At 72.5% G+C, this 57,671-nt stretch carries 37 protein-coding genes (1 of these 37 running past the window's edge); 18 read left to right on the forward strand and 19 right to left on the reverse strand.

Annotation, left to right across the window (positions count from 1 at the left end):
* Both ACH5AF_RS21385 and ACH5AF_RS21390 read right to left on the reverse strand, forming a co-directional pair.
* Positions 1-10,005 (reverse strand): amino acid adenylation domain-containing protein (locus tag ACH5AF_RS21385; protein ID WP_398903200.1); only part of this gene is annotated, 10,005 nt, incomplete at its 3' end.
* Positions 9,965-11,482 carry an MFS transporter gene (locus ACH5AF_RS21390; RefSeq protein ID WP_398903286.1) on the reverse strand — a complete coding sequence of 506 codons (1,518 nt, stop codon included), beginning with the start codon at positions 11,480-11,482 and terminating at the stop codon, positions 9,965-9,967. The genes ACH5AF_RS21390 and ACH5AF_RS21385, both read right to left, overlap by 41 nt.
* A 227-nt stretch (positions 11,483-11,709) precedes the next feature.
* On the opposite strand from ACH5AF_RS21390, the gene ACH5AF_RS21395 reads away from it, so the two are divergent.
* Together ACH5AF_RS21395 and ACH5AF_RS21400 are read left to right on the forward strand one after the other, a co-directional pair.
* Entirely contained in the window at positions 11,710-12,162 is a 453-nt protein-coding gene (locus ACH5AF_RS21395) for a MarR family winged helix-turn-helix transcriptional regulator (protein WP_398903201.1), read from the forward strand.
* A gap of 167 nt (positions 12,163-12,329) precedes the next feature.
* Positions 12,330-15,383, forward strand: coding sequence for an AfsR/SARP family transcriptional regulator (locus ACH5AF_RS21400; protein WP_398903202.1), 3,054 nt, complete (start codon positions 12,330-12,332; stop codon positions 15,381-15,383).
* A 377-nt stretch (positions 15,384-15,760) separates the two neighbouring features.
* Here the strand turns inward: ACH5AF_RS21400 and ACH5AF_RS21405 are convergent, their stop codons facing one another.
* A complete protein-coding gene (locus ACH5AF_RS21405) occupies positions 15,761-15,961 on the reverse strand; it encodes a hypothetical protein (protein WP_398903203.1) in 201 nt (66 codons plus the stop codon).
* Positions 15,962-16,155: 194 nt separating this feature from the next.
* Here ACH5AF_RS21405 and ACH5AF_RS21410 point away from each other — a divergent pair, with 194 nt between their 5' ends.
* From ACH5AF_RS21410 to ACH5AF_RS21435, 6 genes are all read left to right on the forward strand, one after another.
* Positions 16,156-18,033: a BTAD domain-containing putative transcriptional regulator gene (locus ACH5AF_RS21410; protein ID WP_398903204.1), complete on the forward strand. Its 1,878-nt coding sequence runs from the start codon at positions 16,156-16,158 to the stop codon at positions 18,031-18,033.
* A gap of 77 nt (positions 18,034-18,110) precedes the next feature.
* Positions 18,111-21,512 carry an amino acid adenylation domain-containing protein gene (locus ACH5AF_RS21415; RefSeq protein WP_398903205.1) on the forward strand — a complete coding sequence of 1,134 codons (3,402 nt, stop codon included), beginning with the start codon at positions 18,111-18,113 and terminating at the stop codon, positions 21,510-21,512.
* A complete protein-coding gene (gene glyA / locus ACH5AF_RS21420) occupies positions 21,509-22,909 on the forward strand; it encodes a serine hydroxymethyltransferase (protein WP_398903206.1) in 1,401 nt (466 codons plus the stop codon). Before ACH5AF_RS21415 ends, glyA begins: the two co-directional genes overlap by 4 nt.
* A complete protein-coding gene (locus ACH5AF_RS21425; protein WP_398903207.1) occupies positions 22,906-23,595 on the forward strand; it encodes a DUF2461 domain-containing protein in 690 nt (229 codons plus the stop codon). Before glyA ends, ACH5AF_RS21425 begins: the two co-directional genes overlap by 4 nt.
* Positions 23,592-24,686: a threonine aldolase family protein gene (locus ACH5AF_RS21430; protein ID WP_398903208.1), complete on the forward strand. Its 1,095-nt coding sequence runs from the start codon at positions 23,592-23,594 to the stop codon at positions 24,684-24,686. The genes ACH5AF_RS21425 and ACH5AF_RS21430 overlap by 4 nt, the downstream gene beginning before the upstream one ends.
* A complete protein-coding gene (locus ACH5AF_RS21435) occupies positions 24,683-25,264 on the forward strand; it encodes a GNAT family N-acetyltransferase (RefSeq protein WP_398903209.1) in 582 nt (193 codons plus the stop codon). Before ACH5AF_RS21430 ends, ACH5AF_RS21435 begins: the two co-directional genes overlap by 4 nt.
* 262 nt (positions 25,265-25,526) lie before the next feature.
* On the opposite strand, the gene ACH5AF_RS21440 is transcribed toward ACH5AF_RS21435, so the two are convergent.
* The 5 genes from ACH5AF_RS21440 to ACH5AF_RS21460 are packed head-to-tail and all read right to left on the reverse strand — an operon-like array spanning position 25,527 to position 29,041.
* Positions 25,527-26,597 (reverse strand): Gfo/Idh/MocA family protein, encoded by a 1,071-nt coding sequence (locus tag ACH5AF_RS21440; RefSeq protein WP_398903210.1) that lies wholly within the window; start codon positions 26,595-26,597, stop codon positions 25,527-25,529.
* A complete protein-coding gene (locus tag ACH5AF_RS21445) occupies positions 26,597-27,619 on the reverse strand; it encodes a Gfo/Idh/MocA family protein (RefSeq protein ID WP_398903211.1) in 1,023 nt (340 codons plus the stop codon). Before ACH5AF_RS21445 ends, ACH5AF_RS21440 begins: the two co-directional genes overlap by 1 nt.
* On the reverse strand, positions 27,616-28,353 hold the full coding sequence (locus ACH5AF_RS21450; RefSeq protein ID WP_398903212.1) for an HAD family hydrolase: 738 nt from the start codon (positions 28,351-28,353) through the stop codon (positions 27,616-27,618). Before ACH5AF_RS21450 ends, ACH5AF_RS21445 begins: the two co-directional genes overlap by 4 nt.
* Complete coding sequence (locus ACH5AF_RS21455; RefSeq protein ID WP_398903213.1) at positions 28,350-28,814, reverse strand: PTS glucose transporter subunit IIA; 465 nt, start codon at positions 28,812-28,814, stop codon at positions 28,350-28,352. The genes ACH5AF_RS21450 and ACH5AF_RS21455 overlap by 4 nt, the downstream gene beginning before the upstream one ends.
* On the reverse strand, positions 28,811-29,041 hold the full coding sequence (locus ACH5AF_RS21460) for a PTS transporter subunit EIIB (protein WP_398903214.1): 231 nt from the start codon (positions 29,039-29,041) through the stop codon (positions 28,811-28,813). Before ACH5AF_RS21460 ends, ACH5AF_RS21455 begins: the two co-directional genes overlap by 4 nt.
* Positions 29,042-29,150: 109 nt before the next feature.
* On the opposite strand from ACH5AF_RS21460, the gene ACH5AF_RS21465 reads away from it, so the two are divergent.
* Entirely contained in the window at positions 29,151-30,260 is a 1,110-nt protein-coding gene (locus ACH5AF_RS21465; protein ID WP_398903215.1) for a PP2C family protein-serine/threonine phosphatase, read from the forward strand.
* On the opposite strand, the gene ACH5AF_RS21470 is transcribed toward ACH5AF_RS21465, so the two are convergent.
* Positions 30,214-30,810, reverse strand: coding sequence for a TetR/AcrR family transcriptional regulator (locus ACH5AF_RS21470; protein ID WP_398903216.1), 597 nt, complete (start codon positions 30,808-30,810; stop codon positions 30,214-30,216). The two genes, ACH5AF_RS21465 and ACH5AF_RS21470, sit on opposite strands and share 47 nt — an antisense overlap.
* Before the next feature lie 61 nt (positions 30,811-30,871).
* Between ACH5AF_RS21470 and ACH5AF_RS21475 the strand changes: the two genes are divergently transcribed.
* From ACH5AF_RS21475 to ACH5AF_RS21485, 3 genes are all read left to right on the forward strand, one after another.
* Positions 30,872-31,372 (forward strand): DUF3995 domain-containing protein, encoded by a 501-nt coding sequence (locus ACH5AF_RS21475; protein ID WP_398903217.1) that lies wholly within the window; start codon positions 30,872-30,874, stop codon positions 31,370-31,372.
* Between the two features lie 2 nt (positions 31,373-31,374).
* Positions 31,375-31,785, forward strand: a complete 411-nt coding sequence (locus ACH5AF_RS21480; protein WP_398903218.1) for a DUF6463 family protein — start codon at positions 31,375-31,377, stop codon at positions 31,783-31,785.
* A 346-nt stretch (positions 31,786-32,131) separates the two neighbouring features.
* Positions 32,132-32,413 (forward strand): WD40 repeat domain-containing protein, encoded by a 282-nt coding sequence (locus ACH5AF_RS21485; RefSeq protein ID WP_398903219.1) that lies wholly within the window; start codon positions 32,132-32,134, stop codon positions 32,411-32,413.
* Here ACH5AF_RS21485 and ACH5AF_RS21490 read toward each other — a convergent pair.
* Positions 32,360-33,088 carry a GntR family transcriptional regulator gene (locus ACH5AF_RS21490; protein ID WP_398903220.1) on the reverse strand — a complete coding sequence of 243 codons (729 nt, stop codon included), beginning with the start codon at positions 33,086-33,088 and terminating at the stop codon, positions 32,360-32,362. The genes ACH5AF_RS21485 and ACH5AF_RS21490 overlap by 54 nt on opposite strands.
* Before the next feature lie 322 nt (positions 33,089-33,410).
* Between ACH5AF_RS21490 and ACH5AF_RS21495 the strand changes: the two genes are divergently transcribed.
* From ACH5AF_RS21495 to ACH5AF_RS21520, 6 genes are all read left to right on the forward strand, one after another.
* The gene (locus ACH5AF_RS21495; protein WP_398903221.1) at positions 33,411-34,646 is read left to right on the forward strand and encodes a PTS transporter subunit EIIC; all 1,236 of its coding nucleotides are present in this window, start codon (positions 33,411-33,413) and stop codon (positions 34,644-34,646) included.
* Between the two features lie 44 nt (positions 34,647-34,690).
* Entirely contained in the window at positions 34,691-34,957 is a 267-nt protein-coding gene (locus tag ACH5AF_RS21500) for an HPr family phosphocarrier protein (protein ID WP_398903222.1), read from the forward strand.
* Between the two features lie 138 nt (positions 34,958-35,095).
* Entirely contained in the window at positions 35,096-35,875 is a 780-nt protein-coding gene (locus ACH5AF_RS21505; protein ID WP_398903223.1) for a glucosamine-6-phosphate deaminase, read from the forward strand.
* On the forward strand, positions 35,875-36,804 hold the full coding sequence (locus ACH5AF_RS21510; protein ID WP_398903224.1) for an ROK family protein: 930 nt from the start codon (positions 35,875-35,877) through the stop codon (positions 36,802-36,804). The genes ACH5AF_RS21505 and ACH5AF_RS21510 overlap by 1 nt, the downstream gene beginning before the upstream one ends.
* A 117-nt stretch (positions 36,805-36,921) precedes the next feature.
* Positions 36,922-37,920 carry a hypothetical protein gene (locus ACH5AF_RS21515; protein ID WP_398903225.1) on the forward strand — a complete coding sequence of 333 codons (999 nt, stop codon included), beginning with the start codon at positions 36,922-36,924 and terminating at the stop codon, positions 37,918-37,920.
* Positions 37,921-38,257: 337 nt separating this feature from the next.
* Positions 38,258-38,611 (forward strand): ATP-binding protein, encoded by a 354-nt coding sequence (locus ACH5AF_RS21520; RefSeq protein WP_398903226.1) that lies wholly within the window; start codon positions 38,258-38,260, stop codon positions 38,609-38,611.
* Between the two features lie 110 nt (positions 38,612-38,721).
* On the opposite strand, the gene ACH5AF_RS21525 is transcribed toward ACH5AF_RS21520, so the two are convergent.
* From ACH5AF_RS21525 to ACH5AF_RS21565, 9 genes are all read right to left on the reverse strand, one after another.
* On the reverse strand, positions 38,722-39,867 hold the full coding sequence (locus ACH5AF_RS21525) for an acyl-CoA dehydrogenase family protein (protein WP_398903227.1): 1,146 nt from the start codon (positions 39,865-39,867) through the stop codon (positions 38,722-38,724).
* On the reverse strand, positions 39,864-41,054 hold the full coding sequence (locus tag ACH5AF_RS21530) for an acyl-CoA dehydrogenase family protein (RefSeq protein WP_398903229.1): 1,191 nt from the start codon (positions 41,052-41,054) through the stop codon (positions 39,864-39,866). The genes ACH5AF_RS21525 and ACH5AF_RS21530 overlap by 4 nt, the downstream gene beginning before the upstream one ends.
* Before the next feature lie 16 nt (positions 41,055-41,070).
* The gene (locus ACH5AF_RS21535) at positions 41,071-42,498 is read right to left on the reverse strand and encodes a condensation domain-containing protein (protein WP_398903231.1); all 1,428 of its coding nucleotides are present in this window, start codon (positions 42,496-42,498) and stop codon (positions 41,071-41,073) included.
* Complete coding sequence (locus ACH5AF_RS21540; RefSeq protein WP_398903233.1) at positions 42,498-45,857, reverse strand: amino acid adenylation domain-containing protein; 3,360 nt, start codon at positions 45,855-45,857, stop codon at positions 42,498-42,500. Before ACH5AF_RS21540 ends, ACH5AF_RS21535 begins: the two co-directional genes overlap by 1 nt.
* Positions 45,850-50,112, reverse strand: a complete 4,263-nt coding sequence (locus ACH5AF_RS21545; protein WP_398903235.1) for an amino acid adenylation domain-containing protein — start codon at positions 50,110-50,112, stop codon at positions 45,850-45,852. The genes ACH5AF_RS21540 and ACH5AF_RS21545 overlap by 8 nt, the downstream gene beginning before the upstream one ends.
* Before the next feature lie 800 nt (positions 50,113-50,912).
* Positions 50,913-52,211, reverse strand: a complete 1,299-nt coding sequence (locus ACH5AF_RS21550; protein WP_398903237.1) for an MFS transporter — start codon at positions 52,209-52,211, stop codon at positions 50,913-50,915.
* Positions 52,212-52,301: 90 nt separating this feature from the next.
* Positions 52,302-53,363 carry a winged helix DNA-binding domain-containing protein gene (locus tag ACH5AF_RS21555; RefSeq protein ID WP_398903238.1) on the reverse strand — a complete coding sequence of 354 codons (1,062 nt, stop codon included), beginning with the start codon at positions 53,361-53,363 and terminating at the stop codon, positions 52,302-52,304.
* A gap of 39 nt (positions 53,364-53,402) precedes the next feature.
* The gene (locus tag ACH5AF_RS21560) at positions 53,403-54,059 is read right to left on the reverse strand and encodes a 4'-phosphopantetheinyl transferase family protein (RefSeq protein WP_398903240.1); all 657 of its coding nucleotides are present in this window, start codon (positions 54,057-54,059) and stop codon (positions 53,403-53,405) included.
* Positions 54,059-57,671, reverse strand: partial view of an amino acid adenylation domain-containing protein gene (locus ACH5AF_RS21565; protein ID WP_398903241.1) — the 3' portion only. The gene runs 488 nt beyond the window's last position; only the last 3,613 of its 4,101 coding nucleotides appear in the window; the start codon falls outside the window, past its right edge; it ends in the stop codon at positions 54,059-54,061. The genes ACH5AF_RS21560 and ACH5AF_RS21565 overlap by 1 nt, the downstream gene beginning before the upstream one ends.

Raw genomic sequence — 57,671 nt, forward strand, 5'->3', positions numbered from 1 at the left:
CGTTGGCGTCCGGCGGGAAGGTCCGTCCGCCTTGGTCGTGGGCGCCTGCGAGAGGGGTGCGTCCGCCCCCCGCCTGTCCGCCTCGGACCGCGCCGCGACCGCCCGGATCGTGGGGGCCCGGAAGAACTCGGCCATGCCCAGCTCGATCCCGAGTCGTACCGACATCCGGTTCAGCAGCCGGATCGCGCTCAGGGAATGCCCGCCCAGTTCGAAGAAGGACCGTGTCACGGACGCGTGCGGCAGGACGAGTTCCCCGCACCACAGCTCGTGCAGCTCCTTCTCCAGCCAAGTGGCGGGCTCGGTGCCCGCCCGAGGCGCTGCGTCACCAGGTGCGGGCAGCCGCTCCCGGTCCAGCTTGCCTGAGGCGTTGACCGGCAGCCTGCGCATACGGACCCAATGGCGCGGCACCAGGTGATCGGGGACTTCCGCGGCCAGAGCACTGCGCAGCCGGCCGAGGTCGGCGTCCGGTTCCACGAGGACGACGTAGGCGACGAGTTCGGCTTCTCCGGACCGGTCCCGCCGGGCGACGACGGCGGCCTCGACGACCTCCGCGCGCGCGTTCAGGACGATCTGGACCTCGGCCGGTTCGACCCGGTGGCCCCGGATCTTGACCTGGTCGTCGACGCGGCCGTGGTAGGCCAGTGCACCGTCGGCGCGCCAGCGGCCGAGGTCGCCCGTCCGGTACAGGCGCGCGCCCGTCTCGTCGGCGACGAAGGCCGCGGCCGTCTCCTCGGGACGTGCGTGGTATCCGTACGAGACCGGTGTGCCGCCCACATGGATCTCCCCCACGGCGCCGAGTGGCACGGGTCGCCCCGCAGGATCGAGGAGGCGGATACGGGCTCCCGGGACCGGGGTCCCGACGGGAGGCCGCTTCTCTCCGGTGGGGTCGACCCGGTGCGAGGTGACGATGATCGACGTCTCGGTGGGTCCGTACTGGTTGTACAGCGCGCACCCCGGGTGCATGGCGAGGAAGCGGCGGAAGGACGCGGTGAGCTCCAGCGCCTCACCGGCCGAGAACAGCTCGCGCAGGGACGGCAGTTCGGGGCCGGTCTCCATCAGGTACCTGAGCGGGGTGCACGGCATGAAGATCCGCTCGACCGCGTGGCGGCGCACAGCGTCGCAGACCGCGTCCGGATCGAGCCGTACGTCGTCGTCGATGAGGACGAGCTCCGCCCCGGCCGCCAGGGTGGTGAAGATCTCCTGCACGCTGACGTCGAAGGCGGGCGAGGTCCACTGCAGGGTGCGCAGGGCGGGGTGCTGTGCCAGGTGACCGCGGACGAGGCCGGCCGGGCCGCGGTGCGGTACGACGACGCCCTTCGGGCGGCCGGTGGAGCCCGAGGTGTAGATGCAGTACGCGGGGTCCTCCGGGCGTGGCCCCTCATGCGGGCCGGATCCTGTGCCGCCGGGGACGTCGTCGTCCCCGACTGCCGTGTCGGGTCCGCCCACGAGGTGCACGGGCCATGCCGCGAGGACCGGGTGCCGGTCGAGCAGGGCTGTCGTGGTGAGCACCAGTGCCGGTGTGCCGTCGCCGAGCAGCAGCTGCAGCCGGGCCGTGGGCGCGAGGGCGTCGAGCGGCAGGTACGCGGCGCCGCTCTTGAGCACTCCGAGCAGCGCCGTGATCAGCTCCGGGCCGCGCGGCAGCAGCACCGCCACGCGCTCGCCGCGTCCCGCTCCCCTCGCCCTCAGCCGCCGGGCCAGGCAGTCGGCGCGCCGGTCGAGTTCCGCGTAGTCCACCCGCTCGTCGCCATGGACGAGCGCGACCGCCTCCGGAGTCCTCCGTGCCTGCGCCTCGAACAGCCCGTGCAGGGTGTCGGCGTGCGCCGGAAGGGGCTCCTCCAGGCGGCCGAGGCGGGCCAGGGCGGTGCGGTCCGCGTCGGTGGGTGCGGTCAGTTCGGACAGGGCGGCGCCGCCCTGCTCCAGCGCCCTGCGCAGCACGCTCTCCGTGGCGGCGAGAAGCCTGCGCACCGTGGACCCGTCGAAGAGGGCGGTGTCGTACTCGACCGCGCACCGCACGCCCTCGCGGTGGTGCGTCAGGTAGATCGTGAGGTCGAACGGCGCACGGGCACTGGGCATGTCGAGCAGCGTGGCGGTCACCCGCGGCGGGTCGAACGTCACCTCGCCCTCGTTCTCGTACTCGACCAGCACCTGGAAGACGGGGTTGCGGCCCGGGTCGCGATGCGGGTTGAGGGCGCCGACGAGTTCGTCGAAGGGGACGTCGCGGTGCTCGAACGCCGCGGTGCTGCTCTCCCGTACCCGCCGCAGCAGTTCGCCGAAGTCCGGGTCACCGGACAGGTCCAGGCGCAGCGGAACCGTGTCGAGGAACAGCCCGATGTGGTGTTCGGCTCCGGTGGGCCTGGCGGCGACGGCCGTGCCGACCACGACGTCCTGCTGTCCGCCGAACCTGCCGAGCACGGCGCCGATCGCGCTGGTGAGCACCATGAAGAGGGTGGCGCGGTGGTCGGCCGCCAACCGCCGGAGGCCGCTGACGAGTTCGGCGTCCAGTTCATGGCCGAGGTGGGCTCCCTCGCCCGATCTGACGGGGGGCCTGGGCCGGTCGGTGGGCAGGGCCGGTTCCGGCAGACCCCTCAGCTCGCGCCGCCAGTACGCCAGGGCCTCGGCGGCCCGTGCGGGGTCGGGGGCACCGGTGGGCAGGGCGGTCAGCGGCGGCAGCTCCGGCGCGACGTCGCCGTGGTGCGGCCAGGCGCGGTAGAAGGCGGCGAGGTCGCGGGTGAGGACGGCGGTGGAGGACGAGTCGAAGACGATGTGGTGGGCGAGCAGGAACAGCACATGCCGGTCGTGCGCGAGCCGCAGCAGGCGGGCCGAGATCAGCGGTCCCTCGCCGAGGTCGAAGGTGCGGCGGCCCTCGGTCTCCAGGACGGCCCGCAGCGCGGACGCCTCGGTTTCCCCGGTGTGGTCGGCCACCGGGCAGTCGAGCCGCACGTGGGGGCGGACCTCCTGGCAGGGGGCACCGTCCGCATCCCTGAAGACGGTGCGCAGCGCAGGGTGGCGGTCGGCCACCTGCTGCAGCGCCCACCGCAGCGCCTCGGTGTTCAGCGGTCCGTCGAGCCGGACGGCCTTGGGCTCGTGGTACATGCTCGTGCCCGGGTGCAGCTTTTCGAGGAACCAGATGCGCCGCTGGGCGGGCGTCAGCGGGACCGGCGGCGCGTTGCCGCCGGTGTCCGTCCCGGCCCTCCCGCGCAGCCGTCGCCGGAGCCGGTCGAGGACGGGCAGCGCGGACAGCACCCGCTGTGCCGGGACGCCGAAGTCGACGAAACAGGCGATCTCGTCGGCGCCGGCGTCCACCAGGCGGCGTACCGTCCCGGTCGCCGTGTCCTCGTCGCCGATCAGGGCCCGGGAGTCGCAGTACCGCGTGTAGGCCCGCCCGAGCAGGAACTCCACGTCCTCCTCGGGTGTGTTCTCCAGGTCCACTTCGAAGCCGAGGCTGTTCGTGACCTGGTCGAAGAGGGACAGCGAGGAGCGCAGGTAGGCCACGAAAGGACGGTAGGCCTCGGCACGCGCCTGCTCCGCGTCGTCGCCGAGATACGTGTGCACGAGGACCACCACACGGCCCGCCGCCGGGTCGAGTCCGTGCTCGGCGCGGGTGCGACGGTACAGGGCGATGTTGTCCGCGAGCTGCTCGACGGTCTGCGCCATCAGGTTGGTGACCACACCCAGGTCGCGGGCGGCTGCCTGCCGGTAGCTGTCCGGGTTGCCCACCACGGCGACGTACAGCGGCGGTTGCTCCTGGACGGGGCGTGGGTACAGCCGGACCTCGGTCGCCGTGCCGTCCCCCGCGGTCACCGGGAGCGGCTGCCCCGACCACAGGCGGCGGACCTCCTCCAGCCGCTCGTACATGACCTCGCGGTGCCGGCCGTAGTTCTCCGGGGCCAGGGCGAAGTCCTTGGCGTGCCATCCGCTCGCGACGCACAGGCCGGCGCGACCGCCCGAGAGGTTGTCGACCACAGACCACTCCTCCGCGACGCGGACCGGGTGGTGCAGCGGCAGGACGACGGAGCCCGCGTGCAGCCGGATCCGCTCGGTCCGGGCGGCGAGCGCGGCGGCGAGGACGGAGGGGTTGGGAAACAGTGCGCCGAAGGAGTTGAAGTGCCGTTCGGGGAACCACAGGGCGTGGAAGCCGTGCCGGTCCGCGAACTCGGCCGCCTCCAAGATCAGCGCGTACTTGTCGTCGTCGGCCTCCTCCGGGTAGTCGCCGAAGAAGTACAAGCTGACGTCGCAGTGCGCCTGGCCGGGGTGGGTGGCGGGGGCCACCCGTGTCGGCTCGGGGTCTGCCCGGTGCATGCGCTCCGGTTCCGCTCCGGCGACCGACGGGACGTCGCCGCGCGCCCCGAACGGCGGTGAGAGAGGGCCCGGTTGGGTGGCGGTTGTCGGCTGTACGGCGGGTGTCGTTTCCGCGGCAGGGGCCGGTTGTACGGCGGGTGTCGGCTGTGCGGTCGGGGTGGGTCGTACGGTGGGTTCCGGTCGCACGGCGGAAGTCGGCTGTACGGCGGGGGCGGGTCGCACGGCGGGGGCCGGATGCACGGCGGGGGCCGGTTCTGCGGCCCGGGCAGGTCGTACGGCTGGGGTCGGTTGACTCCCGGCAAGGGCGTCCAGTTGGCGGGTGAGCAGACCGGTCACCTGCTCGACGAGGTTCTCGGCGAGCCGTATCTGCTGCGTGAACAACTGGTGCAGGCTCTCGTCGCCGGCATGGCCCGGCGCCGGGGCGGGCGGCTGTAGCGCGGGCCCTGCGGCCGGCGGCCGCACAGCGGGCTCGGCTGCGGCGGGCGGCTGCACCACGGGCGCTGCGACGGGCGGCCGCACGGCCGACTCGGCTGTGGTTCCGCTCCGCAGGCCGGCCACGTGGGCCGCCAGCCTGCGCGGGGTGTCCGCGTCGGAGAACAGGTCCCGCACCCGGACACGCACCCCGTGACGGCGCTCCAGCTCCGCCACCATCCCCATCAGGGCGAGCGAGTCGGCGCCGAGCACGAAGAACGAGGTGTCGGGCGCGGTGTCGGCGACCTCGGCCCCCAGCTTCTCGGCGGTCAACCACCGTATCTCGTCCACCAGTTCGTCCGGAGCCACAGCGACGTCCACGGATGGGGCGGCGGCCTGCCCGGCTCCGGCCTCATGTCCGGCCCCGGCTCCGGCCTCATGTCCGGCCTCATGTCCGGTCCCGGCCCCGGCTCCGGCCGCAGGCCCGGCCGACGGCGTCGCGGGCGCGGCGGTGACCCTTCGCCGCCGCAGCGGATGGCCGGGCAGCGGGATCCTGCCGCCGCCCCTGCTGACGGCCCGCCAGTCGAGCGAGGCCCCTCCTCGGTACAGCTCCGCGAGGGTCTCCAGCATTCCGGTCACCTGCTCGGCGTCGTGGCCCTGGCTGCCGTACCAGCGGCTCCCGGTTGCGCAGTGCCTGCCCAGACCGGTCAGCGTGCTGCCCGCCCCGATCTCCAGGAAGTCGGCGCACCGCAGGCCGGACGCGGCGGCCACCGCCAGGGCGAACCGGACCGGCTGCCGCGCCTGGCGGCAGAGGTACTCGGCGTCGACGCTCCAGCCGACGGCGCGCACCTGGCCGTCGAGTCCCGACGCGAGCGGGGTGTGCAGCGGCGCGTACGCCGTCCTCTCGGCATGTGCGCGAAACGCGCGTACCGCCTCGTCGAGCCCGGCCGAGTGGAATGCCCGGTCGACCGGCAGGGCCCGCCACGGTATGTCCTCCTTGCCGAGGAGGCGCACCGCCTCGTCCAGGGCCTCCCGGGGCCCGGAGATCACCTGTGCGCGGGGCCCGTTGAAGGCGGCCGGTTCGGCGCCGGCGGCGTACGCGATCCGCTCGGCGGTCGCCGCGTCCGTACGCACGGCGAGCATCCCGCCCGGTGCCGCTGCCTTGTGCATGAGCCTGCCGCGCAGTGCGGTGAGCCGCAGACCGTCCTCCAGGGAGAGGGCGCCCGCCGCACACAGGGCCGCGTACTCGCCGACGCTGTGTCCGAGGACAAGGGCGGGGCGCACGCCGAAGGCGCGCCAGAGCTCGGTGAGCGCCATGTGGTGGGCGAACAGGGCGGGCTGGGCCGTGTCGGTGGGCCAGATGCCGTCGCCCGCCGTGCCGTCGCCCGCCGTGCCGTCGTCGAGCAGCAGAGGCAGCAGCGTGCCGCCGAACTCGTCGGCGTGGATCCGCTCGCAGCGTTCGAGCACGCGGCGGGCCTCGGGATACGCGTCCCAAATGCCGCGCGCCATGCCGCGACGGGCGCTGCCCTGGCCGCTGTAGGCGAAGGCGAGGGGGCCGAGGGGCGCGCCCTGGGCGGGTGGCCGTTCCAGCGCGCGGACGAGGTCGTGGGCCGTCCTGCCGACGACGGCGGTGCGCGCCTCCCGGTGCGGCCGGCCGAGCGCCAGTGTCGCGGCCACATCGGCGGGCGCGAGCCGGGGGTGGGCGAGGAGGTGCTCGCGCAGGCGGGTGGCGGACTCGGCCAGCGCCTCGGCGTCGCGCGCGGACAGCGGTACGAGGACCGGTTCGACCGGTTCGTCCGAAGGAGCCGTGGCAGCGGGGCGCTCGGGAGCCTCTTCGAGGATCACATGGGCGTTGGTGCCGCCGACTCCGAGTGCGCTGACTCCCGCCCTGCGCGGCGCGCCGTTCGGCGGCCGCCAGGGCTCGGTCCGCGTGCTGAGGACCAAGGGGCCGTGGGCCAGGCGCAATTCGGGGTTGGGCCGGTCGAGGTGGAGTGTCGGCACCAGCGTGCGGTGTTCGAGCATCAGCACGGTCTTGATCAGGCCGGCCATGCCGGCGCAGCTGTCGAGGTGCCCGATGGCCGGTTTCACCGAGCCCACGGTGCAGAAGCCCGTGCGGTCGGTGTTCTCGCCGAGGGCGCGGGCCAGCGCCTCGAGCTCCACCGGGTCACCGAGCGGTGTGCCCGTGCCGTGCGCCTCGACGTACGAGACGGTGTCCGCGGGGACGGCTGCCCGGCGCAACGCCTGCCGTACGACGTCGGCCTGGCCCGCGACACCCGGCGCGCTGAACCCGACCTTGCCGGCCCCGTCGTTGTTGACCGCCGAGCCGAGGATCACCGCGTGCACGGTGTCCCCGTCGGCGAGGGCCCGGTCGAGCCGCTTGAGGAGCACGGCGGCCACGCCGTTGCCGCCCACGGTGCCGTCGGCGTCCGCGTCGAAGGCGCGGCAGCGCCCGGTGGGCGACAGGATCGATCCGGGGTGGCTGCGGTAGCCGGTCTCCTGCGGCGTGTGCACGGCGGCGGCGCCCGCCAGGGCAAGGTCCGCGTCTGATGTGAGCAGTGCCTGGACCGCGAGGTGCACAGCGACGAGCGAGGTCGAGCACGCGGTCTGGACGCCGACGGCGGGGCCTTCGAGGCCGAGCCGGTAGGCGACCCTGGAGGCGAGGAAGTCCGGCTGCTGCCCGATGGCCGTCTGCATGCCGGTGGCCGGGTCACCGTCGTCGCGGGAGGCGACGGGCAGGTGCTGATGGCCGTAGAGGTTCATCCCGGCCCCTGCGAACACCCCGACCCGTGTGCCGGATTGCCTCGCCGCGTAACCGCCGTCCTCCAGCGCCTCGTGGCAGCACTCGAGGAAAAGCCGGTGGGCCGGGTGGGTGAGGGCCGCCTCCTTGGGGCTCACGCCGAAGAAGTCGGCGTCGAACTCCTCGATGCCGTCGAGGACTCCGCCGACGGGGACCCGGTCCACGGCCTGCGCCTGCTGCGGCGGGAGCCCTGCTGCGGCGAGGTCGTCGGCGGTGAAGCGGCGGACGCTGTCCACGCCGTCGCGCAGGTTCGCCCAGAACTGGGCGGTCGAGTCCGCCCCGGGGAAGCGCGCGGACATGCCGATGACGGCGATGCGCAGGTCCGTCGCGGGATGGGAGGCGCTGTCGGCGGCCGTCCGCCCGGGCTTCTCGGAGGCGGCGGCCAGGTGGGCGGCGAGCGCGGCGGCGGTGGGGTGTTCGAAGAGCGCGGTCTGCGGGATGTCGGTGCCGAGCCGTTCCTCCAGGCGGGCGCGCAGCCGGACGAGCATCACGGAGTTCAGGCCCAGTTCGTAGAACGGTACGTGTGCGGGCGCCGGCCGTCCGAGGACCGCGGTGATCTCCTCCTGCACGGCCGACGGCAGGTCCCCGGGCGGCGCGAGGACGGATGCCGCGGCGACGGCGGGGGCGTGCCCGGGTGCGGATGCGGCGGCGACAGCGGGTGCGCAGGCTGGAGCAGCGGCGGACGCGGGGGCGGGTGCGGGTGCGACAGCGGGTGCGGGGGCGACAGCGGACGCGGGTGCGGGGGCGACGGAGGCGGGGGCGGGTGCGACAGCGGGTACGGATGCGCCGGCGGGCCCGCCGGCGGCCGCCCGGTCACGCAGCTCCCCTCGCCGCACCTTGCCGGCGGGGGTCCGGGGAAACTCCTCCGCGGGAACCGGCACGACGTGGGAGGCGGTGAGCCGCAGACGGGCATACAGCACCGACCTGAGATCCCGTGCGATGCGCGCGTCCTCACGCTCGCCCCGGCTCACGAAGAACACCGCGAGGGTCTCGGTGCCGCTGTCCGCGTCGGGGACTCCGCACGCCGCAACGTCCCCGGTGCGGACGCCGACGACGGCGGTGGCGGCGTCCTCCACCTCGTGGCAGTGGACGTTGTGACCGTTGAGGATGATCACGTCCTTGCGTCTGCCCGTGATGACCACCTGCCCTTCCGCGAAGAAGGCCAGGTCACCGGTATCGAGCCAGCCCGGTTCCGCGGGGAAGGCCGCCGCGTCGGCCTCCGGGTCGCGGATGTAGCCGGGCGTGACGCGCGCCGTCGAATGCACCTGCAGCCTGCCGATCCGCCCCTGCGGAACCGGTTCCCCGGCGTCGTCGACGAGCCGCAGCGTGGTGCCGTGCGCGGGTGAGCCGACGGCGACGAAGGTGACACAGTCCTGCTCCGGAGTGTGTTCCGCGGCGGACGTCAGTTCCCCGTCGAGGCTGCTCCTGAGGATGCGGTGCACGGCGCCGGGCCGGTCGAGCCTGCCGTAGGTGACTGCGGTGACCGTCTCGGCCATCCCCCACGCCGGCACGATGTGCTCCTCCCGGATGCCGTACGCGGCGGTGGCCGCCAGGAAGCGCCGCATCACCGGCAGCGTGATCTGCTCGCCTCCGCACACCAGGGTGCGCAGGTGGTCGAGCCGTCTGCCGCCGTCGGGTCGCTCGGCGAGCGCGTCGGCGACCATCTGGTAGGCGAACGTGGGCGCCCAGCTGTGCTCGGCGCGGTGCTCGGCGATCAGATCCAGCCAGCGCAGTGGCTCCGCGACAACGACTCCGGTGGGGACGTGGATGTTGGTGCACCCGGTGAAGACCGCGAGCACGTGGTACAGGAGAAAGGCACCGCTGTGGTCCACGGGCAGCCAGTTGACGGTCGTGTGGCCGGGCCGGACGTCGAGGATCCGCCGGCTGCTCGCGGCGAAGTCCGCGAGCCCGCCGTGCGTGAGCTGTGCCGCCTTGGGCCTGCCCGTGCTGCCCGACGAGAGCATCAGCAGGGCGATGTCTGGGGCGGCGGGTTCCACGTGGTCGTACGCGGGCGTCCCGCGCAGGCAGTCGCCCGCGACCGCGACGCGCAGCTCGGGGGCGGTCCGGCGCAGCGCCTCGGCTCCGGCGGCGTCGCTGAGCACGAGCGGCCCGTCCAGCAGGTCGCAGGTGTGGCGCACCCGTTCGAGGGCCGCGGAGTTCTCGCCGGGGCGTTCCGCGACGGCAACGGGTCGGGCGCCGCCGAGCACAGCGGCCCAGAAGGCGGGGAAGAACTCGTCGAGGGGAAGGCCGCACAGCACGAGTGCGTCGCCGGGGCGCAGGCCGTTCCCGCGCAGGCCGGTGAGCAGTCTGCGGGCACGTAACAGCAGCTCGGGGTAGGTCTGTCTGGTCGTGCCTCCGTCGTGTCCGACGGTGACGACCGCCGCGTCCGGGGCCCTGTCCGCGGCGCGCAGCAGCGCCTGGACCGCGTTCCGCGGGTCGTCGTCGGTGAACTCCGGCTCAGGCCCCCGGCAGACTGCCTGTCCCCGTACGCGCTCCATGCGTGGTCTCTCCTCCTTGTGTCGCACCTGGTGTGGGTCGTGTCCGTCGCGAGGCCGTACCGCCCCGAACGGCGAGGAACAGGAGCAGGGCCAGTGCCCCGAGGACGGCCGTTCCGTGGAACGCGCCCACCACGGCGAGGGCGGGCAGCGCTTCGAGGGACGCGGCGGCGGCCACGGTCCCGAGCGTGAACCCCGATGTCTCCGCCGTCGCGGACAGGCCGAACAGCCGGCTGCGCTGTCGGTCGGGGACCGCCTGCAGGCGCGAGGTGTAGATGATCTCGGTGCAGCCGTCCGCGAGGCCGGCCCCCAGGGCGACGGCCACCAGCGCCGGTCCGGGCAGTCCGGTGAACGCCAGGACGAAGAAGAGGGACATGGCGCAGGTGCCCACCGCGAAGGCACGTTCGCCCGCCGCCGCGCCGGCGTCCGCGCGGCGCCCCAGCACCTGGTGGGCGAGCAGCGTACCGACGGCCCAGGCGGCCCAGAACTGGGTCATGAACAGGGCCGGGTCGTCCGGCGAGGCTGCACCGGCGGCCACCGGCAGGGCCACGTTGTGGGAGGACGATGCCAGGGCGTCGGCGCCTCTGAGGAGGATCATTCCGGTCAGCAGCGCGGACAGCCCGCGCAGACCCCGCATCCCGCGCGCGGCGCGGATGGCATCGGTTCGGGCCCCCGCTGACGCGTCCGGCTCCTCGCCATCGCCGGCATCGGTTCGGGCCGCCGCCGACGCGTCCGGCTCCTCGCCATCGCCGGCATCGGTTCGGGCCCCCGCCGACGCGTCCGGCTCCTCGCCATCGCCGGCATCGGTTCGGGCCGCCGCCGACGCGTCCGGCTCCTCGCCATCGCCGGCATCGGTTCGGGCCGCCGCCGACGCGTCCGGCTCCTCGCCATCGGTGCGCGGCCGCAGGAGGAGCAGTGCCGCCGCGGACACCAGGAAGCTCACGCCGTTGATCGCGAAGGCGGCCGAGTAGCCGAAGAAACCGATGACGGGAGCCGCCGACGCGAAGCCGAGCACGGTGGCGAAGGACCGCACCGTGACGAGCAGGCCGTTGGCGCGTACGCGCTCCTCGTGACCCACCATCACCGGTACCGCGCCGCGCAGGGCGACGGTGAACAGCGTGTTCCCCGCGCCCAGGACCACGACCGCACAGGCGAGCAGCGCCGTCGATGTGTGTGGTGCGGCCAGCGCGAGGACGGCCATGGCCACGGCCTGCGCGATGTCCGCGGAGATCATCAGGGTCCGGCGGCCCGCTCGTGTGGCAAGCGCGCCGGCAGCCAGTCCGGCCAGCATCCCGGCGAACAGACGCAGCGCCATGAGCGCGCCGATGCCGAGCGCGCTGCCCGTCACCTCGTAGGAGAAGAGGCTCAGCGCGATGAGGTTGAGGTAGGAGCCGTAGGAGGAGACGGCGTACGCGGACACCAGGCAGCGGAACCGCCCACTCACACTGGTCACTTCACTCCCCCGAGTACCGCGGATCATCCGCCGCCCGGGAACCGTAGCCATGCCGTGCCGGATGTGTCGAGGGCTTCGGGCGCCACCGGACTGCGTGCCGGCACCTCATGGACACCACTGTCGGACGCATGTACGGTGCAGCAACGCCTGGCCGGACACGCCGGGTGACGGACCGACGGACATGCACCGTGTCGACTGCCGGCTGGGGGGCCGTTATGCGCGTCGCGACATCCGGTGGCAGCACCCGCGACGGTATGAGCTCCGTCGACGCGTTCAGCCGCTCCGCCCTGGCCGTCTTCCACCTCAACGGCAGGTTCGGCGCTCTGCTGGACCGGTTGACGGTGCCGTCCGGGCTGAGTGCCGCCCAGTGGCAGGTGCTCGGCGCGGTCGGGGACGGGCCGCAGTCCGTCTCCGGCACTGCCCGCCTGCTGGGCATCACCCGCCAGAGCGTGCAGCGCGTCGCCGATCTGCTGGTGGAGCAGGGGCTCGCCGACTACCGCCCCAACCCCGCGCACCGTCGCGCCCACCTGCTCGTGGCCACCGACCGGGGCGAGGCGGTCCTGCGGGAGATCGACGCGGGCCACGCCGAACTGGCACGCCGGCTGTGCACGGAGCTGGGCGGCGAGGAGGAGTTCCGCAGGACCACCGAGGTGTTGCGCGAGCTGTCGCTCGCACTGGGCGCCGTCGTTCCGCACGCCCGGTCCTGACGGCGGCGATGACACACCCGCCCCCGGCGCTGTCCCGGCACGTATTCCCCGCGACCCGCACCTGTCCGGAAATCGACCCCGAATACGCGGCGACTGCCCTCTCATCTGGGCGACTTCCGTGTTGTACCGTTACCGCCCTGCCTTAAGGTCACAGGCCGGGGGGACCAGTGAATCAGTTCGTCTTCAGAATGCTGGGGCCACTGCTCGTTCAGGCCGACGGTGAGCCGCTGCGCATCAAGGGGAGGCGGCAGTCCACCGTTCTCGCGATGCTGCTTCTCTCCGCCGACCGGATCGTTTCCATCGACACATTGGTGGACGCCGTCTGGCCCGAGTACCCGCCGGCGACGGCCCGCAACCAGATCGCGATCTGCGTCGCGACACTGCGCAAGACGTTCAAGGAGGCCGGGGAGAGCGAACTCCTGCTCACCTCTCCGCCGGGCTACGTGCTCGTCCAGGGCTCGCACCGCATCGACGTCCTGGAGTTCCTGCGGGAGGCCGAGCGCGGCCGGAACGCCGCCCGGCACGGTCAGGCCGAGGAGGCCTGCGCCCTGCTGGAGGAGGCACTCAGCAAGTGGCGGGGCGCGGCGCTCGACGAACTGCCCGGGGAGCGCATCGAGGCCGAGGCGGCGCGGCTGGAACACCTGCGGCTCGATCTGATCGAGGAGCGCGCCGGGCTGATGCTGGAGCTGGGGCGCCACCGGGTGCTGACCGGGGAACTCGGCGAACTGGTCGCCCGGCACCCGCTGCGCGAGCAGTCGCGCGAGCACCTGATGCTGGCGCTGTACCGCTCGGGGCAGCGCGCCGAGGCGCTGGAGGTGTTCCGGCAGGGCCGCCGCCTGATGAACGAGGAGCTGGGCATCGAGCCCGGTCCCGCGCTCCAGCAGCTGCACGAACTGATCCTGCACGACTCGCCGGAGCTGACCCGTCCGGTCTCCGCGGCCACCTCCGCCGCGGCCACCGTGCAGACCGCCCCCGCTCACGGACCGACCACGCCGGCTCAACTTCCCGCCGACATCATGAGGTTCACCGGCCGCCAGGAGGAGCTGACCCTGCTCGACCGGCTGTTGAAGGAGCCGTACCAGCCGCACGCGCCCGCGCTCGCGACGATCGTCGGCGTCGGCGGGGTGGGCAAGACGGCACTGGCCGTCCACTGGGCGAGCCAGGCCGCCGAGCGCTTTCCCGACGGGCAGCTCTTCGCCGACCTGCGCGGCTACGACGAGGAGAACCCGCCCGTCTCCCCCACCGTGGTGCTCGACCGCTTCCTGCGGGCCCTTGGGACGCCTGCGCCACAGATCCCCGCGGAGCCGGACGAGCGCGCGGCGCTCTTCCGCAGTCTGCTCAGCACCCGCAAGGCCCTGATCGTCCTCGACAATGTGCGGTCGTTCGCCCAGCTGCGTCCGCTGCTGCCGGGCGGCGGCCGCAGTGTCGTCCTCGCCACCGGCCGTGAGGCGCTGGACGACGTGACCGGCGACTACACGGCCCTGCGGATCAGACTGCGTGTCCTCGCGCCGGCCGAGGCCACGACCTTGCTCACGAACATCGCGGGCGTCGACCGCTTCGGCAGCGATCCGGTGGCCCTGGAGCAGTTGAGCGCGCTCTGCGACTGTCTGCCGCTGGCGCTGCGGATCGCGGGAGCGCGGCTGGCCACCAAGCCCAACCTGACCGTGCGCGGGCTGGTGGAGCGTCTGAGCGACCAGCGGCGGCGGCTGGACGAGCTGAGCCCGTCGGAGGGCGGGGTGCGGGCGGGCTTCCGGCTGACGTACCGCGATCTGTCCCCGGAGGCGGCGCGGATGTACCGCAGGCTCGGGCTGCTGCGGACCGCGGACTTCGCGGCCTGGGTCGGCGCCGCGGCGCTGGGCACCGATGTGTGGCACGCCGAGCAGCTGCTCGACCAGCTCGTGGACGCCCAGTTACTGGAGACGGTCGACCGGGTGCCGGGCCGAGCGGCCCGCTACCGGTTCCAGGACCTGCTCCAGCTGTTCGCCCGCGAGCGCGCGGAGGCCGACGAGACGCTGGAGGAGTGCGGCGCGGCGCTGGACCGGATCTTCGCCGCCTGGCTCTGGCTCGCCGAGGAGGCGCATCGTCGGCTGGACGGACGGGACTTCCCGGTCGCGCATCCGCCGGAGCCCGCGCCTGCCTTCCTGCGGGGCGCGGCGGACGAGCTGCTGGCCGCACCGCTGGACTGGTTCGACTCCGAGCGCGCAGGCGTCCCGGACGTGGTGGTGCACGCGGCCGAGACGGACCGGGCGCGGTACGCCTGGGCGCTGACCGAGAGCGCCGTGCCCCACTTCGAGACGAGGAACTACCTGGAGGACTGGCAGCGTTGCGCGAAGGCCGCGCTGTCGTCGGCCCGGCGCGGCGGCGACCGCAGGGGCGAGGCCACGATGCTGCGGGTGCTGGGGTCGCTCGCCATCTACCAGCGGCGCTACGAGCAGGCCGAGGGGTGGAACATCGCGGCCCTGCGGCTGCTCGGGGACACCGACGACGTGCCCGGGGCGGCGCTCGCGCAGCGGAACCTGGCCATGTGCGCCCGCTTCCAGGGCGACTGGCACCGGGCGCTCGAGTACTGCCGGGCGGCGTTGAAGGGTTTCCGTGAGGCCGGCGACACCGGCAACGAGGCCCATCTGCTGGGCTACGTGGCCCAGATCGAGCTGGACCGTGGTGAGGTGAGGCGGGCGCTGCCGCTGGCCGCCGACGCACTCGCGCTGAGCCGGCGGACCGGCTCGGTGCGCGCGGTGACGCAGAGCATCTACCGGCTGGCCGAAGTGCGGTTGCGGGCGGGCGATCTGGACCGGGCCGCGGAATCCTTCCATGAGGTGCTGCAACTGTCCCGCAAAGAGGGCGACCGGGTCGGCGAGGCCCATGCGCTGCGCGGGCTGGGCGAGACGCAGTGGACACAGGGTCAGTTGACGACGGCCGAGCGCACGCTGACGCAGGCGCTGGAGATCACCGAGGAACTCGCCGACCGCTTTCTCTATGCGCGGGTGGAGACCGACCTCGGCTGTGTCGAGGCGCTCGGCGGCCGTCACGCGGCGGCGACGGTGAGGTTCGAGCGGGCCCATGCGGCGCTGGGCGAAGTGGGCGCCCAGCCGTGGCGGGCCACGGTGACGCGGCTGCTCGACATGGTGCGGGGCGAGTGCGACGGGAGCGGTGCCGCCGGCACGGGGAAGGAACGATCCCTCACTCCCCAGGAGCTGCGACTGCTGCTGGCGGACCGCTAGGGGGTGTCCGCACAGTACCGTCGCCGGCCCGCAGGGCGGTGTCGCGGTCCGGTGCGGGGAGCCCACCCGCGCCCGCAGGGCGGTGTCACAGTCCAATGCCCGGCTCCACCCGCGCCCGCAGGGCGGGGCCGCGGTCCCGTTCCGGAGGTCCCACCCGCGCCCGCAGGGCGGTGGAGAAGATCGCAAGGCGGCCGGAAGCCCTCGTGGCGTAGCTGCTCTGGCTCTTCGCCGACGCGGCCCGGCGCACCTCCGGTGCCCGCAGGGCTACGAGGGTGGGGGCCCACCCACCCCCGAGTTCGTGGGGGACGGGGCGTCGTGGGCCGGACAGGACTCTGCGGACACGACCTGGCGCTGACTCCGCCGGCGTAACACCCGGTTCAGCCCCACGGCATGTCGTCGCCGGAGACGGCGTACGTCGGCCCGGTCGCCCTGACGACCCCCCACGGCATGTCGTCGTCACCCGTCACCGTGTCCGTGTGCGCGGTGGCGCCCAGTCCGGCCCCGGTGCTCGTGATCAGTCCCGCCAGTACGATCAGACCCGCCATCGCCGCTCGCTTCACCGTCCGAGTGCTGCGCATCTCGATCCCCTCGTCCCTCGACCGTCATTGCCGCTCTGCTGCGGTACGACGGACAGTAGGGACCTGCCCTTTTCATTCCCTGTCCCGCCGGTTTCCCGTCTCAGGGCCCATGAAATCAAGACGACATCGAGAGAACAACGGCAACCGCTAGATTCGTGCGAAGGTTCGCTGCATGAATCATGGACGGGGGTGCCATGGAATTCCGAGTTCTGGGGCCGGTCGAGGTGCGCGACCGGGACCGCAGGGCGCCGCTCTCCGGCGCCAAGCTGCACACCGTGCTCGCCGCGTTTCTGCTGGCCCGCGGCGAGGTGGTGTCCGACGACAGGCTCAGTCGGCTGCTGTGGGGGTGGGCACCGCCGGCCACCGCGAACGCGCAGTTGTACACCTACATTTCACGGCTGCGGAAAATACTCGGTGACGGCGTACTCATCGACCGGATGCCACCCGGATATGTCATGTCGATCGGCGATTCACGGCTGGACCTGACAGAATTCGAGGAATTTGATTGCAGGGGCCGGGAAGCTCTGCTGGCGGGTGACTTCGAGAATGCGGGCGAATTCCTTCGCAGCGCCCTGGCGTGCTGGAGCGGCCGGCCGCTCGCGAACACCACGGAACATCTCTTCGACGCCGAGGCGCCCTGCCTGGCCGAGGCCCGCGTGGCCACCCTGGAGCACCGGATCGCGGCGGATCTGGCGCTCGGCCGCCACGAGCAGGTCACCGTCGACCTGACCGGCCTGGTCGCGGAGTTCCCGCTGCGCGAGCGCTTCCGCAGTCAGCTGATGACCGCGCTGTGCCGGTCCGGCAGGCAGGCCGAGGCCATCCACCTGTACCACCACGGACGCGAGGTACTGGCAGAAGAACTCGGCGTCGACCCCGGCGAGGAGCTGCAGAGCACCTACCAGTCACTCCTCGACGGCTCGCTCGTGCGCCTGCCGCAGCCGCGGACCCCCTCACGCGCGGTGCGGCGCCCCGCTGAGCCCTCCCCCGACAGCGCCTACGGCGCTCCCGCGACTCTGCCGCCGGACACGGTGGACTTCACCGGCCGGGAGCGCGAGCTGGCCACGCTGTACCGGGCGCTCGCCCCGGACGCCACGGCGGCCGACCGCCCGCGCCGGGTCCTGGTGACCGGAATGGCCGGCGTCGGCAAGACCGCCCTGGCCGTACACGCGGCGCACCGCTGCAAACAGCACTTCCCCGACGGACAGTTGTACGCCGACCTGCGCGGCCCGGACGGCACCGCGCGGCCCGCCGAGCGGGTGCTGCTGCATCTGCTGCGCGCCCTCGGCCGCCCCCTGGACGCCGGCGTCACCGACGACCTGGAGGAGCTGGTCCGTCTCTACCGGGAGCGGATCGGCGGCAGACGCCTGCTCGTCCTGCTGGACAACGCCGAGAGCGCCGCCCAGCTCGGCCCGCTGCTTCCCAACACCCCTGAGCCGGCCGTCCTGGTGACCGGGCGCACCGCCCTGCCCACCGTGGCGGGCGCGCACACCGTGGCCCTGGACCCGCTGGGGGCGGCCCCGGCGCTGGAAATGCTCACCGCCGCCGCGGGCCCCGACCGCATCGCCGCGGCTCCCGGCGCCGCGGCCGTCATCGTCGAGCACTGCGCCGGTCTGCCGCTGGCTCTGCGGATCGCGGGCACCCGGATCGCCGCCCGACCGCACTTCGCCCCGGACCGGCTCGCCCGGCGGCTGGCCGATCCCGCCGCCCGGCTGCGCGAACTGCACTCGGGCGACCTGGACGTGCACGCCGCGCTGCTGCCGTCGTGGCGGGCACTGGAGCCGGAGGCGCGCCGGGCTTTTCCCGCACTGGCCGGGCTGGGGCCGGAGCCGTTCGCCGCGCTGGAGGCGGCGGTGCTGCTCGACGTGCCCGAGCAGGACGCCGAACTGCTGCTGGAGGCCATGGCCGATACGGCACTGCTGGAGGTCAGCGGGGCCGACGAATGGGGCCGGCCCTGCTATCTGTTCCACCCCCTGGTGCGGCTCTTCGCCCTCTCCCTCGCGGACGGACGTGGGAGGGCTGGCCGGGAGGAGACCCCGGCGGAGCGTAACCGGTGGCTAACCGCCCGGCCCTAGCCTCGCCGTGCCCGGCAGCGCGGCACCGCCCCTGTAGCCCAGCTTGTGAATCCCGTTACTGCGAGTGGAGTTGGACCATGACCGAGCTCTTGCACGGCCGCGTCGACGGCGCCGCCCCGTTTCCCATGACCGAGACCCAGCAGGCACTGATGATCGGGCGGGGCGAGGGAGTGGAGCTGGGCAGCATCGGCTGCTACGGGTACTTCGAGTGGGAGCGCGCCGATCTGGACCCGGAACGGCTGGTGACGGCCTGGCGGCGGGTGGTCGCCCGCCACGACATGCTCCGCGCCGTCGGCCGCAGTGACGGCACCCAGCAGGTGCTCCAGGACCCGCCGCCGTACGACGTACCGGTCCTCGACCTGCGGGGGCTGGACGCGGCGGATGCCGAGCGGCGGCTCGACGCGCTGCGGTCGGAGATGAGCCACCGGGTGTTCCCGGTCGGCAGCTGGCCGCTGTTCGACCTGCGGATCATCCGCCTGCCCGGCGAGGGGAACCTGAGCCGTGTCCATCTCGGCATCGACCTCCAGGTGCTGGACGCCTCCAGCGCCTTCCAGGTGCTCTTCCCCGACCTGATCGACCTCTACGAGAACCCGGATGCCGAGCTGCCCGCGCCGGGCATCACGTTCGCCGAGTACGCGCGCTGGCGTGCCGAGGACATGCCGCACACCGAGACGTTCCGCGCGGCCCGGGACTACTGGCTCCAGCGGGTGCCCGACCTGCCGCCCGCCCCGTCGCTGCCGTCCGGAGGCACCCGCGACGGCGAGGTCCGCTTCGCGCGCCACGAGCACCGGCTCTCCCCCGCCGACTGGCAGCGGCTGCGCCGCGTGGCCGGGGAGGCGGAACTGACCCCGTCCGTGCTCCTCACCGCCGCGTTCGCCGAGGTGGTGCGGTGCTGGGCCCAGGAGGCCGACTTCACCCTCAACTACCCGGTCTTCGGACGGCCCCGGGTGCACGAGGACATCGGCGGGGTCCTCGGCGACTTCACCAACGCCGTGCTGCTGGCGGTGGACAGCTCCGGCGCGACCTTCCTGGACCGTGCGCACGCCCTGCGCGACCAGTTGCACCGCGACATGGAGCACGGCGCCTTCAACGGGGTGCGGGTGCTGCGCGAGCTGACCCGGCTGCACGGCGTCGGCGACCAGGCCGGCATGCCGGTCGTGGTCACCAGCCTGCTGGACTACCCGGTCCGCCGCCCGGTCACCGACCTGGGACGCGAGGTCTACTCGATCTCGCAGACCCCGCAGGTCTCCCTGGACGTCCAGCTGCGCGAACTGGACGGCGGGCTGCGGGTCATCTGGGACTACGTCGACGGCGCCTTCGCCCCCGGCTTCACCGAGGCAGCGTTCGGCGTGTACGCCGCCCTGCTCCAGCGCCTCACCGACGACCCGGCCGCCCTGCACACCGAGCGTTTCGACCTGATCCCGCCGTCCGAGCGCGAGTTGCGCCGCCGGATCAACGACACCTCCGGGCAGATCCCGTACATCACCCTGCACGATCTGTTCGCCGAGCAGGCCGCGCGCACGCCCGACGCCGAGGCCGTGGTCGACGCGAAGCGCCGGCTGACCTACGCCGAACTCGCGACCTACGCCTGGCGCATCGGCCACCGGCTGCGCCGGCACGGTGCCGAGCCCGGGGAGCTGGTCGCCGTCGTGATGGAGAAGGGCTGGGAGCAGTACGCGGCGGTCTACGGCATCCTGGCGTCCGGCGCCGCCTACCTTCCGCTCGACGCTTCCGTGCCCCCGGACCGGCTGCGCCGGCTGCTCGCCGACGCGGGCGTGGACAAGATCCTCACCCAGTCCTCGCTGGAGACACGGATCGCCTGGCCCCCGAACGCCCGGCGCTACCGGGTGGACCAGGACTTCGAGGTCGGCGCCGCCACCAGGCCCGAGACCGCGCAGAGTCCCGCGGACCTGGCGTACACCATCTTCACCTCGGGCTCGACCGGCGAGCCCAAGGGCGTCATGGTCGACCACATCGGTGTGGTCAACCTGATCCGCGATGTCGCCGAGCGGTTCGCCGTCGACGCGTCCGACCGGCTGCTGGCCGTCTCCGGACTGCACTTCGACGCCTCGGTCTACGACGTGTTCGGGGTCCTGACGCAGGGCGGCACCGTCGTGATCCCGCCGCCGTTCCAGCACGCCCAGCCGGACGTGTGGGCCGATCTGGTGGCCGCCGAACGGGTCACGCTCTGGAACTCCGTGCCCGTGCTGATGGAGCTCCTCGTCGGCGAGGCGGAGGTGCGCGAGCGACGCGGCGGCGGCCGGCCGCTCGAGTCCCTGCGCCTGTCGGTGCTCTCCGGCGACTGGATCCCGCTGACACTGCCGGACCGGCTGCGCGCCCAGAGCCCGCGGATCCAGGTCGTGGGCTCGGGCGGCCCGACGGAGACGATCTGCTGGTCGCTGTTCCAGCCGATCGGCGAGATCGACCCGTCGTGGACGAGCATCCCGTACGGCACGCCCATCACCAACCAGCGCTACTACATCGTCGACGGCACCGCCCATGAGCGTCCGCTCGGCGTGGTCGGTGAGATGGCCGTGGCCAGTGACGTGGGTCTGGCACTCGGCTACTGGGGGGACGGCGAACGCACCCGCAGCCGCTTCATCCGGCTGCCCGAGACCGGCGAACGGGCCTATCTGACCGGCGACCTGGGCCGGTACCTGCCCGACGGCAGCATCGAGATCCTGGGCCGGGACGACTTCCAGGTGAAGGTGCAGGGCCACCGGATCGAGCTCGGCGAGATCGAGGCCGCGCTGCGCCAGGACCCGCGGGTCTCCGCGGCCGTCGTGGTCGCCCCGGCCAGCTCCCACGGCGTACGCCGGCTGCACGCCTATGTCGTCGCGGAGCAGGTCCGCTCCGGCTCCGGTTCCAGTTCCCACCCCGGCTCCGGCTCCGGCTTCGGTGAACAGATCCTGGCACGGCTCACCGAACACCTGCCGGCGTACATGGTCCCGTCCGCGCTCACGGTCCTGGACGAGTTGCCCCTGACGCGCAACGGCAAGGTGGACCGGCTGCTGCTGGGGTCGACCGCCGGGGCGCAGCACAGCGCCGAGGACCCGGCCGGGGCGAGGAGCGACGAGGAGCCCGGCGACGCACTGGAGCTGGTGCTGTGCGCGGCGGTCGGCGACATCCTCGGCCTCGACAGGGTTGTTCCGGGCGACAACTTCTTCAAGCTGGGCGGGGATTCACTCAGCGGCACCCGGCTGGCCGGGCTGCTCCAGGAGCTGCTGGGCGTTCCCGTACCGGTCAAGACCGTATTCCAGACCCCCGTCGTCGCCGAGCTCGCCGGAAAGATCGCGGCCGACGATGAGTACGGCGCCGGGGCGGTGGCGGCCGCGCAGGCGCTGGCCGAGATGTCCCCGGACGACACCGACAGCCCGGCCGACCTGTCCGCGGCCGCCGGGGCGGGCGGGCGGGCCGACGCCGCCGACGCTCCGGACCGGACGGCCGGCTCCAGCAACTCCAGGAGGGGACAGTCATGACGTTCACGCTGCCCGCACCGTTCGAAGCGCCTGCCGGGGACCGGGCCCGCCCGGCCGCGGGGCTCCCGCAGGACGGACCCGACCTCGTCGACTTCGCCGGCCGCGCCGCCGCCCGGCTCCGGCAGACCGACGCCGCCCTGTACGAGCTGCTGAACAGGGAGTCGGCGCGCCAGAACGACACTCTGATGATGGTCGCCGCCTCCAGCGTCGCCGACCCCTCGGTGCTCGCCTGTGGCGGCAGCGCGCTGGGCAACCTCACCGCCGAGGGCTATCCCGGCGGGCGGTACCACGCGGGCTGCCAGGTGGCCGACGAGATCGAGCAGCTGGCGATCGAGCGGGCCTGTGCGGCGTTCGGCGCCAGGGACGCGATCGTCCAGCCGCACTCCGGGTCGTCGGCGAACCTCGCGGTGCTCACCGCGCTGCTCGGCCCGGGTGACACGCTGCTCGGCCTGGACCTCGACTGCGGCGGTCATCTCACCCACGGCTCCCCCGCCTCGGTCAGCGGCCGTTACTACCGGGCGAAGGGCTACCGGGTCACCCCGGAGGGACTGCTCGACTACGACCAGATCCGTGAACTGGCCCTAGAACACCGGCCCAAGCTGATCGTCTGCGGTGCGAGCGCGTATCCGCGCAGCATCGACTTCGCCCGCTTCCGCGAGATCGCGGACGAGGCCAACGCCTACCTGCTGGCCGACATCTCCCACATCGCGGGCCTGGTCGCGGCCGGGTTGCACCCCAGTCCCATCGATCACGCCCACATCACCACCACCAGCACCTACAAGCAGTTGTACGGCCCGCGCGGCGGGCTGATCCTCCTCGGCCGCGACGCCCGCAAGGCCGGGCCGGAGCGGGGCACCCTCGCGGCCACCATGCGCCGGGCCGTGTTCCCCTTCACCCAGGGCACGCCGGACCTGGCCTCGGTGGCGGCGAAGGCGCGCGCGCTGGACTTCGTGGCGGGCCCCGACTTCGCCGAGCTGGCCAAACGGCTCGCGGACGGCGCCCAGGCCATCGCCGAACGGCTCCTGGAGCGCGGCCTGCGGCTGGTCACCGGCGGCACCGACACCCACATGGTTCTCATCGACCTGCGCGGCACCGGCCTGACCGGGGACATCGCGGAAGAGGCCCTGGAGTCCTGCGGGATCGTCGTCAACCGCAACCGCGTCCCCGGCGACACGACGCCCGTGCGCACCACGGGCGGTCTGCGGCTCGGCAGCAACACGCTGGCAGCCCGTGGCATGGACCGCGGCGCGGCCGCCGTGTGCGCGGACCTGGTGGCCGACGTGCTCGACGCACTGCGGGCCGGCTCCGGGGTGCTCCCCGAAGCGGTGCGCGCCGCGGTGCGCACCCGCGTCACCGGGCTGTGCGCCCGCTACCCCATCCCGGGGTACCTGACGTGACGTTCAGCGGCTTTCCGCCCTCGGCGCTGCACCTGTACGCGGACCTCGCGGAGGACAACACCAAGGAGGCGTGGCGGCTGCGCCATCGGGCCGTCTACGAACGTGACGTACGCACGCCGATGGAGGAGCTGGCCGCCGAACTGTCCGCGGACTTCGCCGAGTACGCCGGTCCGGACGGGGTGAGCGTGCTCGGCCCCGTCCGGGACACCCGGATGTCCCGCGACAAGTCCCCGTACAAGACCTACCAGGGGGGTTACCTCGATCTGCTGCCCTGCCTGGGCTTCTGGGTGCATCTGGACCGCGATGGACTGTACGCCTCCGGGCGCTACTACCCGTACGGCGGTGACGAGGTCGCCCGCTACCGTGCCGCCGTCGACGAGGAGGCGGGCGGCGCGGAACTGACCGCGATCGCCGCACGGTTGGAGGAGGCGGGCTTCGTCATCGGCGGCGACCGGCTGAAGTCCCGGCCGCGCGGTGTGCCGGCGGACCATCCCCGACTGGACCTGCTGCGGCACCGCAAGATCGACGCCGGCCGGCGGCTCGGCCCGGGGCCCGACCTCCGTTCGGCCCGCGCCGCGGACTTCGTCCGCGAGACCTGGCAGCTCGCGCGCCCGCTGCTGGACTGGGCCGCGGCCCGCAAGCTCACCCCGGTTTCCCGAGGCCAAGGAGCTGACGCACCGTCATGACTGCCGAGACCGTTGATCTGCGCAGCGACACCGTCACCCGGCCCACACCCGGCATGCGCAGGGTCATGGCCGCCGCGGAGGTCGGCGACGACCTGTTCGGCGAGGACCCCACAGTCCGTGCGCTGGAGGAACGGGTGGCCGGCCTGTTCGGATTCCCCGGTGCCCTGTTCGTCCCGTCGGGGGTGATGGCGAATCAGATCGCGCTGCGCCTGCTCGTCGCCCCCGGCCAGGAGGTCGTCTGCGACGCGGAGGCGCACATCCTGGCCCATGAGGAGGGCTCGCCCGCGCGCTACGGGGGCATCCAGACGCGGACCGTGTCCGGCGAGCGGGGCCTGATCGGCGTCGAGGCGCTGGCCGGGATCCTGCGGCCGGGCAACGCGTACACCGTCGGCACACGGGCGGTGGCGGTCGAGCAGACCCATACGAGGGCGGGCGGCACCGTGTACCCGCTGCACACCCTGCGCGGGGTGCGCAGACTGACAGCGGACTCGGGAATCGCGGTGCACATCGACGGCGCGCGGATCTGGAACGCGCACGCCGCGACGGGCACCCCGCTGGCCGAGTACGGCGCACCGGTCGCGGACACCCTCGCGGTCTGCCTGTCGAAGGGACTCGGCGCGCCGGTGGGGTCGGTGCTGCTGACGTCCGCCGAACTCCTGCCGAGGGCCAGGTCGTTGCGGCATGGTCTGGGGGGTGGCATGCGGCAGTCGGGCATCCTGGCCGCTGCCGGCCTGCACGCCCTGGACCACCACCTGGAGCGCGTGGCCGAGGACCACGCCAACGCGGAGCTGCTCGCGGCGGGGTTGCGTGCGGCGGGGTTCGCGGTACGACCCCAGGAGACCAACATCGTTCTCGTCGACACGCCCGGCGCCGAGGACGTCGTGGCACGGGCGGCGCGGGAAGGAGTGCTGGTGACCGCGCCGGGTCCGGGAGTGGTCCGGCTGGTCACGCATCTGGATGTCGGACGACAGGCGTGCCGTCGTGCCGTGGAGGTCCTCGCCGCCGTTATGGGTGAGGGCCGTCCCCGGACACGGAGGTCCGCGGCCACAGGGCAAGCACAGCAAAGGGAAGAGAGCGAAGTAGCGGTATGAGTCTGGAAGTTCTGCCGGCGACCGCCGAGCGTTGGGACGATCTGCAGGCGGTTCTGCAGCCGAAGAAGAGCGCGCACACATGCTGGTGCATGGCGTGGCGGCTGACCACCGGCGACTACGGCCGGATGACCGCCGACGAGCGGGGCGCGCACATGCGCTCTCTCGTCGAGTCGGCCGATCCCCCGCCCGGGGTGCTGGGTTACCTCGACGGGGAGGTGGCCGGCTGGTGCAACGTGGCGCCGCGCAAACAGCTGGACCGTCTGACGTCGTCGAAGACGATCACGCCGGTCGACGACGCTCCGGTGTGGTCGGTGACCTGTTTCGTCGTGCGCAGGGACTTCCGGGGCAGGGGTGTCGCCTCGGGTCTGCTGGAGGGCGCGGTGGAGCATGCCCGGAGCAACGGCGCTCCGGCGGTGGAGGGTTACCCCGTGGACCCCGAGGGCGGCCGGGTGAACCCGACGCTCGCGTACGTCGGCACGATGGAGATGTTCGAGCGGGCCGGCTTCCGCCGGGTGAAGAGGACGGAGGCCAAGAGCGACAAGCGGTACCGCTGGGTGATGCGCCGCGACCTGGACTGACGGCCAGGGCATAGACGGGGTCCGCGGTACGCGGCCTGGGGAAGGGGCTTCCGCGCAGCGGGAGCCCCTTCCCACGTGGGCCTGTACGCCCGAGCCGCCGCCCTCGTGCACACGCTCGGCCGCTGCCGACGGTTCGACGTTCCCACCCCGCCGTTCGCCTGCGGCGTCGCTGTCATGTACCTCAACACCGATGGAATCAGGGACAACTGGTGTCGGACAACCCGGGAATCGTCGAATGGTCCTTCGAACAGCTCTTCAGGCATCACCGGCTGCTGTCGTGTCCTTCACCGGGGGCAGACCGGCCGCTGCCCGCGTCGGTCACGGGGACGGGCCGGCCGGTGTGCAGGGATCGGTAGGCGGCCAGGACTGTCTTGAGGGTGCGCAGCCCGGCCTCACCGTCGGGGTGGGCGCGTTGTCCGGTGCGGGCGGCGGTGAGGAAGCCGTTGAGCATGGCGGCGTCGAGGTCGATGCCGCCGGGTTCCCAGTGGGGTGTTGCGCGGTGGGTGTCGTAGCCGGTGAGGAGCGGTGGAAAGGCGTCGAACTCGACCAGCGCCCGGTCACCGACGCAGGTGAGGGTCAGGCCGCCCCAGGTGGGGTGGGTGGCCGGGTGGCTCCAACTGCAGTCGATGGTGGCGACGAGGCCGCGCGGGTACGTCAGCGTGATCAGGCCGGCGGACTCGACACCTCCTGCTGTGTCGTCATGGTGGCGGTCGAGGTGGTTGTTGGCCACCGCATAGACGTATGCGGGCTGTTCGCCGTCGAGAAGGACGTCGAGAAGGTCTGCGATGTGGACGGTGTGGTCCATGATCGCGCCGCCTCCGGAGAGGGCTGGGTCGGCGAACCAGGAGCGCTCCAGGGCAGGCGGGGAGGAGGTGTTGACGCCGTGGACGCTGAGGAGCCGGCCGAGGGAGCCGCCTGCGAGGGTGTGCCGCAGGGCGGTGAAGGCCGGGTGGAAGCGCACGGGGAAGGCGGTCATGAGGCTGACTCCCGCCGTCTCGCAGGCTTGGATCATGGCGCGGGCGTCGGGCTCGGTCGTGGCCAGGGGTTTTTCGCACAGGATGTGCGCCCCTGCGGCTGCCGCCTGCTCGACGAGCTGCCGATGCCGCGTGTTCTCACTGGCGACGATGACGGCCCGAGGGCGTTCGGCGAGGACCGCTTCGTAGCTGGACCGGTAGGAGACGCCCAGTTCGTCGGCGAGGGCCTTGCCCCGCACGAGGTCACCGGGCTCCGCATCGGGGTCGGTGGCGATCAGTTCGATGTCGCTGCGGTCGCGCAGCAGCCGCAGGTACGTTTCCGCGTGGACATGGGCGAAGGACAGGACGGCGACCTTCATCAGTGGCTTCCCTCCATGAGCGTGTGCGGGTGCGCCTCGTCCACTGCGACGGCCAGACCGGTGGCGGCGGACTGCCGTGCGGCAGCGGCGATACGGACGGCTGCGACACCGTCGAGCGCGCTGACCCGGGGATCGGGCCCGCCCTGGCAGGCGGCGGCGAACTCGCGTATCTGCGTGGCGAACGGGTCTTCGCCGAAACCGCCGGTCGGGACGCCATCGCCTTCGGCGATGGGGCCGCCGGCCATGCGCAGCGAAGGGTGCGCCAGGGAGTCGTGGGTGAGGGTGCCGTGGGAGCCCGCGACGTGGAAGGTAGAGCGGAACGGAGTGGCCGGCGGCCCCCACACCCCCAGCACCTGGGAGATCACACCGGAGGCGTGGGTCAGGGTCGCGCTGCCGACGGCCACGGCTCCCTCGGGCGCCGGCGCGGTGAGCTGACCGCGCTGGGCGGCGTGGACGGTGACGACGTCTCCGAAGAGCCACCGGGCGATGTCCATGTCATGGAGCATCTGGTCGGTGACGATACCTCCGGACAGCGCAGGATCGGCGAACCACGGACTCCATGTCGGATAACGGCCGGTCCGGGTGAAGCGGGCCACCGCGACGCGTCCGAGCTTCCCTGAGGTGACAGCCTCGTGAAGCCGCACGTAGGCGGGGAAGAACCGCACGACGTGACCGGGATACAGCCGGCGCCCCGCCTGCTGCGCGGCCTCCGCCATCACCAGCGCATCGGCGGCCGTCAGCGCGAGCGGTTTCTCGCACAGCACGTCGGCCTGTGCCTGGAATGCGGCCAGCGCGATATCCCGGTGGGTGGTGGTGGGCGTGCAGATGTCGACGACGGTGACCCCGTCCAGGGCTGCTCGCAGTGACGCGGCTTCCATGACGCCGAACTCCTCGGCAAGGCCGGCCGCGTGACCATCGGTGGAGAAGATGCGCACACGTGCCCCGAGGGCGATCCACGCCGGAAGGTGGGTACGTGCGATGAAGCCGGCACCGATCAGTGCCACGTCGAGGGTCTTGGTCATGCTCGCTCCTCCAGAGGGTTACGCCCCTGGGCGGCGGCCCGGGAGCCCGGGCCGACACGGCCGCGCAGGTGCTGGGGCGTGAGGTCGGGCACGGTCCAGCGCGCTCCGGCACGGGTGAGACCGGCCGCGGTCGAGGTGGTCGTCACGCCGACGATGTCCCGGACACCGGCGGAGCGCAGAGCCTGGACACCCGAGGGGGAGTCCTCGAAGGCCAGGCACTTGTCCGGCAGCGCCCGAAGAGCTGCGCACGCCTTCAGGTAGCCCTCGGGCGACGGCTTGCCGCAGGTGATGTCCTCGGAGGTGATCACCACGTCGATCAGCTCCCGCACCTGCAGGACTTTCTCAAGGAGGTGTTCGGCCCATCGGCGGCCGGCACTGGTGACGACGGACACGGGGTACTTCACGCGCAGCCGCTCGATGAGCGCGGCTGCACCGGGCACGACGTTCACACTGCCGGCGTGCTCCAGAGTGAAGGCGGTCATCGTGTTCACGGCGGTGACCGGGTCCGTTCCCGTCCACGGCCCTGGCACACCGGCGATGACGTCTACGGGCCGTCGTCCCATGTAGTGCTGCTCGTAGTCGGTGTCGCTCACCACCGTGCCCCAGGTGTCGAAGAACGACTGCCAAGCGCGACGGTGCACCTCTTCGCTGAAGACGAGGGTGCCGTCCAAATCCATGAGGACCGCCTCGTACGCCGATTCGTCACGGCTTCCTGTGAGGTCGGCGGCCTTCACGACGCGGTCCAGTGGAACATGAGCGCTCCGGCCCGGATCGGACCGGTGACGGCGGCCGGCTGCGCGGAACCGGGCGGAGAATCGAGGACGACCACCGGGCACATCGCGGACAGGCCGTGCGCGCGGACCGCATCGGGGTCGAACGTGATCACCTTCTGCCCCACCTCGACCTCTTCACCTTCCGCGACATGCCTCTGGAAGCCGCCTCCGTGCAGGCGTACGGTGTCGATGCCGAGGTGCACCAGCACGCCCAGCCCCCCACTGGTCAGGACCACGAACGCGTGGGGGTGCAGGGAGGCGATCCGACCCGCGACCGGGGCCATGACAGGCACAGGGCCTTCGCCGTGCGGCGGCTCCACCGCCAGCCCCGCCCCGACCATCTCAGCAGCGAACACCGGGTCCGGGACGTTACCGAGCGCCGCTACGGCACCGGGCAGGGGCGCGTGAACAGCGAGGCTCACAGCATCTCCTTGATGTCCTCGGCCAACGAGTCCGCCTCGGGGCCGACCACGACCTGTACGACGCATCCCGAGACCAGGACCCCGTAGGCTCCCGTCCCTCGCAGGGCCTGGACGTCCACTGCGTCCGGGTCCAGCACCTCCGTACGGAGCCTGGTGATACAGGCTTCGATCTCGGCAAGGTTGTCCGCCCCACCAAGCCCTTCCACTATCAGCCGCGCTTTGGACATGGCTGCGCCTCCTGACTAAATCCAACTGGTTATTACCAGTAATGACCGCAGGATAGCTCCGGTGGTCTCAGTAGCGCAACGAGTCAGGTCATGAACATGCCAATGCTTCTTGATAGAGCACTCCCATGTCGTAGCCGCTCCCCCGGCGGCGGCTCGCCGTTGCAGGATCCGCGCGGCCGGCGGCCTCCGCCGGGCTCCCGTCGGCGCCCGAGAACGTCTCGCACACCGCCTGGCCCTGGCCTACGACAACGCCACGCGGTACCACAACGAGCGCCGCCTCGCCCTGACCCTGCAGCGCGCCCTGCTGCCCCACCGCCTGCCCCAGGTACCCGGGGTGCGCCTGGCCACCCACTACCGGGCCAGCAACCGCGGCGCCGAGGTCGGCGGCGACTGGTACGACGTGCTCGCCCTGCCCGGCGGCGCCGTGGGACTGGCCATCGACGACGTCATGGGCCACGACGTGGAAGCCGCCACGGTGATGGGCCAACTCCGCTCCGCCCTGCACAGCCTGGCACTGGAGGGCGCCGGCCCGGCCCAGGTGCTGACCAGGCTGGACGCCTACCTGCAATCGGTCGCCACCGACCGCTTCGCCACCTGCCTGTACGCGGTCTACGACCCCCACCGCCACCGCCTGCACTACGCCGCCAGCGGGCACCTGCCGCCCCTGCTGGTAGCCGACGACACGGCCTACCTGGAGCTGCCCCCGGCGCTGCCGCTGGGACTGGGCAGCGCCCCGGTCGAACACGAGGTGGCGTTCCCGCCCGGCACCAGCCTGCTGCTGTACACCGACGGCCTGGTGGAGAACCGGGCGCTGTCCCTGGACGACGTCCTGGCGGCCCTGCGCCAGACCTGTGGCGCGCTGCCCGCCACCGCCCGCACCGACCCCCAGCAGATCACCGAACGGGCCCTGGAACTGCTGAACACCCCCAACCGGGTCGACGACGACACCGCCCTGCTCGCCGCCACCGCCGAACCACGATGTCGGACCGCCGACCCGCAGGCTGACGGAAGTGCCATACCACCACCGCTCCTGTTCGCAGTCGTTGCCGAGGAAGGGCCTTCAGCCGGTCTCGGGTGTCGAAGAGTGCGTTCGATACGTCGCTCGATCCGCCTTACGAGCGACGACGGTCAAGCGCGAACAAGCGTGCGGATGATCGGGGCGGTAGCGCGCTTTACTCTGGCTCCGCCTGGTGCATGGCGGATCGGGCCAGCCCGGTGATGAGGTGCTCGAGCGCGACGGTGGCGGTGGTGCCGGTGGCGGCGACTTCGGGCACGATGTCGCAGGCGGAGCGGCGCAGTTCGAGCCATCCGAGAAAAGCGGCGTACGCGGCGACTGCCTGACGCCGGGCCGTGGCGGTGTCCAGGCCCAGTTCGGTGTAGAGATCCGTGAGGTAGGCGATCCGCCGCTCGGTGACCCGGCGCAGGACCGGGGCGACGGCGGGGTGTTCGGCGTGGGCGACGATCGCGGGCTCCAGGCCGTTGATGTCTTCCTGCCCCAGCGCGATGGTGAACAGGGCCGTCAGCCGCTCCCGGGGATCGCTGATATCACTCAACTCTGAGATCAGCGCTGCGGTGTCGTCCCGCTCCCACACCTCCAGCGCGGCCGTCAGCAGCGCATCGCGATCCTTGAAGTGCCAGTAGAAGCTGCCCCGTGTCGCCTCCAGTTCACCCGCGAGTGCGTTGACCGACACTGCGGCGACTCCGCCGCGCGCCATCGCGCGCAGCGCCGCGGTCGACCAGTCCTGGGGGGTGAGGTGCCTTCTAGCCATGCCCGTACAGTACTGTATGGACACCCCATACAGGGGTGTACGGAATAGCGGAGGGAGCAGCATGACTCTGACGAAACTCGCTGGTGGGACGGCCGCATTCGGCCTCGCCGCGGTCGGGGCACTGCACGGGATATGGACCTTTTCCCCCTGGCCACTGGCCAACCGTGCCGAGTTCGCCCGTACGGTCGTTGGGGTCGCTGAAGCAGACCTGCCCACACCGGAGTTGACGGCGGCAGTCGCGGCGGCGCTCGGGGCGGCGTCCTATGTGATCGCGGCCCGGGCCGGCTTGGTCCCGCAGGCAGGGCCACGTCGTGTGGTGCGCCAGGGCGTATGGGGTGTCGCAGGCGTGCTGCTTCTGCGCGGGGCGGTTGGTCTGGTTTCCTCCGCTCTGACCGGCCGGCCGACCGAATTCACCCGCTGGGACCTGGCGCTGTACTCCCCGCTGTGTCTGGCGCTTGGGGGGCTGACGGCATACGTCGCTGTCGCCACTCGTGTCCCTCGCCGCGCAGGCCGGCGCCCTGTCATCAAGAGACTCAAGGACCTTAGGAATCGAGGAAACTGACGATGACCCGGTTGATTCCCCGACTGGTGATTGGACTGACCGCAGTGCACTTCGTGGTCGCCCTGATCGCCTCCAGCACCTTCGGTGACGTGGCCCGCGACGGATTCTGGAACACCGTCCCCGGAAGGCCGCAGCGCGAGTACGAGATGTGGTTCTTCCTCGCGGGGTTCGGCCTCCTCGCCCTGGGTACACTCAGCCAACGCATCGCCCGTGACACCGGCAGGCTCCCGGCACAGCTGGGCTGGTATCTGCTCGCCATCGGCGTGCCGCTGCAGATTCTCTATCCCGTCTCCGGCGCACCTGGACTGATTGTGCTCGGGGTGCTGGCCCTGATCGCGGCCCGGCGGGACGGTGCGGGGAAGAGCCGTCGGACAACCCTGTCGACGACTACCGACCGTGAGCAGCGCTCATGATCACCTGGAATCGCTCACAGAATCGCGGACTCCACACCGTTCCAGGATCCGCGACTTGATGCGCAGAGGATCCTGCGGAACCAGACGGCTTGCCACGTCCGGGACGTACTGTCCCGTCTCGACCGCTGCACGCCCCGCGAGCAGGGCCTGCCAGGCATTGTCGTCTCCCCATCGGCGCCAGAGCAGTTCAGGCTGAGGCCCTGGTGCGGAAGCCCACGAGGCCAGGGTGAGAACGTGGCGTTCGTCATCAGCTTGATCGCTCTGACGGAGCTTGGCTCGCCACGTCAGGCTTCGACGGAATGGTGAAAATTCGGAACGCCTCGACCGGGCACTTGCGCGCACCCTCATGGCCCACAGCAAGGCGGTACATGTGCTGGCGCTCAGCCCGGATGGGCACACACATCTCGTAGCCGGCAGCAGCGACCGCTCACTGCGGATCTGGGACGTCGCCGTGTGCCGTTCGGCCGGAACCGTTTCAGGGGACATGCAGCCCGGCTTCCGCCGGAAGCACGACACACCGCCATGCGGCGAACATGCCAATCCGCTCGCCCCGGAGGTGCGGGGGCTCGGGCGATCAGCGGTCGGTGAGGGTCATGTGCAGTTGGTAGCGGTCGGCGCGGAACCATGAGTAGGCATGCTCGACGGGCTGCCCGGAGCTGTAGGCGATGCGGTCGAAGGTCATGACAGGAGTGCCTTTGCGGATGCCCAACAGGGCGGCTGTCTCCGGAGAGGCGGGGCCGGCCCCGACGGTCTGCTCTGCGCGGTCCACGGGATATCCGAAGCGCGCGGCCAGCGTTTCGTAAATCGACGCCGTGAAGTCGACGCTGTCCAGTTCGGGCAGGAGGTCGGCGTTGTACCAGGCGTCCTCGAAAGAGATGGGGGTCTGGTTGGCCAGCCGGAGGCGGCGGACGTGCCATGCCTGTTGGTTCTCGGTCATCCGAAGGGCCGTGGCGGTGGCGGGAGGGCAGGGTTCCCGGTCGACGGAGAGCACGACGGTGCCCGGCTCCAGGCCGAGCCGGAGCATGTCCTCGTGGAAGGAAGCCAGGCCGAGCTCGGAGCGGTGCGTCCGCTCGGCCACGAAGGTGCCGCGCCCGTGCACCCGGACGGCCAGGCCTTCTTGCACTAGCTGACTGAGGGCTTCACGCACCGTCACCCGGCTGACCCCGTGGTCCAGGCACAGCTGCCGCTCGCTCGGCAGCGCATCGCCCGGGGAGAGCTCTTTGGTGCACATGTCAACCAGAATCGCGCGGAGCTGCGCGTGCTTGGGCAGCATGCCTTTGCCGCCGATCTGCTGTGTAGCCACTGCGACCCACTCTCGGTTCTCGGGAGGCGTCTGCCTCATGGCTGGTTACTACCAGTATGCAACACGCGGGGGACCTCTCGCTCTCGCGGTGGGTGTGCCCGCCCCAAGGGCCCGGGCGGCAGCAGCGCCAGGCCCGAACGCGGTTGCACCATGACGGGGCATTGACACGCCCGTGGACCGAAGGCCATTCTGGGAATGCAGCTGGTAATTACCAGTAGGTACCAGAGCCCCGCATGAGATCGGTCGTTCAGTCGCTCCGGGCTGCGTCCCTCTCCGGCTCTTCGCGCTCCCGCCCCTTCCGCGCACACCCCCGAGGTTTGTCATGAGCACCAGTACATCCACATCCGCCGGCCGCCGTCCGGGCCTGGCGGGCCTGCAGAAACTCGGCCGCAGCCTGATGCTGCCGATCGCCACCCTCCCGGCCGCGGGCCTCCTCCTCCGGCTGGGACAGGACGACGTTCTGGGCCGGTTCTCCGCCCTGAAGGACACCGCACACGTCATCTCCGCCGCCGGAGGAGCGCTGTTCACGCATCTGCCGCTGATCTTCGCCGTCGGTATCGCGATCGGGTTCGCGAAGAAGGCCGACGGTTCCACGGCGCTGGCCGCGGTGGTCGGGTATCTCGTCCTGGACGGCGTCTTCACCGCGATGTCCCCGGTGGTCCTGGAGGGGAAGAAGGACGTGGCGGGCGAACAGGCCGTCGTCAATTTCGGGGTCCTGGGCGGCATCGTCATCGGCCTGCTCGCCGCATTGCTCTGGCAACGCTTCTACCGCACCGTGCTCCCGCCCTACCTGGGCTTCTTCAGCGGCCGCAGACTCGTGCCCATCCTGACCGCAGTCACCGCACTCGTGGTCGGCGTCCTGATGAGCGTGGTCTACCCGCTGTTCAACAGCGGCCTCACCGCGGTCGGCGAGGCGGTCGACGAGAACAGCATCGTCGGCGGTGGCATCTACGGAACCGCGAACAAACTGCTCATCCCCCTCGGCCTGCACCACATCCTCAACTCCGTCGTGTGGTTCATCCTCGGCGACCACAACGGCGCCCACGGCGACCTCAACCGGTTCTTCGCGGGCGACCCCGAGGCGGGCATCTTCATGACCGGTTTCTTCCCGATCATGATGTTCGCCCTCCCCGCCGCAGCTCTGGCCATCTGGCGCGAAGCCCGCCCCGAGCACCGCAAGGCCGTCGGCGGGATCATGCTCTCCGCCGGACTCACCAGCTTCCTCACCGGCATCACCGAGCCGATCGAGTTCTCCTTCCTCTTCGTCGCCTGGCCCCTCTACCTGGTGCACGCCGTACTGACCGGAACCTCTCTCGCCCTGGTCAACGCCCTCGACATCCACCACGGGTTCACCTTCTCCTCCGGACTCATCGACTACGTCCTGAACTGGGGCAAGGCCACCAACCCGCTCCTGCTGATCCCCATCGGCCTGGGCTACGCCGCCCTCTACTACGTCCTGTTCCGCTTCGTCATCCGCCGCTGGAACCTGCGCACCCCCGGCCGCGAGGAGGACAACCCGGAGGCCCATCAGGAACGCCGCCCCCAGCCCGCGGCCTGACACGGCCCCACGCTCCTCACCGTTCCTTCGAAAGGAAACCGTCCATGGCGCAGCGCGTCGTCTCCATCGGCTCACGCAGCGGCCTGCACGCCAGGCCCGCCGCCACCTTCGTCCAGGCAGCCTCCCAGGCATCCCTGCGGGTCACGATCGCTGTCGACGGCAAGCCCCCGGTGGCCGCCGACAGCCTGCTGGGCGTCATGACGCTCGGCGCCGGCTACGGCGACCAGGTCACCCTGACCGCAGAGGGTCCGCAGGCGGAGACCGTCCTGGAGGAACTGTCGACCCTGCTGAGCAAGGAGCTCGACGCGTGAGCCCCACCTCCACAACGCCGACCGGCCACGGCGTCAGCCGCGGAGTTGCGTACGCCCCCCTGGTCCGCATGACGCCGCCGGTCGTCACCCACCCCGACAAAGCGACGGGCGGCGACCGACGACGGCAGGGGGGCTGACATGGAGGTGCTGATCCGCTCTGACGCGGATGACGCCGCCCGCACGGTCGGCGGGATCGTCCACCATGCGCTGGCCGAAGGCGTGACAACGCTGGGACTGGCCACGGGCTCCTCGCCCCTGGGGGTGTACCGGGACCTGGCCCGCCGCCACCGTCATGAGGGCCGCGGCTTCGCCGACGTCCACGCCTTCCTGCTCGGCGAGTACCTCGGGCTCCCGCCCACCCATCCGCGCTCCTTCGCCCAGGTGATACGACGCGAGCTGGTCGATCACATCGACCTCGATCCCGCACGGCTCCACCTGCCCTCCGGCACGGCAGCCGACCCGGCTGCGGAAGCACGCCGCTTCGAGCACTGCCTGACCGAGGCAGGGCCCGTCGGCCTGCAAATACTCGGGATCGGAGTCAACGGCCACATCGGCTTCAACGAACCGGGCTCCTCGCTCGCCTCACGCACCCGGCTCAAGACCCTCACAGACGACACCCGCCGCGACAACGCACGCTTCTTCGGCAGCGTCGACGACGTGCCCCGACACGTCATCGCCCAAGGGCTCGCAACGATCCGCGAAGCATCCCACCTCGTGTTGATCGCGACCGGCCCGCACAAGGCCCGTGCGGTGGCCGCCGCCGTCGAAGGCCCTGTCACCGCGGCCTGCCCCGCCTCGGTCCTCCAGCTGCACCCGCACACCACCGTGGTGGTGGACGAACTCGCCGCGTCCCAGCTGGAACAGCAGGCCTACTACCGCTGCATCGCCCGCCACAAGCCCGCCGGACAAAGGTACTGATGACAGGCACGGAAACGAGACGCCCCGCGCACGTCGTGGCCGTCGATCTCGGCGGCACCACGATCAAGGCGGCCCGATACGACGCTGACGGGATTGCCGAGGAGACCCTGCGGGTCCCCACGCCTTCCTCGAAGGGGCCCGATGCCGTCGTCGCCGCGGTCGTTCAGGCGGCCCGCGCCCTCGTCCGCCCGCCCGTGCGGGCCGTCGGCCTCTGCGCTCCCGGGCTGATCGACACCGTCGGCGGCGTCGTCCGCTTCGCCTCGAACCTCGGACTGCGCGACACGCCCCTTGCCGAAGCCGTCGCCGAAGCCGTGCGCCTGCCCGTCACCCTCGAGCACGATGTGCGGGCCGCCTGCCTGGCGGAGCGGCAGTTCGGGCTCGGCGCCGGCGTGAGCGACCTGCTCGTGGTCGTGCTCGGCACCGGCCTGGCGGCAGGCATCGTCAGTGACGGGCGACTGTTGCGTGGCGCGACGTGCATCGCCGGCGAGTTCGGCCACATCCCCGTGCACGCCGATGGCGAGCTGTGCACCTGCGGCCAGCGCGGATGCGTGGAGGCCTACGCCGCAGCCGGCGCCCTGGTCCGCCGCTACCGCCGCACGGGCAGTACCGCGGACACCGCTGCCGACATCACCGCACGGCTGGACAGCGATCCGGCCGCCGACCGCGTCTGGGCCGAGGCGACAGACGCCCTCGGCAGGGCACTGGTCACCTCGACCGTCCTGCTCGATCACCAACGCATCGTTCTGGCGGGCGGTATGGCAGCGGCCGGACCACGCCTCACGGACCCGGTCCGCCGGAGCCTGCAACGAGGGCTCGCCTGGCGCACCGCACCAGCCGTGGAGATCTCACCTCTCGGTGCGGACGCCGGGCTCCTCGGAGCGGCTCTGCACGCCCTGACAGCCACGGGCGCGGCACCCGCTCAGGGATGAGCCTGCCGGGACGCCTCGATCCCGGGCACCGACACGCGCACGGCCTGACCGCCTCGGTGGGGCAGCGGCAATCCCCAGCGCCGCTGCCCCACGGACACGACCGGACGGAAGGAGCGGGTGACCATGTGGCCCCGACGACGACGCCAAAGACCGCCGCGCCGCCTGTGCCCAGAACTGGACGACGGACAGCTCGCCCGCACCCTGACACACCTCAAGGCCCAGATCGCCGCCCAGGGCGACAACCTGGCGGAATCCAACGACCGCGGCGCCCTCACGTACCCCATCGAGCAGGCACTGCGCGACCCGGGCGACGACTGGGACCGGCGCATGCACCGCCTGCTCGTGCTCAGCACCATCCCCGAAGCCCTCGTCCTCGCCCGCCAATGGCGAAGCCGGGACCCCGCAGGCGCCGACGCCCTGCTCCTTCAGATCTTCGCCGGCATCCACCGGGCCCGCGCCGCCGGCACGGCACTCGACATCGACGCCACCGTGCGTCTGTGCCGGCACGCAGGGGCGCTCGCGCCCAAGGACCCCGCACCCTGGATCGCCATGCTCAGCTGTCGGCGGATGCAGCGGGCACCCGGCGCGGTGGTGCAGCCCGTGTGGGACGCCATCAAGGAACGCGACCGCTGGAACCGCGAGGCACACCGGCAGATGCTGCACTACGTGTCTCCGCACGAATGCGGTTCCAGCGCCCTGACCGTGCAGTTCCTCGATTCCGTCACCATCGCCGCGCCCCCCGGAGCCCCGGTGGCGGCACTGAGCCTCACTCATTCCCTCACCCGGTATCGCAGAGCCCTGACAGCCGGCGGGATCGAAGCGCTGACCGCGCACCGGCACTGGAACCAGCCGCACGAACGCGCCCTCGTCGACCAAGCCCTCGCGACCTGGCCGCAGCCCGGCTTCCTCACCCACGCAGCGGCACTCGCGGACCTCAACCTCCTTGCCTGCGTGCTGACCAAAGCCACGCGCCTGCCCGACGCATGGCCTGTCCTCGAGGCGATGTCGGGAGTGGCCACAGCTTGGCCCTGGGAACTCGACGGCGATCCCCTGCAGCAGGTCCAGGAGGCGCATCGCCGGGCGCTCAGGGCCAGGAGCCGGCAGACCAGCCGCTGACGATGCGCGCCGCCCCGCGTCCTGCGCCCACCCCGAACCGAGGGTCGGCAAGAACACCTGCTCCGACCCGGTTGACATACCAGGACTACGGGTCCAATCTGGTCATAACTGGTTATTACCAGTGGATCCTACGTGAAGTTCGGCGGCCTGAACGACCGCTCGGCGCATACGCGGAAGACGTGAGGTTGCCATGAATGCTCAAGTACTCCCCGAGCCGACCGGGCCGGTACAACTCCTCGACGCGGCCCCGAGCCCCACGGTCCCTCGCCACGGCCAGGTGAATCGTCACGGGCCATGGCGCAGAACGGACGACCGAGGAGGCAGGCACCTCGCCCTGGTGAGCGCCCGTACCGAGGACATCGGCCGGGTCCGGCATCTCGCCGATGACTTCCTCGCGGGCCTGCACGTACCGCCTGCTGCGCGTGAGGACGCACTGCTCATCATCTCCGAACTGGTCACCAACGCGGTGGTTCACGCCTTGCCACCCGTGGCCCTGCGCGTCCTCAGCATGCCGTGCAGCGTCCTTCGAATCGAAGTGACCGACGGTGGCCCGCAGTCCCACCGGCCGCCGCACCCTCATCCACAGGAGGAACACGGCCGCGGGTTGACCATCGTTGCCGCCCTCGCCACTCGGCACGGCACCGTCACGCACGAAGAAGGCGCCACACGATGGGCTGAGTTGACTCCTTGACCATTCGGCCCCAGGGAGCGGCGGCCCTCCGCGCAGGTGGAGCGTCGTCCGGCCCCGCAGGGCGCCCGTCCCGTGGAACGGGCGTCCCGCCCAGGCCGGCCGGGGCCGGGTCACGGCATCTGGGCCGCCGTGTCCCACAGTTGCGTGGGGCGGCCGCAGCGCAGGGCCTCCCAGGCCGTCCGCCGGTAGCAGTCGGCGACCAGCCCGTCCCGCACCAGACCCGACGCGCCGTGCAGGTGGACCGCTTCACGTGTGACGTCCAGGGCCGTCTCGGCCGTCAGGGCGATGAGCCCGGCGGCCTCCCCCGGGGTGAGCCGGTTCTCGTCGAGGTCCTTGGCCGCGTCGCCGACCGCCCAGCGGACCGCGTCGAGGCGGGCCAGGAGGCCGGCGACCCGCAGCCGCGGCCCCTGGTGCTTGACGAGCGCCTGGCCGAACTGCTGTCGGCTCCTGATCCGGGTCACCACGGCGGTGAGTGCGGCGGCGGTGATGCCGGCGAGCAGCGACGCCTGGTGCACTGCCGCCCGCAGCCCCACCCGGGCCAGCGCCTGCTCGGCGGCGATCCCCCGCAGGAGAACGGCCCCCGCGGGAACGCGGGCCGCGTCGAAGACCACGCTGGAGACCGCTCCGCCGCCGTGGTCGCGCAACGGCCGCAACGTCACCCCCTCGGCGGGCAACTCCACCAGGGCGACGCAGGGCCCCTCGGGCCCCGTGGCCGGTACGAGCAGCGAGCCGGGCGCGACGCCCGTGGCAAACGGCCCTGCCGTACCCGTCAGGACGATGCCGCCGCTCTCCCCGTCCGGCTTCCAGGTGATGCCGGGTGGGACCGCGCCGCACGGGTCGGGCAGCCGGCCCGGTACGGCGATGGGGTGCTCACCGGCGCGTACCCGGTCCAGCAGGCCCTCGGTGGCCTCCGGTGCGAGCGGGCCGAGCCCGGACAGCACGTCGAGGGCGAGCAGGGTGTCGGTCAGCGGGAGGGGCTGCATCGCGTTGCCGGCCTCCTCGCAGACCATCGCGAGGACGGCCTGACCGAGGTCGAGGCCGTCCTTGCCGATGGGGAGGACGAACTCCCAGGCGCCGACCTGGGTCAGGGCCACCCAGGCGCATTCGGCGGTGCCGCCGGAGTCGAGTTCCAGGCCCTGGCGGACGGTGAGGCGGAGCTGGCGGAAGAGGGCGTCCTCCTCCGCGCGCTCCCGCCACCGCTCGGCGGGTACCACCCGTCCTGCGGCCTCCTGGTCCGTCGTCGTGGAGTGTGTCACGGCCGTACCTCCGCCCCGGAGTCGAGACGCAGCCGGGCCAGCGTCTCCAGCATCATTTCGGCGGTGCCTCCGGATATCCGCATCCCGGGGGCTTCTCGCATCGCCGAGTCCAGTGGGTGTGCCACCCCGTCGACCGAAGGGTCGTCGAGGGTCATGCTGCGGTCGCCGTCGAGTTCGGCCGCCCACCAGGCGACCTCGGCGGCGAGCTCGGTGGTGTACCACTTGGCGGCCGCGGCCTCGTCCTCGTTGAGTTCGCCCCGGTCGAGCCGGGTCAGGACGCGGCGTACGAGCGTGCCCGCGGCGAGCAGCCGGGCATTGAGCTTGGCCAGGCCGATCTGGTCGTGCTGGCCGGCCGCCAGCCGGTCGGCGTGGCCCTCCAGCCGTTCGACGGCGGCGCGGTACCAGCGCAGTGCCTTGACGTAGTAGTCGAGTCCGGTGCGTTCGAAGGCGAGGGTCTTGACGACGATGGCCCAGCCCTGGCCGATGGTGCCGACCACGTCGTCGGCGGTGACGGCCACGCCGTCGAGGGTGACCTCGTGGAAGGCGTCGTCGCCGATGCCGGGGACGGCTCGGATCGTGACGCCCTTGTTGGCGAGGGGCACCAGGAACAGGCTGAACGCGTCGTCCTCGCCGCGCGCCAGGCAGAGTCCGTAGTCGGCGATCGCCGCGAACAGGGAGTGGACCTTGGTGCCGTAGAGCTTGTAGCCGCCGTTCCCGTCGGAGACGGCGCGGGTGGACAGGATATTGAGGTCGGAGCCGGCCTGCGGCTCGCTGAAGAGGACGCAGCCGAAGGCGGTCCCGTTCGCGAAGCCGGGCAGGTGCCGGGCCTTCATGGCGGGGCTTGCGACATTGAGGAGGGTGGAGCCGACGATCTGCACGGTCAGGGTGTGCAGCAGGTCGGGCACGTCGTGCATCGCCAGTTCCTCGACGAGGACGGCGGCGGCGACCTGGCTGACGCCGCGGCCGCCGTACTCCTCGGGCCACTGCGGTGCGAGCAGCCCGGCCGCGCCGAGCGCCCGGTGGACGGGGCGGGGGTCCCGGGTGCGCCGGGCGACGGCGACCGGCGCGGACACGAGGACGTCGTGGATCTCCTCGCGCAGGGCGCGCATGGGCGTACGGGGCACGCCGTCGCCGGAACGGACGAGCCCGCAGTCGGCGGGTGCCCGGTAGAACTCGGTGGTGAGCAACGGATACTCCCAGGGGCTAGCGGGTGATGAGCCCGGGGGCGGTGGGCGACTCGGCGGCTCGCCTCAGGACGTCCTCGACGCCGGTGAGCAGCGCTGTCACGTCCTCGGGTGCGGCGGCTCGGCGGTTGAACTCGGCTGTTCCGCCGATCTCGCCGTCGCGTTCGACCAGGCCGATGCAGGCGAGGGTGGCGGCGAGGTCGGGGCTGTAGAGCTCCAGGTGGCGTGCAGGGGGGCCGGGTTGCTGGCTCACCTCGATTCCGGGGAGGCCGAAAGGCACGGCCGGGTAGTTGTGGAGGGCGAACAGGACGCTGTACGGCTGGGTCCCGGCGGCGAAGAGTTCGTCGACGGGGAGCCGCTGGTGGCTCAGCGCGTCGGCGACCGAGGCGCGGGTGCGTTCCAGCAGCTGCGCGAAGGACGGGTTGTGGGCCAGGTCGATCCTGATGGGGACGACGGTGGTGAACTGCCCTACAGCTCCCTCCAGTTGGGTGGCGAAGCGGCCCGCGGCCGGAGTGCCGACGACGACATCGGTGCTCCCCTCGCGGCGGGCCAGCACCACGGCGAGCGCCGCGAGCAGCGTCATGAAGGGGGTGGCTCCCTGCGTGGCCCCGAGGGCCAGCCCCGTGTCGAGGGGGCTGCCGGGCCCGCGGTCCAGCCGCACCGGCACATGCCCCCGTTCGAACCCGCCGGGGGCGGCCGGCGCCGGCGGGATGCCGGCGAACGCGGCCCGCCGGCGCTCCAGTTCGGCAACGCCGTCCGGGGACGCGAGCCAGCGCTGCTGCCAGTCGGCGTAGTCGGGGAACTGCAGGTCCGGCGGGGCAGGGCTGTCCGCGCCGTCCCGGTACCCGGCGGCGAGGTCGGTGAGGAACACCCCGGAGGACCAGCCGTCGAAGAGCGCGAGGTGCGAGGCGAGGATCAGCACGTGCTCCTCGGGGCCGAGCGCCAGGAGCCGGAACCGGCTGGTGTCACCGCTCTCCAGGGACAGCACGCTCTCCGCGCTCTCGGCGATCTGCTGCCGTACGGCTTCCTCCCGCGCGGCGGGCGTGCGGTCGGTGAGGTCGGTGAGGGTGAGCCGCAGGGTCGGCTCGGGGTCGACGCTCAAGCTTGGCCGGCCGCCGTCCGGGGAGTCGGTGATCCGGGAGCGCAGCGCCTCGTGGCGGGCGACGACGCCGGTGAGCGCGTCCCGCAGCCGTCCCCGGTCGAGGCGTCCGGTGAGGCGCACGGCGTGCGATCCCGTGCCGGCGCCGGCGCCCGGCCGGAGGCGCTGTTCACGCCGGTGCAGCCGGGCCTGCAGGGCGGTGGCCGGGACCGGCCCCGCGCCGGAGCGCGGGGCCGGTCGGGCGGGGACGGAGCTGCGGGCGGCGAGCAGTATCCGGGCCAGTTCGCGCCTGGATTCCGGGAGGGCGGCGATGGCCCGGTCGACCCCTGCCTCCAAGGGGGCGGCCATCACGGGCCGTCCGGGTTCTGCAGGGACCTCAGCAGTGCGGCGGCCTCGTCGTCGCTCATGTTCTCGATCTGGTCGAAGACCGCGAGCAGCCGGTCCTGCTCACCGGCCGCCTCCGCCTGCGCACTGCGGACGAGGTCGGCGAGTCCGGCGACGGTCGGGCGGCCGAAGAAGTCGGCGAGCGCGATGTCGATGCCGAACAGGGCACGGACCCGGGAGACCACGATGGTGGCCTGGAGGGAGCTGCCGCCGAGTGCGAAGAAGTCGCCTTCGACGTCGGGACTGGACCACTCCAGCAGCGGCGTGAGGATGTCCCGGCAGATCTGCTCCTCGATCTCGTCCCGGGGCGCGGTGCCGCCGGCGGCGACCTGGTCGACGGGCAGCGGCAGTGCCGTGACGTCGACCTTGCCGTGCCGGGTGAGCGGCAGCTCGTCCAGGACGACGACGACAGGCACCATGTAGCCGGGGAGCCGGGACGCGGCGTAGGCACGCAGCGCTTCGGCGTCGACCACCTCGGAGGCGTACGCGCCGACCTGCTCGACGGTGACGTACGCGGCGAGCATCCGCTCGCCGCCCGCGGCCGGCTGGGCGAGGGCGACGGCCTGCTGGACGCGGGGGTGGCCGATGAGCACGGCCTCGACCTCGCCGGGTTCGATGCGGTGTCCGCGCAGTTTCACCTGACGGTCGGTGCGGCCGAGGAACTCCAGGTTGCCGCCGGGCAGCCAGCGCACCAGGTCGCCGGTGCGGTAGAGGCGTTCGGTCTCGGGCCCGTCGGCGTAGGGGTTGGTGACGAAGCGTTCGGCGGTCAGCTCGGGGCTGCCGAGGTAGCCGCGGGCGACGCCGGGGCCGGCGACGCACAGTTCGGCGGGCACGCCGGGCGGCACCGGGCGCAGCCGGTCGTCGAGGACGAAGGCCTGGTGGCCGGGCATGGGGCGGCCGATGGGCGGGTTGCGGTCGTAGCCGCCGGTGCAGTCCATGAGGGTGACGGCGACGGTGGCCTCGGTGGGGCCGTAGCCGTTGACGAACCGGCGCTCCCCCGCGGTCCATTCGGCCACCAGCCTGCCGGGGAACGCCTCGCCGCCGACGGACACCAGCCGCAGGGAGGGCAGCTGGGCCTGGTCGAGCAGGGGCAGCAGCGCGGGCGGCAGTTCCGCGACGGTCACCGCGTCGTCGCGCATGCGGGCCTGGAGGAGGGCGGGGTCGCGGCGTTCGTCGTCGGTGGCGATGACGAGTTCACCACCGGCGAGCAGGGTGGTGAAGACCTCGAAGACCGAGACGTCGAAGGTGAAGGGGGCGAAGTGCAGGACGCGGTCGGCGGCACCGATCTCGTACGCCCTGGCGATGGTGCGGGAGAAGTGGGTGACCGAGCGGTGCTCGATCATCACGCCCTTGGGGGTGCCGGTGCTGCCCGAGGTGTAGAGCACGTAGGCGAGGTCGGCAGGGGTCGACGTCGGCGGCAGGGACGGCACCTCGCGCACGGGAGCGGTGGTGCCCGCGGTGACGAGCTCCAGCGGTACGGGCAGTGCGGTGGCGTCGTCGTCGACCAGGGCGTGGCGGACCTTGGCGTCGGCGAGGACGGTCCTGGTGCGCTCGGCGGGCGCGGCCGGATCCACGGGTACGTAGTGGGCGCCGGCCTTGAGGATGCCGAGCAGTCCGGCGACAGCGGGGGCGCCCCGCCCGAGGCAGACGGCCACCGGGTCGCCGTGCCGGACGCCCCGGTCGCGCAGGCGGTGGGCGATGGCTTCCGACCAGCGGTCCAGGGCCGCGTAGTCCACCGTGGTGGCGCCCTGGCGGACGGCGACGGCGTCGGGCCGGATGGTGGCACGCTCCCGGAACGCGCTGTCGAGGGTGGTGGTCCAGGCGGCGTCGTCGAGAGGACCGCCGCGGGACAGCTCACGGGCGTGCCGGGAAGCGGCCGGCTCCTCGACGAGGCTGAGCTCGCCGATGCGGAGGTCGGGGTTCTCGGCCACCTGCTCGATGACGCGCCGGAAGGCGGTCAGGAGCGCGGAGGCGGTGCCGTGCCGGTAGAGGGAGGTGTTGTACTCCAGTGACAGCTCCAGGCCGTCGTTCTCGCCGACCAGGAAACTCATGTCGAACTTGGCGGCTCCGTCGTGCAGTTGCTCGACGGCGAGCTCGACTCCGGCGGCCTCGCTCGTCCGCGTGCCCCAGCGGCCCAGCGAGGTGAACTCGATCTGGAACAGAGGGTGCCGCAGGGGGTCACGGGCCGGGCGGACGGCGTCGACGACCTGTTCGAAGGGCAGCTCGCTGTTGGTGAAGGCGTCCATCACGGTGCCCGCCGTGCGGGAGACCAGCTCGCGGAAGGTGAGGTCGTCACCGACCTCGGTGCGCAAGGTGATCATCTGGACGAAGCAGCCGATGACCCGCTCCAGGTCGGGGTGCGGCCGGGAGGCGCTCGCCGTGCCGACGACGACGTCCTCGGTGTGCGTCCAGTGGCGCAGCAGCGCGTTGAAGGCGGCCAGGAGTGTGGTGAACACGGTGGTGTCGGAGCTCTCGGCCACCGCGTTCAGCCGGTCCAGCAGGTCCTGTTGCAGGGTGAGCGTCAGGCCGCGGCCGTCGCCTCGTGTCTCGGGGCTGCGCGGGTGGTCGGGCATGACCTCGGTGGCCTCGGCGCCCGCGAGCAGCTGCCGCCATTTGTCGGCCAGCGCCCGCCGGTGCTCGGGGTGTTCCAGCTTGGCGCGCTGCCAGGCGGCGAAGTCGGCGTACTGCACGGCGAGTTCGCCGGGCTCGGGGCGCCTGCCCTGCGCGGCTTCGGCGTAGCAGGAGGTGAGTTCCTCGGTGAAGATACGGGTGGAGCCGGGATCCCATACGACGTGGTGGACCACCCAGAGCAGGATGTGGCGGTCGCCGGCGAGGCGCACGAGGTGGGCCCGTACGGGCGGGGCGGCGGCCAGGTCGAAGGGCGCCGACGCGCAGGAGGCGGTGAGTTCGGCCAGTTCGCCGTCGGGGTCGTCGCTGCCGCTGAGGTCGGTGGTCTGCACCCCGAGGACGAAGCCGGGGACGGGCTCCTGCCAGGGCGCCCCGTCGACCTCGACGAGCTTGCTGTGCAGGACCTGGTGGCGGGCGACGACCGCGTTGAGCGCCTCGTGCAGCGCAGCCCGGTCGAGCGGGCCGTCCAGGCGTATCGCCAGGGCGATGTTGTTGCGTGCCTTTCCCGCGCCCAGCCGGTCGACGAACCACATCTGTTCCTGCTGGAAGGAGGCCCGGGAGCGGGGGCCGTGGTCGGCGCGCTTCAGTTCACCTCGGTGACCGACGGGGGCGGTCATCTGGTTGCGCATCCGGCCCAGCAACCGGGAGCGCTGCCCCTGTGGCAGTCGGCCGAGCCGTTCGGCGAGGTCAGACATGGGTTCCTCCGTTGCGGTGCAGGTCGGCCAGCAGTGCGGCAAGCCGGTCGGGCAGATGCTTGGCGAAGTAGTGGCGGCCGCCGGGGATCACGGCGAGCCGCAGGTCGGGGGCGTAGCGGCTCCAGGCGCGGTGGCCCTGCTCGAAGCCTTCGGTCGCGTCGTCGGCGTCGCCGACGATGACGGTGAGCGGGGTGCTGAGGGGGCGTTCGTAGCCTTCGGGCGTACGGGCGAAGAAGCGGGCGGCCTCGGTCATGTCGTGCCGGACCATCCGCAGGACGGCGGTCAGGTCGCTGTCGTCGAGGACGCCGTCGAAGCCGTCCATGGTGGTGAGGTAGCCGACGAGGTCCTCGTCGCTGGAGACGCGTTCCATCTCCAGCGCGTACTCCGGGTCGTCCTCCGGGAGGGCGGCGGCGAGATGGAGGGCGACCGGCCGCAGGCCGTCGCGTTCGAGGACGCGGGTGGTCTCCAGGGCGGTGACGACCCCGGCGCAGTGGCCGTAGACGGCGAACGGTCCCGTGACGGTGCGGGCGATCTCGCGGGCGGCGAGTTCGGCGAATTCGCCGACCGGGAGCATCGGCCCGGGGACGAGCGGGTCGTGTCCGGGCGGGGACACGGCCAGCAGCTCGATGTGCGGCGGGAGGTGGGCGGCCAGGGGCTGGTAGGCGATGGCGTCGCCGCCGCCGTGCGGGAAGCACACGAGGGTGAGCGCGGCGGGGCCTTCGGCGGGCCGCGGGGACAACCGGTGCAGCAACCGGTGCGGAGCCCGGTCGGCGCTCGGGCCGCCGAGTTCAGTGACACGAGCGGCGAGGCCCGCCGGGGTGGGGTTGCTGAACAGGTCCACCACGCGCAGGGCGTGCGCCTGCGGCATGGCGTCGGCGACGGCCCGCACCGCGCGGACGGCGGCGAAGGAGTCGCCGCCGAGGGCGAAGAAGTCGTCGTCGTCGTCTCCGACGGCCTCCAGGCCCAGGACCTCGGCCCAGACGCCGGCGACGCGCCGGGCGACGGGGTCGCCGTCGGTAGCAGGGTCACCGTCGGTAGCAGGGTCACCGTCGGTAGCAGGGTCGCCGTCGGTGGCAGGGGTGCCCTCGGTGGCAGGGGTGCCCTCGGTGGCAGGGGCGCTGTCGGTGGCAGGGGCGCTGTCGGTGGTGGCAACGGCCATGGGACCGGCGGGGTCGCCGTCCGTGGCAGCGGTGGCCGTGGGGCCGGCGGGTGGGGCGGCCTCGGGGCGTCGGGTCCGCGGCTCCGGCAGGGCCTTGCGGTCGACCTTGCCGTTGGGGCTGAGCGGCAGCCGGTCCAGGAGCACGAGTTCGGCGGGCACGCAGTGTGGCGGCAGCACGGTGCCCAGCGCGGCACGCAACGCGGCCGGGTCGGGTGCCGCCCCGTCCTCGGGGACGACGTAGCCGATCAGGCGCGCCGAGCCGGCGCCCTGGCGGGCGACGACGACGGCCTCGCGGACCCCAGGCCGGTCGCGCAGTGCGCTCTCCACCTCACCGGGTTCGATGCGCAGCCCGTTGAGCTTGATGCGGAAGTCGGTGCGGCCGAGGAGCTCGATGGTGCCGTCGGGCCGGTAGCGGGCGAGGTCGCCGGTCCGGTAGAGCCGTTCGGTGCGGCCGGGTTCGAGTTCGACGCGGACGAACTTCTCCGCGGTCAGCTCGGGCCGGTTGAGGTAGCCGCGGGCCAGTCCGACTCCGCCGAGGTGCAGTTCGCCGGGTACCCCGACCGGGACCAGCCGGTCGGCCGGGTCGAGGATGTAGGTGTGCTGGTTGGCCATGGGCCGGCCGTACGGAAGCTTCGTCCAGGTCGGATCCACACGGTCGACGCGGTGTTCCACCGAGTGGATGGACGCCTCGGTGGCGCCGCCCAGCGCGGCGAAAGCCAGCCCGGGGGCGAAGGCTCTGAGCCGGTCGGGGTGGGTGACGGGGATCCAGTCGCCGCCGAGGAAGGCGGTGCGCAGCCTCGGCAGCGCGGGGCCGCCGGCGTGCTCGAGCTGGTCCAGGAGGAGGCCGAGCAGAGCGGGCGCGGAGTTCCACACGGTCACCCCGTGACGCTCTATCAGGTCCGCCCAGTGGGCGGGGTCCTTGGCGGCGGCCGGGTCGGGCAGGACGAGCGTGCCGCCGGCGGCGAGCATGCCGAGCGTCTCGTACACACTCATGTCGAAGCTCGGCGAGGACAGTGCGAGGACCGCGTCATCGGGCCCGATGCCGTAGGAGCGGTTGAGGTCGAGCAGGTTGTTCACCACCCCGCGGTGCTCCAGCGCGATGCCCTTGGGAGTGCCGGTGGAGCCCGAGGTAAAGATGACGTACGCCAGGTCGCGGGAGGTGACGGGGACCGCCGGCCGGGTCGCGGGCAGGGTCCGAAGCACCGGCCGGTCGGTGTCCAGCAGGACCCGGACCGTGTCGGGGCCCAGCGGGAGCCGGCCGATCAGCTCGGAGTCGGAGACCACGATCGGCGGGGCGGCGTCGCGCAGCAGCAGCCCCAGACGCTCGGCGGGGTACTCGGGGTCGAGGGGGACGTAGGCGGCACCGGCCTTGAGAACGGCGAGGATCGCGGTGACGAGGCCCGGTCCGCGGCGCAGGCACAGCGCAACGGTCCGGTCCGGCCCGGCGCCCGCCTCTGTCAGGTGGTGGGCGAGGCGGTTGGCCCGCTCCTCCAGCTCCCGGTAGGTGACGGTCCAGCCGCCGAGGCCGCCGCAGACGATCGCCGCGGCATCGGGGCGCCGGTCGGCGTGCTGCTCGAACAACTGGTGCAGGCAGGCGTCCTGGGGGAAGGGCGCACGGGTGGCGTTCCAGTCGTCCAGGGCCGTACGGCGCTCGGAACCGGTCAGCAGCGGCAGGGCGGAGATCGGCACATCGGGCACGGCGACGGCGGCTTCCAGGGTGGTGAGGAAGTGGCCGAGCAGCCGGTCGACGGTCGAGGCGTCGAAGAGATCGGTGGGGTACTCCACGAGGGCGCGGACCGCGCTGCCGGTGTCGTGGACGCTGATCATCAGGTCGTACTTGGTGGCCCGGGAGGAGAAGTCGATCGGCTCGGTGTCGAGTCCGGCGAGGCCGGGCGCGGTGTCCGGGGTCTCGTCCAGCAGGAACATCACGGAGGTCAGCGGCGGGCGGCTGGGGTCGCGCGGCAGCCCGAGCGCGTCGACGATCAGATCGAAGGGCAACTCCTGGTGCGCGTACGCCTGGAGCGTGGTCTGCCGGGTGGCGCGGACGAGTCCGGCGAAGTCCGGGTCGCCGCCCGTCCTGATGCGCAGCGGCAGGGTGTTCACGAAGAATCCGACGAGCTCGCTGAAGGCCGGGTGGTCGCGACCGGAGACGGAGGTGCCGACGACGACGTCCTCCTGGCCGGTCCAGCGGCGCAGGGTGGCGGCGAAGCCGGCCAGCATCGTCATGTACAGCGTGGCGCCCTCCGACTTGCCGAACTCCCGCAGGCGGGCGATGAGCTGGGGTGGCAGGTCGAGGTAGCGGGAGGCTCCCGCGTGGCCGAAGACAGGCGGCCGGGGCCGGTCGGTGGGCAGGTCGACGGGGCCGGTGCCGCTGAGTTCCTCGCGCCAGAAGGCGGTGAGTTCCTCAAGGCGCTCACCGCTGATGCGGCGGCGCTGCCATGCGGCGAAGTCGGCGTACTGCAGGGCGAGGTGCGTCAGCGGCTCTGCGGCCGCTCCCACGCGGGAGGCGTAGGCGCGCTCGAGTTCGGTGTACAGCAGCCGCATGGACCAGCCGTCGGTGACGATGTGGTGCAGGTTGAGGACGAGTACGTGGTCGTCGGCGGCGATACGGGCGAGCGAGGCGCGCAGCGGTACGGCGCCCGCGAGGTCGAAGGGGGCGGCGGCGTCCGCGTCGTAGAAGGCGCGGACGGCGGACTCGTCCGGCAGCTCGGTCACCGGCAGCGGCAGGCGGAACCCGTGCAGCACATGGGGCTCGGCCTCCGCGGCGCCGGGCACGTCGCGGTAGACGGTGCGCAGGACCTCGTGGCGGTCCACGACGTCCTGAATGGCTCCGTGCAGGGCCGGCACGTCGAGGGGGCCGCGGATGCGGGTGGCGACGGGGACGTTGTAGGCGGGGCTGCCGGGCTGCAGCTGGTCGATGAACCACAGGCGGCGCTGGGCGAAGGAGAGCACCGGCGCCTCGGAGGGATCCCGTGGTGCCGGTTCGGGGTCCTCCCGTACGGCGGCGCGCCCTCCGCCCAGGCCTGCGAGGGCCTGGAACAGCGCCCGGCGGTGCTTCGGAAGTGCGGCTATGCGTTCGGCGAGGGACTCGCTCACCTTGTGCCTCCGTGCGGTCTGAAGGAAGAGGGATACGGCGAGGTTGGCGGTGGGACGTGGGGCGCCCCGGGCGACCGGTGGCGGCACCCCGTCCCCGTCGTGCGGGTGCGCGACCGCCTGCGGCGGCCCCGGGAGGCCCTCTGCTGCGGCCCCAGGTGGCCGTTCGCGCCGCCCCCGCGGTGCGGACGTTCAGCCCCGGACGGTTCGGACGTTCAGCCCGCCCCGGCGGTGCGGACGTTGACCCCCGGAAGATGCAGCCGCTTCCGGCGCGCCCTCGAAGGTGGGCCGGTCTACGGAGCGGTCCGGAAGGTTCGGCCGATTCCGCAGCCCCGGAGTTACGGCGGTCTGCGACAGCCCCGCAGCGGCGGCCGCTGCGACCGACCCCGGCGGTGCGACCGTTCCGGCCGACCCACGAGGTGCCACCGTTCCGGCCGACCCAGGTGCGGCCGATTCCGCAACCCTCGGAAGTACGGAGGTCTGCGGCAGCCCCGAGGCCGGTGGCCGCTCAGCCAACCCCAGCGGTGCGGCCGTGCCGCACAGTCCGGCCACGTGCGGCCGGTTCCGCCGGCCCAGAGGTACCGCGCTCTGCGGCGCCCCCGCATGGTGCGGGCGTTCAGGCCGGCCCCGGAAGCGCGGCCACTCGCGGGGCTTGCCGCGCCCGTGCGGCGAGTGGTGCAGCCGTTCCGGCTGCCCCCGGATGGGCGGCCCCGTGTCGCGGGCCGCGGCCGTCGGCCGCGCCGGTGTGGCTGCGGAGCGGGTGCCGGTCGGGCCGCCACCCGCTCCGACGCGTACGGGGCGCCCTACGCGCCGACCTTGGCGTCGTCCGCCACGGACTCCGCCGGTCCGGCGCCTTCGGCGCCCTCCTCGGCAGTGGCGTCACCGCCCGGCATCTCCTTGATGGCGGCAACCGGGCCGCCCAGCAGGGTGAGACCACCGACGATGGTGATCGCTCCGGCGACGGCCAGCGCCGCGGTGAGGCCGAAGGCCTCGCCCAGCGCGCCGCCGGCGAAGTAGCCGAGGGACAAGGCACCGTAGACGGCCGACAGGGCCGCGCCGCTGACGCGCCCCATCTGCTCGTTGGGCGTGATGCCCTGGACGAGGCTCAGGACGTGGATGTCGAACATCGGGGACACGAAGCCGATGACGGCCTGGACCACGATCAGCCCGACGAATCCGGCGACCGCGCCGCCCGTCGGCACCAGGATGTAGCCCGCGCCGAGCACGACCGCGGTCAGGACCAGCGTGCGGCCGACCGTGAGCACCTTGGTGACCTGCTCGGACAGCACGGCGCCCACGATGACGAAGACCGACATCACGGCGAACGCCGCGCCGACCTGGCCGGGGCTCAGGTCGAGCACCTTGTACGCGTAGACGATCAGCAGGGCGTCACCCATCGCGGCACCGAGGTTGACCACGACGTTGGCGGTGAACAGCCCCCGCAGGACGGGGTTGCCGAAGAGGGTCTTGAGGCCCTCCTTCATCTCCGCCTTGGCGGACGCCTTCGTCTCCTCCACCCGGGCCCGGGTGTCACGATGCCGGATGACCAGCAGCGCCACCAGCGAGACCAGGAAGGTGAACGCGTCCGCGGTGATCGCGCGGGCCGCGCCGAGCACCTGGATCAGCGCGCCACCGGCGCCGGCGCCGACGGCCTCGGCGACGCTGCGGCTGATCTGGAGCTTGGTGTTGCCCTCGACGAGGTTCTCGGTGCCGATCAGCTGCGGCAGCCAGGACTGGTACGAGACCTCGAAGAAGGTGGTCAGGACACCGGTGAGGGCGGCCGCGATGTAGACGTGCGTCATGGTGACGGTGTCGAACGCGAAGGCCACCGGGATCGACCCGAGCGCCGCGAAGCGGCCCAGGTCGGCCACGATCATGATGGTGCGGCGCGAGAACCTGTCCGCGACGAGGCCGGCGACCGGGGCCAGGAGCAGGAAGGGGAGGAAGCGCAGTGCGCCGAGGACGCCGACCTCGAACGCTCCCCCGTCGAGAAAGACGACCGCGAGGGTCGGTAGCGCGAGCAGTGAGATCTTGTCGCCGAAGTTGCTGACGGTCTGCCCGAACCACAGGCGATTGAAATCGGAATGCCGACCGAGTGCCATGTCGACGCCCTTTTCTGGTTGGGGACGGAATTGTCGGACGACACTGAACGTATGGCGGGCGGGTTAGCCACCGGTTACGGATCCGGGCGATCAGAGACCGGGCATGGAGAGCGTATGAGAGGCGTTGTAGAAGCGTGCAATGTCGGCGCTCTCCCGGGCGATCCCCGCGGTGACGGCGGGGTCGAGCGGCTCGCTGCCGGCGAAGGGCTCCACCACCGGCTCGGCACCGCGGCGGCCTCCTGACCAGGTGCCCACCGCCCAGCCGTCGACCACCACTGTGGGGCGGATGATTCCGCCGCCGGGCCACACGCGGCGCTCGTGCTCCGCGGGCACGGACAGGTCCCGGCGCCGGTATCCGACGAGATAGTTGTCGTACGCCGGAAGCAGCCGCACATCCCCTTCGGGGATGTGATCGGCGTCCTCCCGCGGGAATTCGCCCGCGGCCGCCCAGGCTTTCTTGCACACGGTGGCCCGAAGCCCCGACCAGTGGGCGAAATCCGCCACGTCGGCGGGGCCGTGGGCCGCGCGGTAACGGCGGGCGAGTTCGCTCTCTGCGGCGGCTCCGGTGAAAGGCGTCGGTCCGGAGGCCGGCAGCCAGTCGTCGAGCAGGACGAAGGTGGCCTCGCCCTCGCGCTGGGGCCCGTGGCAGATCAGGCCGGACAGCGCGGTCCTACGGATCAGGTGGAAGGCGGACTGGCCCTTGGACTCCACGCCCAGGGTACCCAGGCGCTCGGTCAGTTCGGCGCGGGTCAGCGGGCCTTCCCCGTCGACGGCCCGCACGATGAGTTTCGCCGCCCGTTCGCACAGGGCTTCGTCCAGGCCGAGTTCACGCAGTCGGCGGGCGGCGAGGGCCAGGTAGACCGGGCCGAAGAGGCCGAGCAGCCAGCGGGCGTCCACCGCAGGCACGAGTTGCAGTGTGCCACGCATGAACCAGCCGCGCACGACGGTGCGTTGGGTGTCGGTGGCGTGCCGGACGTCGCCGGCGGTCAGGTCCGCCACTCGGGCGCGCAGGCCGAGGGCCGCCGCCGCGAGGTCCTGGGCCTGGACGGCGAGGACCCGGTCCAGGGCGGCGGCGACCGTCTTCTCACGGACCCGCCCCCCGATCGCCTGTGCGCGTGCTCTCAGCAGCCGGTCGGCAGTTCGTCGTTCCACAGTCCCCAGTCTTTCACCGAGATCGTTGGTATCAGGTCGTCACAGGCCGGCGGACAGCGTCCGCAGCGACACTGGTTCGCGGGCCGCCACACAGCCGACCACGCCCGGCGCCGACCAGTCCGTGAGCCGCCAGTCCCGCCATCGGGACGTCCCCGTCCCGAGCGGGGGCAGGTCGATGCGGCCCAGGTCGTCGAGCGCGGCCGCGCCGACCTTGACCAGGGACTCCTTGCGCACCCACTGACGGAGGAAGGCCCGCCGCGGGTCCGGGTGCGCCCGCAGCCCGGCGAGCTCGGCCGGGCCGCAGGCGCGTTCCGCCACGTTCCAGTTCATCGGGCCGTGGTCGTCGTCGGCCTCCAGGTCGACGCCCACCGGCCCGTGGGCGGCGGCGGCCGCGACCCATCCGCGGGTGTGGGTGAGGCTCACCCCGATGCCGGGCGCCTCGGCCAGGTGCGGCCGGCCGTGCGGCCGGTCGCACTCGTCGCAGCTCTGCACCAGGGTCAGGCTCCGCGCCGGCCGCCTCAGCAGGCGGGCGGCGCAGAGCCGGACCAGGGCGTGGGCGGCGACGAAGTCGTCCCGGTCGGCGGCGGACCGCAGGGCATCCGCCCGGTCCCGTTCCGTGCGGGTCAGCAGCTCCCGTACGTCTCCGGCTCCGGCCGGCACCTCCGCGGTCCGCCCGGCCAGCGCGACCGCCGCCATCAGCGCCTGCGGCGCAGGACCGCGTAGTAGCCCGGCAGCAGCAGCGCGTCCGCGTCCGACCGCGGGTCGATGGCGTGCAGCTGGATCGCGTCGTCTTCCAGGATCTCCCAGTCGTCCGCCGGGAAGGCGCCGGTCAGTTCGGGTCGGGTGAAGCGGTTGGAGTGCCGCACACCAGCCGCCTCCAGCGGCCCGACGAGGTCCTCGGCCCGGCCGCGCTTGCCGCCGACGAAGCCGAGGTAGCCGAAGGAGTTGCTGGAGTAGTCGGGCTCGTGGACGATCAGCACCCCGTCGGGGCCGAGCAGCCGGCCGGCTACGGTGGCGAGCCGGGCGCGGGCCGCACTGTCGAGGACGTGGAAGACGCCACGGACGAAGATGTTGTACGGCCCCTCGCCCAGAACGGCGGCCTGCTCGGCGTCCGTCATGTCGACGGCAAAGTAGTCGACGTTCGCCGCATCCGTTGCCTGTGCCTCGCGGACGGCGTGCTCGATGGCGCTGGCGGAGACGTCCACGCCGACCACACGCGGATAGTGCGGGGCGAGTTCGCGGCTGTAGCGGCCGTTTCCGCAGCCGAGGTCGATGACCGGCAGGTCGTCCGTGAAGTGCTTGCGGGCCTGGCCGAGCAGCCACTGGAACTCCTCGCCGCTGTCGGCGTCCCAGATGACGTCGCCGCCGCGGCCGGTGCGTTCGATGCCGGCCCAGTAGCGCTCCCACGCGTCACCGGTGTCCCGTTCCTCCACCGGCCGCTCCGCGGCGCTCGGATCACCGGGCGGCGGCGAGAGGCGCTCCCACGCCTCCTCCTCGCCGAGCGCTTCGAGCAGGGCGACGAATTCCTGGAACATGGACTCGATCAACCCGTCGGGGTACACGGCGGGCAGGTGGTCCCAGTTGAAGGTGAGGCCGCCGGCCTTCTCGAAGACCTGGAAGTCGAGTGAGACCTGCGGGGTCTGGGAGATCCCGTACACCGGGACGCCCAGCTCGGTCTCCTCGTACTGCGGCGGGTGGCCGGCGAGGCTGGTCATCACCACGGGCATCGCGGGCGCGAGGGAGCCGCGCAGCTTGGTGAGTTCACGCAGGACCTGGACGCCGCTGAAGTAGCGGTGCTCCAGGTCGGCCCACAGGCGGCGCTGCAGGGCCTGGGCGCGTCCGGCGAAGGTGGTGTCCTGCTGCTCGACGGCGAGCAGCAGGGTGGTCGTGGTGTCGGCGAGCAGGGAGTTGACCTGCGGGTGCAGTGGCAGCCGGTTGAAGAGGGGGAAGTTGATGGTGAAGCGGGGCTGCCCCGAGGCGTTGCCGAGGACTTCGGCGTAGGCGGCGGCGAGCACGCCGGAGGGGGTGACCTTGCGGTCGCCGGCCCGCTCCTGGATACGGTTCCACAGCTCGGCGGGCACGACATGGCTGAGCCGTTCGAAGCGGACGGGCAGCTCGGGGGCGTTCGCGGGTCGTTCGGGGAGCTGCGGGGCGGGCGGCAGGGTGGCGAGCCGGTCCCGCCAGTACCACTCGGAGCGGCGGTAGAGCTCGCTGTCGCGCAGCGAGTTGCCGACGGCCAGCACGTAGTCGCGGAACGTCAGCTCCAGCGGCGGCAGTTCGGCGCCTGACCCGGGCCGTGGCTCACCCGGGCCGGGGCCGTTGACCGCTGCTGTCCGGTGGGTGGCTTCCACGGGATCGGCGCCTGACCCGGGCCGTGGCTCACCCGGGCCGGGGCCGTTGACCGCTGCTGTCCGGTGGGTGGCTTCCACGGGATCGGCGCCTGACCCGGTGTAGTAGGCGACCAGGTCCGGGATCAGGACCTGGAAGTAGCTCCAGGCGTCGGCGACGAGGAAGTCGAGGCAGAGGTGGATGCGGGCGCGTCCGCCACCGAGGAGGCTGATCCGCACGTCGAACAGGGGCCAGCCGTCGGCGTCGAGCACCTGGTGGGACAACTGCTCGCGCAGGGCCGCGAGTTCCGCCTGCTGGGCGCCCTGGTCCAGGGAGCCGAGATCGGTGACGGGGATGGAGTAGTCGGGGATCTCCTCGTACACCCGCTGGGTGCCGTTGGGCAGGATGCGGGTGCGCAGCGCGTCGTGGCGTTCGACGAGGCGGCGCCAGGCGTACTCGAAGCGGGCGACGTCGAGGCGCTCGCTCTCCCACTCGAAGTAGCCGTGGCAGCCGACGTTGCCGAGCTCGACGAGGCCGCCCCGGCCGATCCACAGGGCCTGCTGGCTCTCGGTCAGCGGGAAGGGCTCGAAGCGGGCGGCCGGGTCGGGGACGATCGCGGCCAGGCCGCCGAACTCGCCGCGGCCGCCGCCGCGTTCGGTGACAACGAGGGCGCCCAGTTCGGCGACCGTCGGGCAGGAGGACAGGTCGGAGAGGCTGAGTTCGACGCCGTAGCGGCGGCGGATCTCGTCGATCAGCTGGAACGCCAGCAGCGAGTGGCCGCCCAGTTCGAAGAAGTTGTCGTGGATGCCTATGCCGTCGGTACGGAACGCCTCGGCCCACATGCGGACCAGCTGGTCCTCGATCTCGTTGCGCGGGGGCTCGTACCCGGCGCTGACCGCCTCGCGGGAGGCGGGCGGCTCGGGCAGGCTGCGCCGGTCGACCTTGCCGTTGGCCAGGCGGGGCAGGGCGGCCAGGACGACGACGGTGGCGGGGACCATGTAGTAGGGCAGGGTGCGGGCCACGGCGGCCCGAATCGCACCGGGGTCGGGGGACGTGTCGCCGCCGGCGGAGACGTAGGCGATGAGCCGCTTGTCGCCCGCGCCGCGTTCGTGGGTGACGACGACGGCCTCGGCGACGCCGTCGAGGCGGGCGACATGGCTCTCGACCTCGCCGAGTTCGACGCGGAAGCCGCGGATCTTGACCTGGGCGTCGGAGCGGCCGAGCAGTTCGACGGCGCCGTCCTCGCGGCGGCGGGCCAGGTCGCCGGTGTCGTAGAGCACCGGATAAGGGTCGCCCGGTACGACACCGGTGCGGAACTTCCCCTCGGTCAGCTCGAGGCGTCCGTGGTAGCCGGCGGACACCCCGGCGCCCGAGACGTGCAGCCGGCCGACCTCGCCGTCGGCGACCGGGCGGTCCTCCTCGTCCAGGAGGTGCACGCGCATGTTCGCGATGGGAACGCCGACGGGCACCTGGCGGGTGGCGCGGATCTGCTCCGGTGTGGCCTGGCTGGTGAAGTCGACTCCGGCTCCGAGGTCGAGGCAGGTGAGGACGTTGGTGGTCTCGGTGGTGCCGTACGTCATCACGACACGGAACGGGGTGTCCACGGGCGGCCAGCTGTGCACCCGCTCGGCCGTGGTCACCAGGACGCGCAGCGCGGTGTCCGCCGGCCATTCGAGCCCCCACACCGGTTCGGCGAGCGCGGCGACCAGCATGGTGTGGGTGATGCCCTCGGCGGCGAGCCAGTCGCGGATCTGGTCGGGCGTCTGCGCCTGGCCGGCCTCGGGGATGTGGATCGCCGCGCCCATGGGCAGGTACGGCAGCCACTCCATGATCTGTACGGCGAAGCCGGGGGTGGACATCCAGGAGGCACGGTCCCCCGGGCGCACTCCGTAGGCGCGGGCGGTCCAGTGGACCAGGTTGGTCAGCGCGCCATGGCGTTCCAGGACGGCCTTGGGGGTGCCGGTGGAGCCCGAGGTGTAG

It is taken from the genome of Streptomyces sp. NPDC018833 (assembly GCF_044390825.1).
In the GTDB taxonomy this organism is placed as follows: Bacteria; Actinomycetota; Actinomycetes; order Streptomycetales; family Streptomycetaceae; genus Streptomyces.

Bases quoted from the DNA above. Each gene is read 5' to 3' on its own strand.
- ACH5AF_RS21390 (WP_398903286.1), bottom strand. From the start codon at position 11,482: ATGATCCGCGGTACTCGGGGGAGTGAAGTGACCAGTGTGAGTGGGCGG.
- ACH5AF_RS21395 (WP_398903201.1), top strand. From the start codon at position 11,710: ATGAGCTCCGTCGACGCGTTCAGCCGCTCCGCCCTGGCCGTCTTCCAC.
- ACH5AF_RS21405 (WP_398903203.1), bottom strand. From the start codon at position 15,961: ATGCGCAGCACTCGGACGGTGAAGCGAGCGGCGATGGCGGGTCTGATC.
- ACH5AF_RS21410 (WP_398903204.1), top strand. From the start codon at position 16,156: ATGGAATTCCGAGTTCTGGGGCCGGTCGAGGTGCGCGACCGGGACCGC.
- ACH5AF_RS21415 (WP_398903205.1), top strand. From the start codon at position 18,111: ATGACCGAGCTCTTGCACGGCCGCGTCGACGGCGCCGCCCCGTTTCCC.
- glyA (WP_398903206.1), top strand. From the start codon at position 21,509: ATGACGTTCACGCTGCCCGCACCGTTCGAAGCGCCTGCCGGGGACCGG.
- ACH5AF_RS21430 (WP_398903208.1), top strand. From the start codon at position 23,592: ATGACTGCCGAGACCGTTGATCTGCGCAGCGACACCGTCACCCGGCCC.
- ACH5AF_RS21435 (WP_398903209.1), top strand. From the start codon at position 24,683: ATGAGTCTGGAAGTTCTGCCGGCGACCGCCGAGCGTTGGGACGATCTG.
- ACH5AF_RS21440 (WP_398903210.1), bottom strand. From the start codon at position 26,597: ATGAAGGTCGCCGTCCTGTCCTTCGCCCATGTCCACGCGGAAACGTAC.
- ACH5AF_RS21445 (WP_398903211.1), bottom strand. From the start codon at position 27,619: ATGACCAAGACCCTCGACGTGGCACTGATCGGTGCCGGCTTCATCGCA.
- ACH5AF_RS21460 (WP_398903214.1), bottom strand. From the start codon at position 29,041: ATGTCCAAAGCGCGGCTGATAGTGGAAGGGCTTGGTGGGGCGGACAAC.
- ACH5AF_RS21470 (WP_398903216.1), bottom strand. From the start codon at position 30,810: ATGGCTAGAAGGCACCTCACCCCCCAGGACTGGTCGACCGCGGCGCTG.
- ACH5AF_RS21475 (WP_398903217.1), top strand. From the start codon at position 30,872: ATGACTCTGACGAAACTCGCTGGTGGGACGGCCGCATTCGGCCTCGCC.
- ACH5AF_RS21480 (WP_398903218.1), top strand. From the start codon at position 31,375: ATGACCCGGTTGATTCCCCGACTGGTGATTGGACTGACCGCAGTGCAC.
- ACH5AF_RS21485 (WP_398903219.1), top strand. From the start codon at position 32,132: ATGGCCCACAGCAAGGCGGTACATGTGCTGGCGCTCAGCCCGGATGGG.
- ACH5AF_RS21495 (WP_398903221.1), top strand. From the start codon at position 33,411: ATGAGCACCAGTACATCCACATCCGCCGGCCGCCGTCCGGGCCTGGCG.
- ACH5AF_RS21500 (WP_398903222.1), top strand. From the start codon at position 34,691: ATGGCGCAGCGCGTCGTCTCCATCGGCTCACGCAGCGGCCTGCACGCC.
- ACH5AF_RS21505 (WP_398903223.1), top strand. From the start codon at position 35,096: ATGGAGGTGCTGATCCGCTCTGACGCGGATGACGCCGCCCGCACGGTC.
- ACH5AF_RS21510 (WP_398903224.1), top strand. From the start codon at position 35,875: ATGACAGGCACGGAAACGAGACGCCCCGCGCACGTCGTGGCCGTCGAT.
- ACH5AF_RS21535 (WP_398903231.1), bottom strand. From the start codon at position 42,498: ATGGCCGCCCCCTTGGAGGCAGGGGTCGACCGGGCCATCGCCGCCCTC.
- ACH5AF_RS21540 (WP_398903233.1), bottom strand. From the start codon at position 45,857: ATGTCTGACCTCGCCGAACGGCTCGGCCGACTGCCACAGGGGCAGCGC.
- ACH5AF_RS21550 (WP_398903237.1), bottom strand. From the start codon at position 52,211: ATGGCACTCGGTCGGCATTCCGATTTCAATCGCCTGTGGTTCGGGCAG.
- ACH5AF_RS21560 (WP_398903240.1), bottom strand. From the start codon at position 54,059: ATGGCGGCGGTCGCGCTGGCCGGGCGGACCGCGGAGGTGCCGGCCGGA.